43 protein-coding genes and 2 rRNA genes (1 of these 45 running past the window's edge) are annotated in these 57,671 nt (G+C 31.3%); 3 read left to right on the top strand and 42 right to left on the bottom strand.

The window, feature by feature from the left end; translation table 11 throughout:
- Positions 1 to 2,207: the 3' portion of a restriction endonuclease gene (locus CLOTH_RS08965; protein WP_079413278.1), read on the top strand. 226 nt of this gene lie to the left of the window's left edge; only the last 2,207 of its 2,433 coding nucleotides appear in the window; its start codon lies off the left edge, out of view; it ends in the stop codon at positions 2,205 to 2,207.
- Positions 2,208 to 2,238: 31 nt separating this feature from the next.
- Here CLOTH_RS08965 and CLOTH_RS08960 read toward each other — a convergent pair whose 3' ends face one another.
- The 28 genes from CLOTH_RS08960 to CLOTH_RS10630 all read right to left on the bottom strand — a co-directional run bounded on the left by CLOTH_RS08960 (position 2,239) and on the right by CLOTH_RS10630 (position 39,539).
- Positions 2,239 to 3,873 (bottom strand): DNA methyltransferase, encoded by a 1,635-nt coding sequence (locus tag CLOTH_RS08960; protein WP_079413276.1) that lies wholly within the window; start codon positions 3,871 to 3,873, stop codon positions 2,239 to 2,241.
- A 12-nt stretch (positions 3,874 to 3,885) separates the two neighbouring features.
- The gene (locus CLOTH_RS08955; protein WP_079413274.1) at positions 3,886 to 5,172 is read right to left on the bottom strand and encodes a DNA adenine methylase; all 1,287 of its coding nucleotides are present in this window, start codon (positions 5,170 to 5,172) and stop codon (positions 3,886 to 3,888) included.
- Positions 5,173 to 5,579: 407 nt separating this feature from the next.
- The gene (gene rlmD, locus CLOTH_RS08950) at positions 5,580 to 6,941 is read right to left on the bottom strand and encodes a 23S rRNA (uracil(1939)-C(5))-methyltransferase RlmD (protein ID WP_079413272.1); all 1,362 of its coding nucleotides are present in this window, start codon (positions 6,939 to 6,941) and stop codon (positions 5,580 to 5,582) included.
- Between the two features lie 66 nt (positions 6,942 to 7,007).
- Positions 7,008 to 7,706 carry a hypothetical protein gene (locus CLOTH_RS08945; RefSeq protein ID WP_331722072.1) on the bottom strand — a complete coding sequence of 233 codons (699 nt, stop codon included), beginning with the start codon at positions 7,704 to 7,706 and terminating at the stop codon, positions 7,008 to 7,010.
- 173 nt (positions 7,707 to 7,879) lie between these two features.
- Positions 7,880 to 9,466 carry a sodium-dependent transporter gene (locus tag CLOTH_RS08940; protein WP_079413268.1) on the bottom strand — a complete coding sequence of 529 codons (1,587 nt, stop codon included), beginning with the start codon at positions 9,464 to 9,466 and terminating at the stop codon, positions 7,880 to 7,882.
- Between the two features lie 286 nt (positions 9,467 to 9,752).
- Positions 9,753 to 10,754 (bottom strand): aldo/keto reductase, encoded by a 1,002-nt coding sequence (locus tag CLOTH_RS08935; protein WP_143715455.1) that lies wholly within the window; start codon positions 10,752 to 10,754, stop codon positions 9,753 to 9,755.
- Between the two features lie 70 nt (positions 10,755 to 10,824).
- Positions 10,825 to 12,588: a pyruvate kinase gene (gene pyk / locus CLOTH_RS08930; RefSeq protein ID WP_408605824.1), complete on the bottom strand. Its 1,764-nt coding sequence runs from the start codon at positions 12,586 to 12,588 to the stop codon at positions 10,825 to 10,827.
- 13 nt (positions 12,589 to 12,601) lie between these two features.
- Complete coding sequence (gene pfkA, locus CLOTH_RS08925; RefSeq protein WP_079413264.1) at positions 12,602 to 13,561, bottom strand: 6-phosphofructokinase; 960 nt, start codon at positions 13,559 to 13,561, stop codon at positions 12,602 to 12,604.
- Positions 13,562 to 13,694: 133 nt separating this feature from the next.
- Positions 13,695 to 17,174 carry a DNA polymerase III subunit alpha gene (locus CLOTH_RS08920; protein WP_079413261.1) on the bottom strand — a complete coding sequence of 1,160 codons (3,480 nt, stop codon included), beginning with the start codon at positions 17,172 to 17,174 and terminating at the stop codon, positions 13,695 to 13,697.
- 68 nt (positions 17,175 to 17,242) lie between these two features.
- Entirely contained in the window at positions 17,243 to 17,509 is a 267-nt protein-coding gene (locus tag CLOTH_RS08915) for an HPr family phosphocarrier protein (RefSeq protein ID WP_079413259.1), read from the bottom strand.
- Between the two features lies 1 nt (position 17,510).
- Positions 17,511 to 18,464, bottom strand: coding sequence for a DNA-binding protein WhiA (gene whiA, locus CLOTH_RS08910; RefSeq protein ID WP_079413257.1), 954 nt, complete (start codon positions 18,462 to 18,464; stop codon positions 17,511 to 17,513).
- Between the two features lie 24 nt (positions 18,465 to 18,488).
- The gene (locus CLOTH_RS08905; protein ID WP_079413255.1) at positions 18,489 to 18,908 is read right to left on the bottom strand and encodes an NUDIX hydrolase; all 420 of its coding nucleotides are present in this window, start codon (positions 18,906 to 18,908) and stop codon (positions 18,489 to 18,491) included.
- Between the two features lie 82 nt (positions 18,909 to 18,990).
- Positions 18,991 to 20,070 carry a gluconeogenesis factor YvcK family protein gene (locus CLOTH_RS08900; RefSeq protein WP_079413253.1) on the bottom strand — a complete coding sequence of 360 codons (1,080 nt, stop codon included), beginning with the start codon at positions 20,068 to 20,070 and terminating at the stop codon, positions 18,991 to 18,993.
- A 12-nt stretch (positions 20,071 to 20,082) separates the two neighbouring features.
- Positions 20,083 to 20,940 carry an RNase adapter RapZ gene (rapZ, locus tag CLOTH_RS08895; RefSeq protein ID WP_079413250.1) on the bottom strand — a complete coding sequence of 286 codons (858 nt, stop codon included), beginning with the start codon at positions 20,938 to 20,940 and terminating at the stop codon, positions 20,083 to 20,085.
- Positions 20,941 to 20,966: 26 nt separating this feature from the next.
- The gene (locus CLOTH_RS08890; protein WP_079413248.1) at positions 20,967 to 21,683 is read right to left on the bottom strand and encodes a PHP domain-containing protein; all 717 of its coding nucleotides are present in this window, start codon (positions 21,681 to 21,683) and stop codon (positions 20,967 to 20,969) included.
- Between the two features lie 15 nt (positions 21,684 to 21,698).
- Complete coding sequence (murB, locus tag CLOTH_RS08885; protein ID WP_079413246.1) at positions 21,699 to 22,613, bottom strand: UDP-N-acetylmuramate dehydrogenase; 915 nt, start codon at positions 22,611 to 22,613, stop codon at positions 21,699 to 21,701.
- Between the two features lie 122 nt (positions 22,614 to 22,735).
- Positions 22,736 to 24,742, bottom strand: coding sequence for a methyl-accepting chemotaxis protein (locus tag CLOTH_RS08880; RefSeq protein ID WP_079413244.1), 2,007 nt, complete (start codon positions 24,740 to 24,742; stop codon positions 22,736 to 22,738).
- 127 nt (positions 24,743 to 24,869) lie between these two features.
- A complete protein-coding gene (locus tag CLOTH_RS08875; protein WP_158080499.1) occupies positions 24,870 to 27,296 on the bottom strand; it encodes a bifunctional diguanylate cyclase/phosphodiesterase in 2,427 nt (808 codons plus the stop codon).
- A gap of 96 nt (positions 27,297 to 27,392) precedes the next feature.
- Positions 27,393 to 28,223 (bottom strand): formate/nitrite transporter family protein, encoded by an 831-nt coding sequence (locus CLOTH_RS08870; protein WP_079413240.1) that lies wholly within the window; start codon positions 28,221 to 28,223, stop codon positions 27,393 to 27,395.
- A 272-nt stretch (positions 28,224 to 28,495) separates the two neighbouring features.
- Positions 28,496 to 30,583 (bottom strand): methyl-accepting chemotaxis protein, encoded by a 2,088-nt coding sequence (locus CLOTH_RS08865; protein ID WP_079413238.1) that lies wholly within the window; start codon positions 30,581 to 30,583, stop codon positions 28,496 to 28,498.
- A 95-nt stretch (positions 30,584 to 30,678) separates the two neighbouring features.
- Complete coding sequence (gene hydF, locus CLOTH_RS08860) at positions 30,679 to 31,908, bottom strand: [FeFe] hydrogenase H-cluster maturation GTPase HydF (RefSeq protein ID WP_079413236.1); 1,230 nt, start codon at positions 31,906 to 31,908, stop codon at positions 30,679 to 30,681.
- The gene (hydE, locus tag CLOTH_RS08855) at positions 31,892 to 33,214 is read right to left on the bottom strand and encodes a [FeFe] hydrogenase H-cluster radical SAM maturase HydE (RefSeq protein WP_331722071.1); all 1,323 of its coding nucleotides are present in this window, start codon (positions 33,212 to 33,214) and stop codon (positions 31,892 to 31,894) included. The genes hydF and hydE overlap by 17 nt, the downstream gene beginning before the upstream one ends.
- 9 nt (positions 33,215 to 33,223) lie before the next feature.
- Positions 33,224 to 34,597 carry a [FeFe] hydrogenase H-cluster radical SAM maturase HydG gene (gene hydG, locus CLOTH_RS08850; RefSeq protein ID WP_079413234.1) on the bottom strand — a complete coding sequence of 458 codons (1,374 nt, stop codon included), beginning with the start codon at positions 34,595 to 34,597 and terminating at the stop codon, positions 33,224 to 33,226.
- A gap of 11 nt (positions 34,598 to 34,608) precedes the next feature.
- Positions 34,609 to 34,854 carry a TM1266 family iron-only hydrogenase system putative regulator gene (locus CLOTH_RS08845; RefSeq protein WP_079413232.1) on the bottom strand — a complete coding sequence of 82 codons (246 nt, stop codon included), beginning with the start codon at positions 34,852 to 34,854 and terminating at the stop codon, positions 34,609 to 34,611.
- Positions 34,855 to 35,116: 262 nt separating this feature from the next.
- The gene (locus CLOTH_RS08840) at positions 35,117 to 36,910 is read right to left on the bottom strand and encodes an NADH-dependent [FeFe] hydrogenase, group A6 (RefSeq protein ID WP_079413230.1); all 1,794 of its coding nucleotides are present in this window, start codon (positions 36,908 to 36,910) and stop codon (positions 35,117 to 35,119) included.
- Positions 36,911 to 36,930: 20 nt separating this feature from the next.
- Positions 36,931 to 38,724 carry an NADH-quinone oxidoreductase subunit NuoF gene (gene nuoF, locus CLOTH_RS08835; RefSeq protein ID WP_079413228.1) on the bottom strand — a complete coding sequence of 598 codons (1,794 nt, stop codon included), beginning with the start codon at positions 38,722 to 38,724 and terminating at the stop codon, positions 36,931 to 36,933.
- Between the two features lie 44 nt (positions 38,725 to 38,768).
- Positions 38,769 to 39,245 (bottom strand): NADH-quinone oxidoreductase subunit NuoE family protein, encoded by a 477-nt coding sequence (locus CLOTH_RS08830; protein ID WP_079413226.1) that lies wholly within the window; start codon positions 39,243 to 39,245, stop codon positions 38,769 to 38,771.
- 120 nt (positions 39,246 to 39,365) lie between these two features.
- Entirely contained in the window at positions 39,366 to 39,539 is a 174-nt protein-coding gene (locus tag CLOTH_RS10630; RefSeq protein WP_158080498.1) for a hypothetical protein, read from the bottom strand.
- A gap of 377 nt (positions 39,540 to 39,916) precedes the next feature.
- On the opposite strand from CLOTH_RS10630, the gene CLOTH_RS08825 reads away from it, so the two are divergent.
- Positions 39,917 to 40,270, top strand: a complete 354-nt coding sequence (locus CLOTH_RS08825; RefSeq protein WP_079413224.1) for a L,D-transpeptidase — start codon at positions 39,917 to 39,919, stop codon at positions 40,268 to 40,270.
- Between the two features lie 117 nt (positions 40,271 to 40,387).
- Here the strand turns inward: CLOTH_RS08825 and CLOTH_RS08820 are convergent, their stop codons facing one another.
- The 9 genes from CLOTH_RS08820 to CLOTH_RS08780 form a co-directional block, all read right to left on the bottom strand.
- Positions 40,388 to 41,335 carry an ROK family protein gene (locus CLOTH_RS08820; protein WP_079413222.1) on the bottom strand — a complete coding sequence of 316 codons (948 nt, stop codon included), beginning with the start codon at positions 41,333 to 41,335 and terminating at the stop codon, positions 40,388 to 40,390.
- A 15-nt stretch (positions 41,336 to 41,350) separates the two neighbouring features.
- Positions 41,351 to 42,271, bottom strand: coding sequence for an HPr(Ser) kinase/phosphatase (gene hprK, locus CLOTH_RS08815; protein WP_079413220.1), 921 nt, complete (start codon positions 42,269 to 42,271; stop codon positions 41,351 to 41,353).
- A 2-nt stretch (positions 42,272 to 42,273) separates the two neighbouring features.
- Positions 42,274 to 44,088, bottom strand: a complete 1,815-nt coding sequence (gene uvrC / locus CLOTH_RS08810) for an excinuclease ABC subunit UvrC (protein WP_079413218.1) — start codon at positions 44,086 to 44,088, stop codon at positions 42,274 to 42,276.
- Positions 44,089 to 44,173: 85 nt separating this feature from the next.
- Entirely contained in the window at positions 44,174 to 44,752 is a 579-nt protein-coding gene (locus CLOTH_RS08805) for a hypothetical protein (RefSeq protein WP_079413216.1), read from the bottom strand.
- An 11-nt stretch (positions 44,753 to 44,763) separates the two neighbouring features.
- The gene (locus tag CLOTH_RS08800) at positions 44,764 to 45,975 is read right to left on the bottom strand and encodes a LolA family protein (protein ID WP_079413214.1); all 1,212 of its coding nucleotides are present in this window, start codon (positions 45,973 to 45,975) and stop codon (positions 44,764 to 44,766) included.
- Positions 45,965 to 46,489 (bottom strand): RNA polymerase sigma factor, encoded by a 525-nt coding sequence (locus CLOTH_RS08795; protein WP_079413212.1) that lies wholly within the window; start codon positions 46,487 to 46,489, stop codon positions 45,965 to 45,967. The genes CLOTH_RS08800 and CLOTH_RS08795 overlap by 11 nt, the downstream gene beginning before the upstream one ends.
- 95 nt (positions 46,490 to 46,584) lie before the next feature.
- Entirely contained in the window at positions 46,585 to 48,081 is a 1,497-nt protein-coding gene (locus CLOTH_RS08790) for a glycine betaine uptake BCCT transporter (RefSeq protein WP_079413210.1), read from the bottom strand.
- A gap of 25 nt (positions 48,082 to 48,106) precedes the next feature.
- A complete protein-coding gene (grdH, locus tag CLOTH_RS08785) occupies positions 48,107 to 49,423 on the bottom strand; it encodes a betaine reductase selenoprotein B (RefSeq protein WP_079413208.1) in 1,317 nt (438 codons plus the stop codon).
- A gap of 13 nt (positions 49,424 to 49,436) precedes the next feature.
- Positions 49,437 to 50,762, bottom strand: coding sequence for a glycine/sarcosine/betaine reductase component B subunit (locus CLOTH_RS08780; RefSeq protein ID WP_079413206.1), 1,326 nt, complete (start codon positions 50,760 to 50,762; stop codon positions 49,437 to 49,439).
- Positions 50,763 to 50,981: 219 nt separating this feature from the next.
- On the opposite strand from CLOTH_RS08780, the gene CLOTH_RS08775 reads away from it, so the two are divergent.
- The gene (locus CLOTH_RS08775; protein ID WP_079413204.1) at positions 50,982 to 51,656 is read left to right on the top strand and encodes a TetR family transcriptional regulator; all 675 of its coding nucleotides are present in this window, start codon (positions 50,982 to 50,984) and stop codon (positions 51,654 to 51,656) included.
- Here CLOTH_RS08775 and CLOTH_RS08770 read toward each other — a convergent pair.
- From CLOTH_RS08770 to CLOTH_RS10820, 5 genes are all read right to left on the bottom strand, one after another.
- Entirely contained in the window at positions 51,649 to 52,173 is a 525-nt protein-coding gene (locus CLOTH_RS08770) for a hypothetical protein (RefSeq protein ID WP_079413202.1), read from the bottom strand. The two genes, CLOTH_RS08775 and CLOTH_RS08770, sit on opposite strands and share 8 nt — an antisense overlap.
- 45 nt (positions 52,174 to 52,218) lie before the next feature.
- A complete protein-coding gene (gene uvrA, locus CLOTH_RS08765) occupies positions 52,219 to 55,050 on the bottom strand; it encodes an excinuclease ABC subunit UvrA (protein ID WP_079413200.1) in 2,832 nt (943 codons plus the stop codon).
- Between the two features lies 1 nt (position 55,051).
- On the bottom strand, positions 55,052 to 57,022 hold the full coding sequence (uvrB, locus tag CLOTH_RS08760) for an excinuclease ABC subunit UvrB (protein WP_079413198.1): 1,971 nt from the start codon (positions 57,020 to 57,022) through the stop codon (positions 55,052 to 55,054).
- A gap of 284 nt (positions 57,023 to 57,306) precedes the next feature.
- Positions 57,307 to 57,423: ribosomal RNA gene (rrf, locus tag CLOTH_RS08755) — 5S ribosomal RNA — on the bottom strand.
- A gap of 144 nt (positions 57,424 to 57,567) precedes the next feature.
- Positions 57,568 to 57,671 (bottom strand): 23S ribosomal RNA (locus CLOTH_RS10820); the annotation flags it as partial.

Below are 57,671 nucleotides of genomic sequence, written 5' to 3'. Positions count from 1 at the left end.
TATTTGCTAGCAGTATGTTAGGTAGAGAGACAGTTGGTATTGAATTAGATAACTATACCTACAATGTTATAAAAACTCTTCACTCAAAAATTGATTATGATAAACTTGAGCTCATGTTTCAGGAAATCAAATCTGAAATATTTAATGATGTAATGTACTTATATAAAACTCATTGTTGTGGTGAAGTAAATTATATAAAAACATTATATTTTGATCCAGTTTCACAAGAATACTTTAATCCTCAACCCCACAGAGAAATTGTTGACGGAAAAAATGTTAAACTTTATTACAAATGTCCGGTTTGCGAAGATACTTCTAAGACATTTTCTACTGAAGATGAACAAAAGCTTTCCGAAGTAAACTCTCTAGATACCTCAAGATTCCCGGATCATGAACTAATAACAAATAGTCGTATAAATATTACTTCAAGTACAGGAGCCGATCGCTATGATAGAAATTTTTCTAATAGAAACAAGTACGCACTATTATTAATTCAAGATAAAATATCATCGCTTCCTGACTGTATAGAAAAGGATTTCATACAACATGCTCTCGTTTCAGCTTTAACTCTAAGTAAGATTACTCAGTACGGTTCTAGTTCTGATATTTTATATCATGTTATACAGAATAAAGCACAAGACATGAATGTTTGGTATCTATTTGAATCAAAATACAATAATATGGTGGCTTATAATAAATACTATTGTGAACAATCACCGGATAAAGAGACATTGTTATCATTTGCTAATATAATGAATGGCGACTATTCCACAATTCTAAGTCAACCTAAATTTAATCAATATTTTGACGTGATTTATACAGACCCACCTTATACAGATCAGGTACCCTATTTAGAAAGAAACCAGTTGTATCGAGATTGGCTATTTAATTTTTCGGATAAAAATCAATTTCAGTTAAGTAAGCAAATGCTAGATGAAGAAATTGTGGTAACCAATGCACCAAGCAGAAGAGAAAAAGACATCAAGAATTATTATGAATCTATAGATAAGATGTTTTCTATATTTTCAAAAATAATCAAAACTAATGGAACGGTTGCTTTTACACTCAATCTAGGTAAAAAGAAGTTTTTTGAAACTTTCTCAAAATTTATTGATTTTGCTCGAAAGAACGGTTTTGAATATATCTATAGAATTGATCTAGCTAAAAATGATCCAACGCTCAGAAAACAATCAGCGTGGAGGGATACTCTCTCTACTGAGATGCTAATTTTCTTCATTAAGTTAGATGAAGATAAAGCCTATTGGTATAAAGATGACAGAAACATTGAATTAGAGCTAGGGAAGTTAATATATAATCAGATATTGAAGAATAACGGAATTACTCTCACCACTGCTTACAAGGAAGTATCTAGAAAGATTCTAAATAAGCAGGTGGAAGATTTAACCGAAAATGAAATAAACAGGATTAGAGGTTTAATTTCCGAACAATTTATAATAGATCCGCGAACCTCTATGATTTACGTTGATCCAGATAAGCTATATTTATCGATAGAAGACAACACGACTTTATTCAATAAACTCTATGACATTGTACCGATACTAATCAATAACCTACTTGAAAAATGGGGCTCTTTTACACTTGATGATTTGTATTTTGAAATTAGTAGTAAAGTCTGTAATGGTGACCCTAACATTCTAGCTCAAATTCTTGAAGATCCTTCGAGGGAAAAGTATATCGTAAACTTGATAGAAAACTATTGTAACACAGATGAGAAGAGTTCATATACCAGAAAAACAAGAGTATCTGCATCTCCTACAGAAGATGCTATCGATATCTCAATGCTCGATGGCTATAGTTTTGAAAATGTTCTTAAAGATCTTTTAACATCTGAAGGATTTATAAATGTAATACGCATAGGCGGTGCAGGTGACAGGGGAGTAGATCTTCGAGCTAAGAAAATTAATCCTCAAACTGGAGAATTGGAAGGATACATTTTCCAAGCTAAGCGCTGGATTGGCAATGTCGGTGGAGAGCCGATACAAAGACTGCATAGTATGATGGTACAGTATTCAGCCGAGATACAACATGCAATTTGTATTACTACTTCTGATTACACTGAACACGGTAAAAGAGAGGCAAAAAGCACAGGGGTAGAAATTGTTAACGGAGAAGAATTGATTGAACGTTTAAACACTGCATTTCCAGGTAAGTATTATCACGGCCTACTTGACTTCCATAATAATTAGAAACTAATAGAGGAGACTATAATAGTCTCCTCTAAATTGTCCATTTCCCTTTAGTAGTATCCCAAGTTAGATACTTTTCAAATATTTCCACTAGGCTCTTATATTTAAGCGCTAACTCGGAAAGCCAACCGTTATGAATTATAAATTCCATTAAGCCATCATCATATAGTTCTGGCGTTGATTGAGGTCCATTAGTTTTAATAATATATTTAGCATGTTTAATGATATTAAGTTCCATTTCTTCTATACTCTCAACTTCTCTAACCTCTTTTTTTACATATGGTTCTTTAATAAAAAAAAGTACCGCATCTCCATTCAAGGATTTTTTGGGGCTAATAATATTCTTCAGCGTGTTCTTTTTCTTAACATGAACCTGCGACAAATATCTAAAACCCGCTTTTTCTAAAATATCTATAAGTTTTTTCCAAACATCAAGATTACTATCATGAAAATACATGCACATGTATTTATCATTCTTTACTTTTCTACCAACTTTAGCAAAGGCATCCTCTAAAAGCTTATAATACTCAGCTTCATCTTTTTTTCTTTCTGGTGCAGTTGAAACAACAATTTCGTCTTCTAAATTATAATCCAGGTTCAAAAATGGTTTATATAATTGCATATACTCCGAATATAATACCTGTCCCAAATATGGGGGATCGGTAATTACAAGATCTATGCTATTGTCGGGAATATCTTCTTCTGTGATAAACTGAATTCCTTTATTAATAATTTTGAACTCACCTGGTTTCATGTCAAACAAATTATCAGATTTGCCTCGATTAGGACATAAATTTTTCTGGGCATATTCTAAGGAAGAAATTAAAGCTTTTGCTCTCTTTCCTATCACAGGTAAAATATTTTTTTCTACACAGTTTTTTTTAGGAGTCCACAAAGGCCATTGTGAGTTTGAATGAGTATCTGTAATCTTGGACAAGTGTAAGCTACTTAAGAGGATATAGTTCAATAATTCTTGTTCTTCTTCATTAAAAGTCTTTATGATTTCAAGCACTTTATCAATGATATAGAAGTTTCTTTTAGTAAAAATATCAGAAATTTTTTGTCCCTTATATACTGCAATTCTTGTATTGCTCAACAACTCGACGTTTCTAACAAAATTAATCTGATAGTATTGTTCCATTTCATTCATCATTAAGTAATCTTCTTCAGATGAATCTTTTCTCAATATCTTTTTACTACAATTGCAATTATAGTGAATCTCCTTAATTACTGGGTTACTTGTAAAATCTTCACGATCAAAAATTGTTTTAGTAATGATTCCTTTTTCTTTACATGAATCACATGTCGTTTCATAGTAAACATTTAATTGCTCAATTTCATCTAAAAATCTAGCAATAAAAGTTTTTACGTTTCGAAGATTATATTTCTTTAACAATACCTCAATAATAAATATCGGAACTTGGTTAATTTCGACTCCAACAGCTTTTCTCGAATATTTTTTTGTTATTGCTTGTATTAGTGTGACCCCCGAACCCATAAAAGGATCAAATACAATATCACCTTTTTCTGAAAAGCTCTCTATTAAAATATCACAAATATTATACGGTTTTTGAGACCAATACAAATGCGATTTATATAGATCATTGTTATTAGAGGCAACTGTGTTTTTAATTTTCATTTTTACTTCACTTAAGTCTTTTATCATTCTACCACTCCCCTAATATTTACAAACAATTAAATACTCCAATACTTTTTTAGTATCTTTGTTTCTATTATTGGAGTGTTCATATTCCTCGGTAAAAACATTTATTTTATTTCTTCCGAACTTTTTTTCTGCAGTTTCGATAATATCTTCAATATTCATAGTATACCTATTCGTCGCTTGTTGTTTTGTGTCTCTTGGGTATGCATAGCTCAAAGCTAAATTCATTCTGTTTGCCTTGCAATAATCAAAAAGTATGCTTGTTTGGTCTAATGCTGTTGATCTTTGGCTTAATGGTGACTGAAATCGGTCTTCACGATATAAACCTTTTGAAATCTTACCTCTATATAGAGAGATATCATCATAATCATATAGCGTTACAGTGTTTAACAAATGATAGTATCTAGAGTACTGCATATCAGTATATGGTGGATCAGCGTATATAAAACCCACTTCCTGTTTCACACGGTCAATATTGTATATTTCTGATATTGGTTTATTAAACACAACATTGTCATGACTACTTATAACAAAATCTGATGATTGAAACTCAGATAGTTTTCTCTGAAAATACTCAAGGATTGATTTCTGTCTTACACTAAACAATTTAGTTTTATTATTTTCTATACTAAGTGGTTGAGCCATGTGCCCATCTTTTGAAAAAGTACATTCTTTCATAGCATAAAATAACGCTGCTAGTAAAACATTTTGAAGTGCGTTATCTTCTAACAACTCTATTGCGTACCTGATAGAGTCTATTTCTATTGATTGATGTACTCCAAAATATGTATTCGCATAATAAGTCGTAAATAGCATATATGGGATTTCATCTTTCTTTATTTTTAAATCTTTCGTTGTTCTGATTGTGTTATTATATAAGCTTAAATAACCATTCCATACAGTGGGATAGTTATCATAAAAATTTTTAATTTTTTGTACATCTTTTTCTTGAATAAGCTCTTTTTCTTTTACTACATACTCACCAAACAAGTTAATTAAATCATTATGATTTTTCTGATAAAACTTTTCAAATTGTGCTTCATACGTATCCCACAGCAATTTATTATTATACTGGAGTAAAGCTTTTGCAATTACAGAAGAATACACTTCACTATCATTCGCAAAAATTCTATAGTATCTTTTTAATGCATAACCGACAGAACACGATCCGGCAAATATGTCAAAGACTGCTTTCTTCTCATCAATCACATCAATTGTATTTTTATATATAAAATTCAGCAAGTTTTTTTTGCTTCCTTGGTAGTTTAGTATTGTGAATACATCATTGCTAAAGTTTTCCATATATTATTCTCCTTTAAAAACTATCTCTAAACCATTATAGCATAACATAGTACAAATGTCACAAGTTATTATTTTTTAGTCAATTTTACTACATCGCAATGATTATAGATCACTTATCCATGTTGCTAAAATTGTCATACGTATGGATGAGCAGAACAACTGGATAACTAATGATAGAAAATCCTTTTACGAAATAAACCAATTGAGCTGATTATCCATCCATCCTGTCTACACAACCCTATGAATTTATCTAACCTGTCAACTCAACCCTACACACATTTTTCACAGTTGACCTATTTCCTCAGAAACAAAAATAAGGATTTTCAAGATTAAAAGGCACTGCCAGACATTAGGCAGAAAATCTTTCAACCTAGAAAACCCTTTATTTATCAGTGTTTTGAATACTCCTATTTCTCCACTCTTGACATCAATGTCACGCACTCAACGTGCATTGTGTGAGGGAACATATCAACTGGCTGAACTTCAACTACTTTATATCCATTCATATCTAAATAAGCTAGATCTCTTGCTAAAGTTGATGGATTACAAGATACATACACAACTCTTTCAGGATTCATACTAACTATAGTCTCTAATACCTTTTCATCACAGCCTTTTCTTGGAGGATCTACTACTACAACATCTGCTGTTTTTCCTTCCTTGTAAAGATATGGAACAACTTCTTCTGCTTTTCCAACTAAAAACTCTGCATTATCTATATTATTTATCTTAGCATTCACCTTAGCATCTTCTATTGCTTGGTCTACAATCTCTATGCCATACACCTTCTTAGCCTTTTGTGCTAGGAATAGTGATATACTTCCTATACCGCAGTATATATCAAATACATTTTCATCTCCAGTTAGATTTGCATACTCAAGTGCCTTGTTATATAAAACTTCTGTTTGAATAGGATTTACTTGAAAGAAAGATAAAGTCGATATATTAAATTTCAAACTTCCTATATAATCTTGAATTTTTCCATCTCCATAAAGTACTTTATTTTCTTTTCCAAGTATTACATTAGTTTTGTCTTTATTTATATTTAGTACTAATGTCTTAAATCCTGGTATATTTTCTTTGAGTGAATCTATCAACTTATCGCTGTGAGGTAGTTTCTCTCCATTTGCAACCATTACTACCATAACTTCTCTTGTCTTAAATCCAATTTTAGTAACTAAATGTCTTAAAAGTCCTTTATGATTTTTTTCATCATATATACTTACATTAAAAGTCTTTATATATTCTTTTATTACATCCATTATTTTATCGTTCATTTCATGCTGTATAAGGCATTTATCTGAAGATATTATTTCATGACTTCTTTTTTTATAAAAGCCTAGTATAGGCTTATTATTTTCATATCCTATAGGAAATTGTGCCTTGTTTCTATATCTAAAGGACTTATCCATTCCTAAGGTATCATTAACCTTTATATTTTCTAATTTTCCTATTCTACTGAGTGTTTCTTTCACCATATTTGTTTTAAGATCTAGCTGTTTTTGGTAATCTAGGTGAAGAACTTGGCACCCTCCACAATAAATTGATTCTTTACAAGGAGACTCTACTCTATGAGCTGATTTTTCTACAAAGCTTACTATCTCACCCTCAGCATAATTTTTCTTAGATTTTATTATTCTAACTTTTATTTTATCTCCTAAAAGTCCTCCTTCTACAAATACAGTAAACCCCTCGTATTTACCTATTCCCTCTCCTTTATGTCCTATATCTACTATATCAACTATATACTCTTTTCCTTCTTTTAGCATAATACCTCTCCTTTTCTTGATTTAACTTAATTATATTACCAAAAAATAAAGAGCCTATAAAGGCCCCTATACAAATAAATCTTTACTTTTATATCCTCTATATGCTTGAACTAAAGCAAAAGCTAAAAGTATTACTGCAAGTATTGGTGGAATAGTAACTAGTGCTTTTGCAGTAGATTCTGACCTTCCTGTATCACTTGCAACATCCATTATAGCTTTTTGGTAGTTAGTAATTGCATATATTCCATATCTTATCCATATAAACGAAGTCATAAGTGCTACAGGAATAACAGCTAAACTCAAATTAAAACCTTGCTTTGATCTATTCTTAACTCCTCTTAAGCCTAAAAATATAGGAACGAAAAATACTGCTGGTAATATAAACCCAAAGTATTGGGGAGATAATGCCATAAAAAGTATAGATGTAAGTATAAATGCTTTTATATATTTATTCAGGTAATTTGTTTCCCCCTTAAAGTCAGCTTTAGCAGCTTTTAGATACCTTATATAGTACTCTATTTTTCCATACAGATTTTTCACATCTGCGTCAATTTTGAACTCGCCTTTAAGCTCTTTTCCTTTTTTTACCAAGGAGTTGTATACATCTTTTAGATGCTGATCTACTTCTATTTTCTCATACTCACTAGCTATCATAGAAAGTTCATTTAGGTATTTTTCTTTTCTTTTACTTTCTATTAATGTTGTACTTTGTACTTTTCCTTTTAGTTCATTCAAAACTTGTAATATCTCTGTTGTTTTCATCATATCCACCCCCTTAGTATATTATACAAAAACCCCACCAAATATGGTGGAGTTTTTTTAATTTTCTATTTTCTTTCTTGTTCACCTTTAATTAAAGCATTAACACTAACACCTGCAACAACGAATACTACAGTCCATACAGTTACTAAAAAGCCTAAAGCTGCACTTGTCATATTCTACCCCTCCACTCTAATAGTAATTTTATTTTGGGAGAGTTCATCTTTGTATTTATTTTTAATAGATGTATATGATTGTATGAACCCTGCAATTAGAACTAAACCTATAACTATTCTAGCTCCTTGAACCCAAGGTACAAGTTGTGGCATTCCTTCAACAAATGATGGAACTATATTAAAGTATCCAGATTCCATATATGTTTTTGTTGAGAATACTAATACTATAGTTAATGCTAGAGGTGCTATGCATTTTACAAATGTGTTGAAGAACCAAGTTGGAACTTTCCATATTCCACCTTTATTTATCTCAGTTAAAGACTTATCTCCCATTAAGTATGCTGCAACTACTATTTCTATAAGTCCTAGAACTAATAATAAATAACTTCCTACCCAGTTGTCTACTTCAGTTAAATAAACAAGCTCTGCTGTTTTTGTAAGTATTGGCTCAAGTCCAACTGGTAAACCAACTATAACGTATGCTATAAATATAATCCAAGAAGCTTTTGTTCTTTCTATTCCTAAATCTTCTTCAACTAAAGCTGTTAAGTAGTTATACATTGCTATAGCTGAAGTAAATCCTGCAAAGAATAATAATAAGAACCAAAGTGATCCAAATATCTGACCACCAGCCATTGATCTAAATACGTTAGGAAGTGCTATAAACGAAAGACCAACTCCTGCTCCTACTCCTTCTGGTCCTAGGAATGCATAAGCTATAGGTATAACTATAGTACTTCCAAGAACTATTTCTGCAAACTCATTTAAAGAGATAGTTGCAATTGATGAAACTACAACATCATCTTCTGGTTTTAGGTATGATGCATAGTTACATATGATACCCATTCCAAGTGATAATGTAAAGAATATTTGACCTGCTGCTGCTAGAGCTGCAGTCCAACTTAATTTACTAAAATCTGGATTCCATATAAAGTTAAGTCCTTTAAGAGATGACCAGTCAGGATTTACTGGACTTCCTAAAGTTAATGCCCTAATAGCTAAAATAATTCCAAATACATATAATACAGGCATCATTAATTTTGCCCAAGCTTCAATTCCTTTTTGAACACCACGCATAACTGCCAGTGCAAGCCCTGCTAATGCTATTATCCAGAAAGTAAATACCATAGCTGGATTTTGGATATATCCTACAAATATTTCTCCTGTAGATTTAGCACTATCCATATATCCACCAGTTAATGATAAGAAGCTATATCCTAATGTCCATCCAATTATATGATTATAATATGAGTTAACAAGTAAAGTAACTCCAAATGCAAGCATTCCAGCTAGCGCCCCTACTACTGCAGCTTTTCTAGGTTTTACACCTTCTCTAGCTTGAAGGTATACCATTGGTCCTAAAGTTCCATGGCCATACTTTCCACCATATCTTCCTAAATTCCATTCAACTAACATAAGTGGCAAACCAAGCATAATAAGTGCTGCAAAGTAAGGAATCATGAATGCTCCTCCACCATTACTAGCAGCTTGATACGGGAATCTCCAGAAATTTCCAAGACCTATGGCATTACCTGCCATAGCAAGTATAAGACCTATCTTGGACCCCCAATTTTCTCTAGATTCTGCCATTGTTCTCCCTCCTTTTAATTTTTTATTATATATGTCAATGCAACATATATCATAGATATAATATGAGATTATACTATCTTTCTTCATACATTTCAATCATTTTTGTAAATTTTCTGAATATTCATCAGAGAATTGTTGCATCTATTCACCTTGATTTTACTTTATATAATATATATTCACGTATGTTATATTTATTCAAAGTTAATTTATTAACATTTATATGAAAGTTGTAGTTTATATTCTTTCATATAACTAAAATAGAGCTAGGTTATTCCTAGCTCTAAATTTATCCTTCTAACTTTTTTGCAACTTCTTTAAGCATGTCCCTAATAGGTAGATTATATGGACATTTTCGTTCACAAGCCCCACACTTTGTGCAAGTTGATGCTCCGTTTCCTAAAGAGTTATATCTATCTAATGCCCACTCTTTTAGGTTGTATCTACTATAGTATCCTTCAAGCAAAAACTGCATAGGTATATTTATATTCTCTGTACATGGTAGGCAGTAGCCACACCTTCTACAAAATCTGCTTCCAAGCTCATTTTTTATTTTATTTATCTCATTCATTTCACTTTCTGTTAGTACATTTTTTTCATTACCTACTTTAACATTTTCTATAACTTGATTTATATTATCCATACCAGGAATTACTACATCTACAAATTCTTTTGATAGTATATATTTAAGTGCTAGTTTAGCATTATCTAATGCCCCTCCAGCTAATGGTTTCATTATAATAGTTCCTATATTTTTCTCCTTAGCTTTTATTAAAGCTTTTTCACCTTGATTTTCAACTATATTATACGGAAACTGTATAGTAGAAAATTTATCATATTCTAATCCTTTTTCTATAGAACTTACACTATGAGAAGTTATACCTATTTCTCTTATTTTTCCTTCTTTTTTAGCTTCTTCTAAAGCTTTATATGCACCATTTTCTGAGAATATCTTTTCGTATTCATCTTCTTTTAAATTGTGTATCTGATACAAATCAATATAGTCTCTCCCTAAATTCTTTAGGCTTGTTTCTATATCATTTTTCATAGAGTTATAGTCTCTTGACATAGATTTCGTAGCTATTATCCAGTAGTCTTTATCTTCTTTTATGCTATATCCTATATATTCTTCACTTACAGTATATCCTCTAGCTGTATCTATAAAGTTTATTCCTTCTTCTTTGCATTTTTGAATTAATTTTTTTGTTTCTTCTTTAGTTATTCTTTGTATAGGAATTCCCCCGAATCCTACTCGATTTATTTCAAATTGTGTTTTTCCAAGTTTTATCAAATTCTATCTCCCCCTTTCCTCAATTATATCAAAAAAAACGAGAAAGAATAATTCTTTCTCGTTTCGTATATTAAAGTCCTTTTACCTGTCCTCTGTATATAAATCCTTTAACTGGATCTACAGTAACTATTTCTCCATCTTTTATAGTTTCTGTAGCACCCTTAGCTGATACAACTACTGGCTTTCCTAAGTTTAATCCAACTATAGCTGCATGAGAAGTTATTCCACCTTCTTCAGTTATAACAGCAGTAGCTTTTTCGATATATTGATTTAATTCTACATCTGTAGTTGTAGTTACTAATATATCTCCTTCATTGAATTTAGCTTGTGCTTCACTTGCATCTTTAACTACACAAACTTTACCAGTAGCAGAGTTTCTTCCAACTCCTACTCCTTTTGCTAATACATCACTTACTATGTGTACTTTTATTAAGTTAGTAGTTCCTGCAACTCCAACTGGAACTCCAGCAGTTACAACCACTAAATCTCCAGAATTTACATATCCAGCTTCTATAGCTGCATTCATAGAGTTTTCTATTACTTCATCAGTTGAAGAAGCTTTTTGTGATAATACTGATTCTACTCCCCAAGTTAAAGCAAGCTTTCTCATAACTTTTTCACAGTTTGTAGCTGCTACTATAGGAGCAGATGGTCTGAATTTAGATACTGCTTTTGCTGTATCTCCTGAAGAAGTACATGTTATTATAGCACTTGCATTTAAGTCTATAGCTGTTGTACAAGTAGCGTGACTTATAGCATTTGTTATATTTACTTTTGATAATCCTTTATTTCTTAATATTTCATTGTAATTTAAAGTTTCTTCAGTTCTCTTAGCTATAGTAGCCATAGTTTTTACAGCTTCTACAGGATATTTACCAGCAGCAGTTTCTCCAGATAACATTATAGCATCAGTTCCATCGTATATAGCATTTGCAACGTCAGTAACTTCCGCTCTTGTAGGTCTTGGATTTCTAATCATAGAATCAAGCATTTGAGTTGCAGTTATAACAGGTTTTGCAACCTCATTGCATTTTCTTATTATCATTTTTTGAACTATAGGTATTTCTTCTGTAGGTATTTCTACTCCAAGGTCTCCTCTTGCTACCATTATACCGTCAGAAACTTCTAGTATTTCATCTATGTTATCTACACCTTCTTGATTTTCTATCTTAGATATTATTTGTATATCTAAAGCATTTTTTTCTTCTAGAATAGCTCTTATAGCAAGTACATCAGCTGGCTTTCTAACGAAAGATGCAGCTATAAAGTCTATACCTTGCTCTATACCAAACTCTATATCTTTTCTATCTTTTTCTGTTATAGCTGGTAGATTTATAACTACTCCAGGTACATTTACACCTTTGTTATTTTTAACTATACCGCTGTTTTGAACCTGACAAATTATATCTTCACCTTTTATTTCCTTAACAGTTAATCCAACTAATCCATCATCTATAAGGATAGTATCTCCAGGCTTTACATCTTCTGCAAGTCCTTTGTAGCTTACCGTACATATTTCTTTTGTACCCTCAACTTCTCTCATTGTTATAGTAAACATTTGTCCTTCTTCTAATAATACTTCAGGATCTTTGAATTTTCCTGTTCTTATCTCTGGACCTTTAGTATCTAAAAGTATAGCTACTGGTTTATTTAATTCTTTTCTTAATTCTTTTATAGCATTTATTCTAGCTCCATGCTCTTCATAATCTCCATGTGAAAAGTTAAGTCTACAAACGTTAAGACCATTATTTATAAGCTCTTTTAGTATTTCTTTTTTCTCACTTGCAGGACCCATAGTACATACTATTTTAGTCTTTTTTTGTAACATAAGCACACTCTCCTATAATTTATTTTGCTAATATACTCGCTAGTTTATAAAGGTTTGAATTGAACTTTCTTTCCATTGATAATGCTTCATGGATATCCATATCTATTATTTCATTATTTTTTATACCTACTACTCTAGAAGCTTTTCCTTCTAACAATAATTCAACAGCTTTTGCTCCCATTTGACTAGAAAGTATTCTATCAAATGCACTTGGAGTTCCTCCTCTTTGGATATGACCAAGAATTGTAGCTCTTGAATCTAAACCTGTTTTTTCTTTTATTTGCTCCATGATTTCATTTGCATTTCCTACGCCTTCAGCAAGCATTATTATACTGTGTTTTTTACCTCTGTTATTACTTTGGATTAATCTTTTGCATATCTCATCTATATCGTATTCTTCTTCTGGAACTATTATTATTTCTGCTCCACCTGCAACTCCTGCATATAAAGCTATATCTCCACAATGTCTTCCCATTACTTCTATTATACTTATCCTTTCATGAGAAGAAGAAGTATCTCTTATTTTGCTTATTGCATCAAGTACAGTATTAAGTGCTGTATCAAATCCTATAGTATAATCTGTATAAGCTAAGTCATTATCTATAGTTCCTGGAACTCCTATAGCAGGGAATCCCATTTCGCTTAATTTTTGTGCACCTTGGAAAGATCCATCTCCACCTATTACAACAAGGCCATCTATTCCAAATACATTAAGTACATTATGTGCCTTCTTTCTTCCTTCTTCAGTTCTGAACTCTTCACATCTAGCCGATCTTAGAATAGTTCCACCTCTATGTATTATATCTCCAACAGAAGATAAATCCATTTCGAATAAATCTCCATCAATTAGGCCTTTGTATCCTCTATTAACTCCATACACTTTGCATCCATGGTATATAGCTGATCTTACTACTGCCCTTACTGCTGCATTCATTCCTGGAGAATCTCCACCACTAGTTAAAACTGCTATTTTTTTCATGAGTACACCTCCTAATTTAACTAGGGACACTATTAGTCCCTATAGTTCGCATATTATCCCGGTCTAATTAAAAATTTTTGAATAAAAAAGTATTTTACTTTTTTCGCTCAGTAAAAAATATTATAACATAAATTTAAATATTTTTTAAACTCTTATTTTTAATTTTAACATTTTCTTTTCCTAAAAAATTGCTTAGCTCCTTTATTAAGCCTTCACTTATATTTACCATCAAATCATCTTCGCTCTTGAATACTTTTTTTACATCGTTTGCGTATATATATACACATGAATTTCCTTTGTGCTTTCTTAAAATTCCTTTTATATTTTCTACAATTTCCTTATTCAGTATACTATCTATTCTAAGGTAAATGTTTGTATCGCTTATGCTTGTTATTTCTTTAAATTCACTAGCTATAACTTTAGGACTTTCATCTTCTTTTATGCTTAATCTTCCTTTTACAAATAAAATATTGTCTTCTGTAATTAAATGTCCATATTTTTGAAGGATTCTAGGGAAAACTACAATTTCTATGATTCCATACAAATCTTCTATCTCAACAAAAGCCATTATATCGTTATTTTTAGTTGATTTTATGGTTTTATTTATTACTAATCCACCTATTAATACATTTTGATTGTCAAATTTTATAAGCTGTTCATAGTTGTCTTTTACTTCTAATAAAGTGTTTGTGTTTATGCTAGTTCCCATCATAAGTTCTTTTTCATATTCAGATAGTGGATGCCCACTTATATACATTCCAAGTACTTCTTTTTCTAATAATAGTTTTTCTTTTTCTTTGAATTCTGAAACTTTTGGAAGAGTATATAAATTATTGCTTTCATTCGTGGTAGTGTCAAACAAAGACATCTGTCCATATAAATTTTTTCTTCTATCATCTACAACACTATCTATTATTTTTTCAAATCCTGCTATAAGCTGTGCTCTATTTGAACTTATTTCATCGAATGCTCCACATTTTATAAGGCTTTCTATTACCCTTTTATTTAGGTCTTTAGATTGTACCCTCTTGCAAAAATCTATGAAGTCTTTGAATTCTCCATTTAATTCTCTTTCAGTTACTATGTCATTTATTGCATTTTCTCCTACATTTTTAACTGCAGCAAGTCCAAATCTTATATTTTTTCCTTCTACAGAGAACTTAGCAAAGCTTTTATTTATATCTGGCTTTAGCACCTGTATATTCATATTATTGCAGTCTCTTATATATTCTACTACTTTGCTTGTATTTCCCATTACACTCGTTATTAAAGATGCCATAAATTCAACTGGATAATATGTTTTAAGATATGCGGTTTGGTATCCTAAAACTCCATAAGCTGCTGCGTGAGATTTGTTAAACGCGTACTTAGCAAAGTCTATCATCTCATCGTATATCTTATTTGCGATATTCTCTGCTACTCCATTTCTCACACAACCTGGAATTTCTATATTACCATTTTGATCTAATTTTCCATGTATAAAATAATGCCTTTCTTCTTCCATTACGTCCATCTTTTTTTTACCCATAGCACGTCTAACAAGGTCAGACCTTCCGTAAGAATACCCAGCTAAATCTCTAACTACCTGCATTACTTGCTCCTGATAAACTAGGACTCCATAGGTGTTTTCAAGAATTGGTTTTAGTAATTCATGTGCATATTCGACCTTATCAGGATTATTTTTATTCTTTATATACAAAGGTATTGATTCCATAGGACCTGGTCTATAAAGAGATATTCCAGCAACTATATCCTCAAAGTTATTTGGGCTAAGTTCCTTCATAAACTGCCTCATACCAGCACTTTCAAGTTGGAATATCCCAAGCGTGTTTCCACTACTTAAAAGATCATATACTTTCTCATCATCATAATCCATTTTAGAAAAGTCTAATTTTATTTTATGTTCTTTGTATATAAGTTCTATAGCATCTCTTATAACTGTAAGGGTTCTTAGACCTAAAAAATCCATTTTTATAAGCCCTAATTCTTCAAGTGTAGTCATTGTAAATTGAGTTGATACTGAATTTTCATGCATATATAGTGGAACATAATTATCTACTGACTCTTTTGCTATAACAACTCCTGCTGCATGAGTTGAAGCATGTCTTGGCATTCCTTCTAATTCTCTTGCTATATCTATTATTTCTTTTGTAATCTCTTCTTCTTCATACATCTTATTTAAATTAGGATTTGTATATAGAGCCTTATCTATTGTCATTCCTATAGCAAATGGAATTTCTTTAGCTATTCTGTCTACTTGTGCATAACCAACTCCTAATACTCTCCCAACATCTCGTATAGCCGCTTTAGCTCCTAATGTTCCAAATGTAATAATCTGAGCTACATGGTCTTCACCATATTTTCTTTTAACATACTCTATTACTTTCTCTCTTTTTTCATAACAAAAATCTATATCTATATCTGGTAGAGATATTCTCTCTGGGTTTAAAAATCTTTCAAATATCAATCCATATTTTATAGGATCAATATCTGTTATTTTAAGAGCATAAGAAACTATAGATCCTGCTGCACTACCTCTTCCCGGCCCTACCATAATGTTATGTTCTTTTGAAAAATTAATAAAATCCCATACTATAAGAAAATATTCTACATATCCCATATTTTCTATTACTTCTAGCTCGTAATTTAGTCTGCTTAAAATATCCTCACTTGGATTTTCGTATCTTTCATTTATTCCTTTTTCACAAAGCATCCTCAAATAAGTCCTTGGAGTATATCCTTGTGGGACATCATATTTTGGCAAATGAATTTGATTAAAATCAAATTCTAAATTACACATATTAGCTATTTTTACGCTATTTTCAAGTGCTTTTGGAACATATGAGAATAACTCATACATTTCATCTGGAGATTTTAAGTAGAATTCATCACTTTCAAATTTCATTCTATTTTCGTCCTGTAGTGTTTTTCCTGTTTGTATGCAAAGAAGTATATCGTGTACCTTTGAATCTTCTTTATTAACATAGTGAACATCATTTGTTGCAACAAGTGGTATGTTAGTTTCCTTAGACAATTTAAGTAAGCTTAAGTTTACCTCTTTTTGCTCTTTCATATTATGATCTTGAATTTCAAGGTAGAAATTATCTTTTCCAAATATACTTTCAAGCTCAATAGCAAGCTTTTTAGCTTTTTCATAATTTCTATTTAATAGACTTTGCTGAATATCTCCACCTAAACAAGCTGAAAGAGCTATAACTCCCTCACTATGATTTCTTAGCTCATCATAGTCTACTCTAGGCTTATAATAAAAACCTTCTATATATGCTTTTGATACAAGCTTTATTATATTTTTGTAACCTGTCATGTTTTTAGCTAAAAGGACTAAGTGTCCCTGATATTTATCAAAATTAGGATCTTTATCTTTTAGACTCCTCGATGCTGTATACACCTCACAACCTATTATAGGTTTTATACCTTCTTTCTTAGCTTTTTTGTAAAAGTCTATAACACCAAACATACATCCATGATCTGTTATAGCTATAGCTTTCATATTTAGTTGTTTTGCCCTATTTATTACTTTATCAATTCTAGCAAATCCATCTAACAAGCTATATTCAGTGTGAACATGAAGGTGTACAAATTCTTTTTCCATATATCTCACCTCCCACTACTTATATTTTATCATGAATTAAACAAAAAAGGCTCCTTTATAAAGGAACCTTACATTTGAGGAAATCGTTTAGTTAATAATTCTTCTATTGCTTCTATAGCTTCTTTTTCATCTTTACCATCTGCTATTACTGTTATTTTATCGCCCTTTGAAGCAGCTATAGCCATTATACCCATTATGGATTTTCCATTTATTTCACTTTGTTCTTTAATAACTGTTATATCACATTGAAACTTGTTAGCAGTCTGAACAAATAAAGCTGCTGGTCTTGCATGAAGTCCTATAGAACTTAGAACCTCAAATTCTTTTTTTATCATTCTAACCACCCTTTTCCATTTTTAATTCTTCTGCTATCCTGTCTATCTTTCTTAGTCTATGATTAACACCAGACTTACCTATAGGAGGATACAGCATCTCCCCTAATTCTTTCAAGCTCATATCTTCATATTCTAGTCTTATCTTAGCAATCTCTATTAAATTTTCTGGAAGATAGTCAAGTCCTACTGTATCTTTTATATATTTTATATTTTCCATTTGTCTTACGGCTGCATTTATAGTTTTGCTAAGATTAGCTGTTTCGCAATTGACTATTCTGTTGACATTGTTTCTCATTTCCTTTAGTATCTTAACATTTTCAAGATTGAGTAGTGCAGTATGAGCACCCATTAGGTTTAATAAATCAGAAATTTGTTCACTCTCTTTTAAGTATATTACATAACTATTCTTTCTATTTACTATTTTTGAATTAAAACCTAGTTCATTTATTAAATTTTTTAATTCTTCACTAAATTCACTATTATTAGTTACAAATTCCATATGGTATGTTTTTTCAGGATCACTTATAGAACCACATCCTAAGAATGCTCCTCTCACATACGCCCGTTTACACTGATCATCTAAAAATAGGTGCTTTGGTATTTTGCTATTTATACTTAGATTATCCTTTTGCTTTAAAACTCCTATTTCTTTCAGAACATTACTTGCTCCCATACTGCTACTTACTACAAGTATATAATTATTATTCTTTTTTAAATTGCTATTTTTCCTAACCATTATTTCTGTATGGATATTAAAGCAATTTTTTAGAAGCTTAAATAATCTTCTTGCTATGGATGCATTTTCAGTAGATATTTTAAGATTTAGTTTTTCAAAGCCAGCAAGCTGAATAGTTCCACTCGTTCTTATCATAGCTGAAAGTTGTGCAATTTCGCAACACCTTCTAGAAGATGTAACTCTTGATAATTCATTTTTAGTTTGAGTTGAAAAAGACATACAAACCACCTTCACAACTTGAATTTAAGATAGTATTTTCTTCATTTCTTCAAGTGCAACTTTTATTATTTCTTTCTCATCATCATATTTTGACATTTCAACAACCCTGTCCATATGAATAAATTTCGCATCTATAAATCCTTCTTCTCTTTGAGCAATAGTATCCATTCCCCTAGCCTTCATAAGATACCAGTATACAGTTTTGTGTACAGTTCTACTCTCATCCCAATTTTCTTTGAAAGTATAGTGAATTTCTCCTAGATACTTAACTATATCTGCTTTCACTCCACCTTCTTCTAATACTTCTCTTAGAGCGGCTTCACTTTTTTCTTCTCCTTCTTCCACTTTCCCCTTAGGAAGAACCCAGTCGCCGTTGTATTTTTTTAAGAGAAGTATAGCATTTCCAAACATTACTACTCCACCAGCACTAATCTCTTCCCTCATTTTGTGTTCACTCCTTAAAAATGCATAATAATAAGAATTTCTACAAAAATGCTATAATTCCTCTTTTTTAAATTATATTAGTTTATTCTCTTAGTGCTAATGCAGTCACTATGCTTGCAATCTTTTCTGCATCATGCCTTACATAATTACTTCTTACTTCTACAAGGCCATCTTCTAATACCTCAATACCCATGCTATTTAATTTCTTAACTTGATTTTTATCTAGTAATACCTGTTTTGATCCTTCTTCTTCATATTTTGTCAATATATCATCAGGTATTTTTTGCGTATTAGCTATAACTATATCTATAATTCCTTTTTTGGTATGATCTATTATTGCCTTTGCATGATCATATACATTATAATCATCACTTTCACCAGGCTGTGTCATTATATTTGATACATATATTTTTAGAGATCTAGCACTATAAAGTGCATCTACAACCCCATCAACTAGCAAATTAGGTATTACGCTAGTATACAAACTTCCCGGACCTATTACGATAATATCTGCATTTTTTATAGAAACTATAACATCATCTAAAGCTTTTGGACTTTCTGGATCTAAAAAAACTTTTTCTATTTTACTTTTTTGATTTTTAGTTTCCTTTGGTATATTAGATTCACCACATATGATATTTCCGTTTCTAAGCTTTGCACAAAGCTGTATATCCTCGGTTGTAACAGGAAGCACTTTCCCTTTAACAGCAAATATCTCTGATATTTTAGAAACTGCTACTTCAAAATTTCCATATATACCGTTCATTGCAGCAAGAAATAAATTTCCAAAACTTTGGCCCTTAAGACTTCCTTCTGTAAATCTGTATTGCATAATCTTTTCCATAGTTGGCTCTATATCAGCAAGTGCTAATATACAGTTTCTTATATCCCCCGGCGGAAGCATTCCAAGGTCTTCTCTCAAAACCCCAGATCCACCGCCATCATCTGAAACTGTAACTATAGCAGTTATATTGTCTGTAAATTTTTTAAGTCCTCTTAAGAATATAGACTGACCAGTTCCTCCACCTATAACTACTACTTTCGGGCCAGCTTTAAGCCTTTGTATTATTCTTTTAGCTTTAATATTTTGATTACTTGTGTAGATTATAACTATTAAACAAATTATAAGTGCTATGTCCTTTATTATACTTAAATTGTCCATAAAATCCTCCAACTATCTTAATGTGTGATCTCTGTGCTTTTTAAGGACCCTATAGCCTTTATCTTTGAGATAATAGTAAAGTAGGTGAGATATAGTAACTGATCTATGTCTTCCACCTGTACACCCAATAGCTATAACTAAATGGTTCTTTCCCTCTAATATATACTGAGGTATCAAAAATTCAACCATATCCTTTAGCTTCTCATAAAACTCTATACTTACAGGAGAATTCATTACATAATTTCTAACTTCCTCATGTTCTCCTGTTTTTTCTTTAAGGTCAACTACATAGTATGGATTTGGCATAAACCTAACGTCAAAAACTAAATCTGCATCTAGTGGTATCCCATGTTTAAATCCAAATGATGTTAAAGATATTATGAGGTTATTTTTCTTTCCCCCACTAAAGTATATTTCATTAATTTCTTCTTTTAAGTCCTTAGGAGTCATATTGCTTGTATTTACTATATGATTGCTTCTTTCTTTTAGGTCTTGAAGCATCTTTCTTTCCTTTTGAATTCCTTCGAGTATATTAGTTTCAGATGATAAAGGGTGATTTCTTCTTGTCATTTTATATCTTTTAACAAGTACATTGTCATCACAATCTAAAAATAATATTTCGTATTCGTATCCACTACTTGAAAGCTCCTCTAAACTATCATTTAAATCATTAAAAAATCTTCTACCTCTTATATCTATACCTAAAGCTATTTTATCTATAGAGCTAGTAGATTGGTAGCAAAGTTGTGCAAATTTAGATATCAAAGTTGGAGGCAAATTATCAACACAGTAAAATCCTAAATCTTCTAAAACCTTCATAGTTTCACTTTTTCCTGCACCAGATAGCCCTGTAACTATTACAAATCTCACTATGTTCATCTCCCATCAAAATACAGTTAATTTATGTTTATTATTTGTTCTTCATTTACTTTAGCTTCTCTTGCTCTTTCTATTGCACTTGTGAATTTACCTACATCCTCAGGAGCGTGAGCATCTGAACCTATAGCAAATTTAACTCCTGTATCTTTAACTAACATTAGCTCATCTACAGTCAAATGCCCATGATGAGAGTTAATTTCAAGAGCTGTATCAGTTTCTTTAGCAACTCTTGCAACTTCCTTAAGATCTATCATAGCCTTAGCACCAGGATGAGTAATTATAAATATATTGTGCTTTTTCATAGCATTTACAACTGCCCTTGTGTTGTACTTTATAGCGCCCTTTTTAAGGGGACCCATAAAGTTTAGAATATGATATATACTACCTTTTATAAGTCGTGTAGGCATAGATCCAAAGTGATATCCTGCCATTATATAATCAAAATATTTTAGAGTTTCTTTATCTACATCAATATTGCCTTCATCATCTAATATATTAGCTTCAATTCCCATAAGTATTTCAATCTGAGGGTATTTCTTTCTTAATTCATCTATTTCTTTTCTCATTTTAGGTATATCTTTATACTTTACACCAAATCCTAAATGTTTATATCCATGATCTGATATACCTATAGTCTTCAGTCCCTTACTTATAGCAGCTTTGACATTATCTTCTATACTTCCTTTTCCATGACTGTAAGTTGTATGAGTATGATAATCTGCAATAATTTTCATTTGAAGCTCTCCTTTTTAGTCTTCTCCTACTATTTTTACTTCTTCTTCTAAAAGAACATTAAATTTGTCATTAACAGTCTTTTTGATTATAGATATTAAGCTTAATATATCTTTTGCACTAGCATTTCCTAAATTAACAACAAATCCACAGTGTTTTGGAGAAACTTGTGCATCTTTAAAGCTAACTCCTTTTAATCCTGCATCTTCTATTAATTTAGCTGCAAAGTATCCTGTTGGCCTTTTAAATGTACTTCCTGCACTTGGAAGATTAAGTGGTTGCTTTGTAGTTCTTTTTATTGTTATATCATCTACTATAGCTTTTATATCTTCATATCTTCCTTTTTGAAAAGTCATAGTAACCTCAAGCACCACTAAATCTTTATTAGTCAATATGCTCTTTCTGTATCCAAATTCCATTTCTTCATTACTAAGTTCGAATATATTTCCATCCATATCTAAAAGCTTTACTGAGGTCACAACATCTTTCATTTCTCCTCCATAAGCTCCTGCATTCATAGCTATTGCACCACCTAAACTTCCCGGTATACCACTTGCAAATTCAAATCCTTGAAGTTCAGATTTTAGTATATTTTTGGCAAGTTTTGAAAGTAATATTCCAGACTTAGCTTTTACAATATTTTCTTGTATTTCAAAATCAGAGTAGTTATCACCTATTTTTATAACAACTCCTCTTATTCCTCCATCTTTTACTAAAAGATTAGATCCATTTCCCATTATAAAGAAAGGTATATTTTCTTTCTTTAAAAATTTAACGATATCAACTATCTGTTCTTCATTTCTCGGTGTAACAAGTATATCAGCAGGCCCTCCTACTTTAAATGAAGTATGATTTTTCATTGGTTCATCTCTTAATATATCTTCTTTATCTAATATTTCTAATAATCTATCGTAAATGTAGTTCATATTCATAGTCTTCTCTCCTTTTAATATAAAATATAACACTTTAAAGTATATAATTAAATGTTCATTAGGTCAAAAGAAAAAAGGAATATTTTATATTATATAAAATACTCCTTCTAAAAGTTATATTATTAATCTACTTTAAACTTACTAATTGATACTTCTAAATCAGTAGCAAGTTTCTTTAAGTTATCTACGTAAGAAGATACTTGCTCAACAGATGCTAATTGTTCTTCAGTTGAAGCTGATACTTCTTCAGTTCCAGCTGATGTTTGTTGAGCTGATGCTGCAAGAGATGCCATTATTTGTATAATATCATCTTTTTTAATGCTCATCTCACTACTAAATCCTTTTATTTCTTCTGCACTTCTTAATAACGCTTTTATAGAATTTGATATTTCATTGAATATGTTTTCAGTATCAATAACTGCTTGAGTTTGGTCTTTAACTATAGTTCTAGATTCATCCATCATTTTAACAGCATTTTGAGATTTAAGCTGTATACCATCTATTAAAGCTTTTATTTCATTAGCCGCACTAGAAGATTGTACTGCAAGCTTTCTAACTTCCTCAGCTACAACAGAGAACCCTCTTCCTTGCTCTCCAGCTCTTGCAGCTTCTATAGCAGCATTAAGTGCTAGTAAATTTGTTTGCTCTGCTATTTGAGTTATAGTATCTGTAATACTTCCAATTTCAATAGAAGAATTACTAACATCAGAAACTATTTCATTAACTTTTATTGCTGAAATTTCACTTTCCTTTGATTTTTGAGTTAATGTATTTACTATTTGAAGTCCCTTAGCACTTAGCTTATCAGCCTCATTAGATATATTATTTATATTGTCAGTAGATGAAGTTACATCTTCTATATTTTTAGCAAGGTCTTCTATCTTCATAGCTCCATGTTCAGTATCAGATGCTTGCTCGCTTGAAGTTTTAGCTATTTCTTCAACAGCCTTTGCAACTTCTGAAGCTGACATGCTAGTTTGATCAGTTATATCAGAAAGCATAGTTGATGCATCTAATACCACCTTTGATGAACTTTTTACATCTTTAATTAGTCCACTTATGTTTTCAATCATAGTGTTGAAATTTTCAGAAAGCTTTCCAAATTCATCATTATATTTACTTGTAGCTCTAATACTTAAATCACCATTTGCAGCACTTTCAAATACTCTGTTTAGTACATTTATAGAATTTGCTGTACTTCTAGCTATAAAGAATGCTATAACTGCTCCTGATAAAATAGCTATAGCTAATATAAATAATATGAAATTTCTTATAACATTAGTGTCATTTAAAAGTTCATGTTCTTGCAAAACTGCCATAAACTTAAGCCCTAATACTTCATCTGTTACAAAGCTTGAAAACCTATTTGTTCCCGAATAAGTATATTCTATAAATCCACTATCTTTATCTTTCATTTCATCCCATATTCCAAGCTGTATAGGTATATCAGTTCCTATCATATTAGTATCAGGATGTGCTAGTATGCTTCCATCTTTTGCAAGTATAGCTACGTAACCTTCTTTTCCTATAGATATATCACCTATCTTTTGTGATAAAACTTTAAGGTCTATATCTGCTCCTATTACACCTATTACTTTTCCATTTTCTACTACAGCTCTTGATATAGTCATTACAATTTCATTAGTAGTAGCATCTGCATATGGATCTGTAAAGTATGTTTTATTTATATCCTTTATAGCTCCTTGATACCAAGGTCTAGAAGTTGGGTCGTACCCCTCTGGCAAATCTATATGTGGATATATAAGCATATCTTTATTTTCAAGTGCAAAATATGTGTTTATCATACTAGGATTATTTTCTGAAATATTTCTTAGAAACTCAACGGCCATATCTCTCATGCCTTGATCTTCTATATTTCTAAAGGATAAATTATCACTTAAAGCAAGTATTTGCTTTTCAAGTCCAAAAAGGTATTCATCAACAGAGTCTTTAGACTGATTAAGAACCTGTTGTGATGTTACAACTAGCTTGTCCTTTAAAATTTCGAACGATTTACTATGAGAAAAGTATCCTAGTGCAAGTACTGGTAACATAATAGATAATATTATGATAACTAAAAGCCTGTTTCTTACACTACTTGTAAAAAAATTACCTGATCTTTTTTTCACCTTACATTCACCTCTTTTTGAAGTTTTGTATGTATTTTTCTACATTATATCAGATAATTCTATATATTTATATAGGTTTATAGTGGTAAATAGACAAAAAAAGAAGAACATTTTGCGTTCTTCTTTTTCATTGTCTTATAAGCCTTTTTTCAAATTCATCAGGTGTAAGGGGCCTGCTAAATACATATCCTTGAACTTTTTTACACCTTTGTTTTTTTAGTATACTTAACTGTCTTTTATTCTCAACACCTTCAGCAATAACGTCTATATTAAGACTTTTCGCAACCATTATTATTGCACCTACTATTTTTATATTTGTATCATTATTCTCTATATTATCTACGAATGATTTGTCTATTTTTAGTTTATCTATATTTAGCCTGCTAAGCTGACTAAGTGAAGAATATCCAGTTCCAAAATCATCTATACTTATTCCTACTCCTATATCTTTTAATTTTTTTAACTCACTTATTATATTGTCTATATTTTCCATATATGCACTTTCTGTTATTTCTATTTCTAAGTATCTAGGATCTAGATTGGTAGATTTTAGTATGCTTTTTATTTTCTCTACAAAATCCTTTTCTTCTAACTGCCTTACAGAAACATTCACAGATACAAATATATTTTTGTATCCTAAGTCTTGCCATAATTTGTTTTGTCTACATACATTTTCTATAACCCAATTGCCTATAGAATTTATACATCCATTTTTCTCTGCTATAGGTATAAATTCACTTGGTGAAATACTTCCTAATTCACTATGGTTCCATCTTAGCAATGCTTCAGCTCCTATAATTTTTTTCTTCATTACATCTACTATAGGTTGATAACATATATAAAGTTCATTTTTGCTAATAGCAGATCTAATATCATTATCTATAATAAATTTTTCTTTAAGTTCACTTGATGCTCTATGTGAATACACTTCTATTTTTGAGTGAATGTTTTCTTTTGCTTTATACATTGCTATATCTGCATTTTTTATTAATGTGTGGGCATCAGTTCCGTCACTTGGATATGTTGATATTCCTATACTTGTTGTCAAATATAAATTATGTTCTTCTATTACAAATATATTTTCAAGATTTTGTACTATTTTCTTTGCTATATCTATTATTTCTTCATTTTTTTCTACGTTTGGTAATAGTATTATAAATTCATCTCCACCCATTCTAGCTATTATATCTTCTTTTCTAACGTATTTTTTTATTCTATCTGCAAATGATTTTAGTACATTATCTCCTACTACATGCCCTAATGTATCATTTATCTTTTTAAATCCATCTAAATCAAGAAACATTATGCCTATATTTTTATTTTCTTTTTTATTAATCTCATAATTTAATCTGTCTATAAAGTATGCTCTGTTATATAGGCCTGTTAAGCTATCTGTGTACGCTAATGTCTGTATCTTTTCTTCGTATTTTTTTCTTTCTCTTATATCAGTATAAATAGAGTATATTCCTATTTGCTTATCGTTATATATTATAGGATATGATAAAAGATTTACATCAATTAAGTTGCCTTGTTTATCTTTTCTTATCGTTTCTTTTCTTATAATTTTTCCACTTTGAACAATTCTTGTACAGTTCATATCTTCCTCATGATTGCCTTCAATACAGATTATATTTGTTATTAATTTTCCTTTTATCTCATCTAGGTCATATTGAAATAAATCTTTAAATGCTAAGTTTATACTTATTACTTTTCCTTCATTATCTAGTATTGCTATAGCATCTGGTGAGTTTTCAAACAGCTGTTTAAAGTACGATTTTTGTATCATAAGCCTTTGCTCAAACATTACTTTTTCTGTGATATCGTGAACAATAGAGTACAAAAGTTTCTTACTGTTTATTTCTATTAATCCACCATAAACTTCTACATCTCTGATCTCCCCACTTGACAGTCTGTGCTTAAAGCAAAAATAATTCGTCTTTTTATTTTTTGCACTCTCCATCTGAACATATAGGTCCTCTTTCTTTGATACATTTATAGCTGTAATTTTAAGAGATGTCAATTTCTCTTTAGTATATCCGTAATACACACATGCTGCATCGTTAGCATCTACTATATCTTTAGTTTCTGGATCTATTAAAATCATTACAGCATTGCTTTTCTCAAACAAACTTCTATATTTGTTTTCACTTTCTTTTATCTTGTTTTGCATTATCTTCCATTCAGTTACATCTCTTATAATTGCACATATTGTATTAGATCCTTCTGTAAATAGCTTTGATAAAATTACTTCTGAAAAAAATACACTTCCATCACTTTTCTTATGAACCCATTCAAACTTATGATTTCCGTTTGATAGTGCATATTGAATTTGTGCTTTACCTTTTTCATCTGATATTAATCCATTTGGTTGTATTGTAGGAGATAGTTTAAATGGCTCAACCCCTATAATATCATCTTTATTTTCGTAACCAAACATACAAATAGCTGTTTGGTTACAATCAACTATTTCACCATTTTCTAATATCAAAACAGCATAAGGAATTATCTTAAACAATGTTTCGTATATACTTTCTAATTTATCATATTTTTCCATAATAACACGTCCTTTGAAACTCCGTTTTATAATATAATATTCAAAGAAATCCATTTTGATATATAATAAAAAAAGATGAAGCCAATTGGCTTCATCTTATTCTTTAGTTATAGCTACGTAACTTTGAACAGGAGCTTTTTTTACTTCTTTAGTTGGAAGTATATATGCTACATAGTATACAACAGGAACTATTATAGCTCCCCCAACTATATTTCCAAGAGTAGCTGGTATTATATTTCTAACCATCATATCTACCCAAGTTATATCAAGACCTGCAAACTTTGCTACAGGTAAAAAGAACATATTTGCTATACTATGTTCAAATCCTCCTAATACGAATACAATTATAGGGAACCAACATGCAAATATCTTAGATATCATATCTGGTGCTCCAGCTACCATCCATACTGTAAGAACTACTAATATATTACAAAGTATTCCTCTTATAAATACTGTAGTAAAATCAAGTGCCATTTTTCCATTAGCAATAGATACTGCTAGATCATATACAGGATCTCCTACATTGTAGTATCCTGTTCTCACTACTACAAGTGCCATTATAGCTATTGCTAGACAGTTTGTCGTATATACTATTCCCCAGTTTTTAAGCATTTGTTTTAAAGTTATTTTTTTATCCATAAGTGCCAAAGTCATAAGGCAATTTCCTGTAAATAGCTCTCCACCTGCCATAATAACCATCATAAGTCCTACCGGGAATACCATTCCACCTACAAGTTTCATAAGTCCAACATCTATATGTTTCATTGTTTGCATTACAGTAATGTAAGCGTGACCCCCAAATCCTATAAACATACCTGCAAATAATCCTAAAAGTACCATTTGTATAGTTGATAAATTAGCTTTTTTTATTCCAGCACTCACTATCGCCTGTGCTATTTCTGGCGGCGTTAAAATCTTCTTATCCATTTTATGTCTCATCGTCCTTTCGAGTTTTATTTATAATTCTGTTATATATTTCTCAATATTCTGAATTATAAATCTATCCGCCTTTTCCAGTTAATTTTTCATCATGTTCTTGCTCTGAAAAATCCACCACTATTCCCCCTATTTATACAGATTGTTATTGATTGCCTTATAGATTATACTCCATATCTTACTATATTTCTAGTTTAAATTTTATTTTTTATTACAGTTTTTTTGTGGAAATCACACAAAAAAGTGGTGGATATTCCACCACTTTATATCTTGAACTTGTTAACTATTTCATCAAGCTCTTTTACTATGTTTAAGAGGGCTTCAGCTGAGGATGATATCTCTTCCATAGATGAGAATTGTTCCTCAACAGATGCTGAAACTTGCTGAGTTGAAGCAGCTGATTCTTGTGATATTGATGATATTTCTTGTATAAAAGCAACTACATCGTCTTTATCATCATTTATACTTTCTATATTTTTTACAAATGTACTAACCTCTCTTATTATTTTGCTTACAGCATTATCTATTTCATTAAAGGATTTTTCTGCATTTGATGATGCTTCATTAGATTTTTTAACAGCTTCTACTGCGTATTCTATTTCTTTTTTCATACTTTCCATATTTATCTGCACACTTAATACTATTTCTCCTATTTCTTTTGTATAAACTGAAGCTTGTTGTGAAAGCTTTCTTATTTCATCTGCAACAACTACAAATCCTCTTCCAGCATCTACTGCTCTAGCTGCTTCTATAGCAGCATTAAGTGCAAGTAAGTTTGTTTGATCTGATATAGCTTCTATGCTTGATACAGCCTTAGAAATTAGATATGAACTTTTATCTAGTTCAATCATTTTCGATGTTAACTTATGAACTGCATCATCATTTTCTTTTGATGCCTTGTTAAGCTCACTTACATACTCTACTCCTTCTTTATTTACTCTTATTGTATTTTCTATATCTTCTTTTATTATCTTAGTTTCATTTCCTAATATATCAATCTTTTTAGCTAAATCTTCAAGCTTTTGAAGGCCTTCTTGTGCACTTTGTGCTTGCTTTGTAGCACCTGTTGCAAGCTCATCAGTTGACTTTGATACTTCTTCAATAGCATATGATGATTCTTCTATGTTTTTGGTTAATAATGTGCTGTGGTGCATTAGCTCTTTAGAGTTTTTATGAAGAACTTTTATACTATCTCTTAGAACCTTCCTTAATTTTATTATAGATTTACCCATATCCTTACATTCATCTTTATAATTTAGAAGGTATTCATATTCTTTGTTATCACTTATATCAAGATTTGCCGTTTTATTTAGTGCATCTGTAACTCCTATTACAGGTTTTGTAAGTTTATTTCCTATATATAAAGATATAGATATAGCTAGTATTACACCTAAAAGTATTATTGTTATAGATAATCTTACAAGCTTATTAACTTCACTAAATACTTCATTAAATTCAACACATGTTACAAGTGTGTATCCATTATTTAAATGCGAATATCCAAGTATCTTATCTTCTCCTTTAAATTTGTATGATATTACTCCTGATTTATTCTGATATATCTCATCAGCCATAAATGCAAGTGATCCATTGTCTATATTTTTTAGATTATCTTCCATTTTTAATGTAGGATGAGCTAAGAAGTTGTATTCTTTAGATAGCAAAAATGCATATCCAGTATCATATGCCCTTATTTTTCTTACTGCATCTTTAACTACATCAAAGTCTATATCCATTCCAACTACCCCTATCAATAAATTGTCTACATATATAGGCTTAGTGTAGGATATTAAGTATTTATTTATACTTTTTTCCATGTAAGGGTCTATCCAAGTTCCGCTTTTATTATCTACTGCATTATAGTACCAATTCATAGCTGGATTATTTCTATTAAATTCATCAATCGATATTTCTTCTTGTATTTGAAAGTTTCTGTTTCCACTTATATCTGCATACCATATTCCATATGCTTTATTTTTAAGCTCTGGATTTAGATATATATAAGCTCCAAATGTTTCTTTAGTATTTTCTGAGTATCTTTTTATAATGCTATCCATTTCGTTTATATACTCTCTTAAATACGATTCATTTTGATTAAATTCATTTATATCAAATAAGTTTAGTGCCGTATCACCTAACCTTTCAACTGAACTTGATATATTATCCATAATATTTTCAAATTCATATCCTTTATTTTCTGATATATATCTGAGTTCTTTTTGAGCATATTCTTCTATCATACTTCTTGTTCTTAGTACACTAACTCCTCCAACTAATGAAGCTATAAAGATAGAACAAAGAAGTATAGAATATATTATTTTTAATCTTATACTATTAAGTCTTATTTTCACTTAATCACCCTCTTGATAATGTTTTTGTCCTCAATTTATCTTACTTCGGTGATTAAATTTTTGTGAAAAAAATCCTGTAGAAAATTTCTACAGGATTATCCTTTATAAAGCTCTTTAGCTACAGGGAATGGATCAAGTGCTCTATCTAAAACTTTAGTTACATGTCCTATAAGTACTCCATAGTTAACTATAGGGGTGCTATTTTCTACTGCATGATTTACTCTATACTGCATTTCCTTTGCATTTAGCATACATCCTCCACAGTGGACTATAAGCTTGTATTTTTTCATTTCTTCTGGACTTGGATAGCTAACTCCAGAAACCCATTCAAAATTTAGTTTAGCATTTGATATTTCTTCTATCCACTTAGGTATTTTATCTTTTCCTATATCACCTTCTTGTCTGTGATGAGTACATCCTTCACATATAAGAACATTATCATTTTCTTCTAAAGTTTCTATAGCTTTAACTCCTATAACTAGTTCTTCAAGATCTGCTTTATATCTAGCAAATAATATAGAAAAAGAAGTCATAGGAATATCTTTTGGAGTTATTTCATCTACTATTTTAAATGCCTGAGAATCTGTTATAACTAACTTAGGTTTTTTGCCTAGATTATCTAATGTGCTCTTAAGCTCACTTTCTCTAGTTACAACAGCAATTCCACCATGATCTATAATATCTCTTATAGTCTGTTGTTGAGGTAAAATAAGCCTTCCTTTTGGAGCTGCTTTATCTATAGGTGTAACTAGCACTACAAAGTCATTTGGCTCTATCAAATCTCCTACTATTTTCTTTTCTATATCATTCTTAGGAGCATGTTTTATTATCAAATCTTTAAGATTATCTATTCCTTCTTTACTTGTAGCACTTACTCTTACACAATCAATACCGAGTTCTTTTTCTATTTTAATAAGATCTTCATTCGACACTTCTTTTTCATCAATCTTATTTACTGCTCCCACTACTGGAATTCTTTTCTTTTTGATTTTTTCTACTGTATCTTTATCAAAGTCTGTAACACCTTCTAGTGCATTTACAACTACCACTGCAAGATCTGTTTTATTTAGAACTTCTATAGTCTTTTTAACTCTAAGCTCTCCTAATGCTCCCTCATCATCAATTCCAGCAGTATCTATTATAACAACAGGTCCTATAGGAAGAATTTCCATAGCCTTATATACAGGGTCTGTTGTTGTTCCTGCTACATTTGATACAAGAGCTATATCTTGATTAGTCAAAGAGTTTATGAGCGATGACTTTCCAGCATTTCTTCTTCCAAATATAGCTATGTGTAGTCTATTGCTTCTAGGCGTTTGGTTCATCACTAAACACCTCCATATCAAATTTTAAATACGGTGGGAACTGTCTATTAGCTCCTTTTATAGCTTTATAGGCACTTTTAAGATCTATCATATTTTTACCCGAATATATTTGATAGTTATATCTATATTTACTTGGAGTATTTATAAGCATTATAGTGTTTGCTCCTGCTTTTAAAGCCTTTGTTTGTCCATCAGGGTCAATAGATGCTAAAGCTGTAGTTGCAGGTAAATATACCCTCTTACATACAAGTCTAGTAACAGCAACAGCTTTAAGTGTCATTTCAACACTTCCATGAGGATACTTTTCAAGCGGAGTTCCTTTTGCAGGTATGAACGGTCCTATACCAATCATATTTATTCCCATATCCTTAAAGAATAATATATCTTTAGCTATATCTTCTTCTCTTTGACCTGGAAGACCTATAATACATCCTGATCCATTTATATATCCAAGCTCTCTTATCCACTTTGAGCACTCTATTCTGTGGTCATAGTCATCATCTGGATGAACATATTCGAATATATCTTTATTAGTGGTTTCTATTTTTAGAAGATAGTTATCTGCTCCAAGTTCTTTGAAGTATTCAAATTCTTCCCTTGGCCTTTCCCCTAAGCTTAAAGTTATTCTCATTCCTGTTTCTTTCTTTATCCTAGTTATTAAATTTCCTATTTTTTCTTTAGTCCAAAATGGATCTTCTCCTGATTGAAGTATAACAGTTTTAAGACCTAAGGAGTGAAGCTCATGAACTATTTCCATTATTTCCTCTTCATCCATTCTGTATCTTTCAAGAGTAGTTAGTCCTTTTCTAACTCCACAGTATTTGCAGTCTTTTCTACAGTAATTAGAAAACTCTATAGCTCCTCTTATATCAACTACATCTCCAAGTATTTCTTTTCTCATTTCATCAGCTGCCTTAAATAGAGCTTCTTTTTCAGCAGTACCCTCAGCCTTAAGTAAGATTACTATATCTTCAAAGCTAAGTTCTAATCCTTCCTCGACTTTCTTAAGTATACTTAGAAATTCTTCTCTTATAACAGAGTTTCTTATTTTTTCTATTAGTCCCGTTAGCCTTTGAGGCTTTTCTTCATATATCCCAGATATTACTATATCATTTTCTCTTAAATATTTTTCACTTATATCGCTATCTTCTTTTCTTACTCTTATAGCTATAGCACAAACAGATCCATACTCAGCAGGAGCCGGAACAAGGGCAGTTTCAATGCCCTTATCCTTTAGCACTTTATCTCCTCTTAACATATGGCTTGTTGAGCCTGTCATTATCAGGTGGTGTTTTATTTCGTTCATAGAATCCTCCTAGAAGTATAAGTCTTTTTCTCCCTGCTCTATTCTTTTAAGTCTTCTTTTAGTTTCTTCTTTTAGTTTCTCATCATCTATTTTTTCAAGTTCTACTTGTAGCATCTTTTCTCCTATTTTCTTTGTTTCTTCCGATGCATTATTAACTAGATTTTCTTTGAATGTGAGTATTGAGTTAGGTTGACAAAACTCATGAATATGTGAGTGTTTTGCAAGTTCCATGAAGGCTTCCCCTGTTCTTTTAGCTCTATAACAAGCTGTACAAAAGCTTGGAAGATGTCCTTGCTCGCATATAACTTTAAGCATTTCATCAAGTCCTCTTTCATCACTTGTAACAAATTGATCAGCTTGCTTATCGTCTTCTTCATATCCTCCTGGATTAGTCTTAGACCCTGCAGACATTTGAGATACACCAAGATTTATAAGTTCATCTCTAAGCTCTTTACTTTCTCTAGTCGAAAGAATTATTCCAGTGTATGGAACAGCCATTCTATAAACTGCTACAACTTTTTTGAGATCCTTATCAGAAAGAGGATACGGAACTTTATCAAGTCCAGATCCAAAAGCTGGTCTAAGTCTTGGTATAGATATAGTATGTGGTCCAACATTGTATTTTTCATCTAAGTAATCTGAGTGAATAAGTGTTGCTATAACATCGAATTTATAATCATAAAGTCCAAGTAATACTCCTATACCAACATCATCTATTCCAGCTTCATAAGCTCTGTCTATTGCAGTTAATCTATAATCATAATCTGCTTTAGATCCGCTTACGTGCATTTTCTTATATGTTTCTCTATGATATGTTTCTTGGAATATTTGGTATGTTCCAATCTTTGCTTCTTTTAACTTTTTAAATTCTTCAACACTCATAGGTGCAGCATTTACATTTATTCTTCTTATATCAGCATTTTCATATATAGATTTCACACTTTCTACAATATGATCTATATTAGTAGTTTTTCTATCCTCTCCACAAACTAATAGAACTCTTTTATGTCCCTGACTTGCTATTGTTCTTGCCTCATTTATAACTTCATTAGTTGAAAGAGTTTTTCTATGAAGATCTTTGTTAGTCACTCTAAATCCACAATAAAGACAGTTATTAGTACATTCATTTGAAGTATAAAGTGGTGCAAATACTACTATCCTACTTCCATATATTTTTTCCTTTATATACCTAGCAGCTTCAAACATCTTCTCTAGTATTTCATCATCTTCAACTTGAAGAAGTTTAGCTGCTTCTAGTATCTCTATTCCATAGCAATCTTTAGATTTTTCTATTATTTCAAGTATTTCTTCTTTAGAGAAATTTTTAGATTCCTCAAGGATTTCATTTATATCAATTTCATTTATTATTTCATGTGTATTCATGTTAACCCTCCTTATTTTTGAGTCAAAGCACTTTTAACACTAACCCCATCTAATCTTCCTAATCTTCCTGTTAATGCTCCTATCTCATCATTAGTTCCATCAACTATTATAGATATTACGCTTACGTCTTTTTCTTTATAAGGTATACCCATTCTTCCAACTATACTATCAGCAAACTCGCTTAATAATTTATTTACTTTCTCTACACTTTCCTTATTTTCAACTATTATAGCTACTACTCCAATTCTTTTGTTCATGATTTTCACCTTCCCAAAGTAAAGTCAAAAAACAAAAAACTTTCCTAAAGGTAGGAAAGTTTATAAATTTTACAATATCACCCTCTCACCTTTTGCTCAGAATAATATCCTTGCAATCAGAATTTTTATTATCCTCCTAATGAATACAATCCATCAGTTAGATTTAATTAATATTATTTTTCATTACATATATTTATTCCAAAATCTTTTGGAATAAATATATGTAATGAAAAGGGCAAGAAGCCTTGCCCTTTTCTAATTATTAAGCTTCAGTTACTGCAGCTTCTAATACTTTATTTTCTTCTTTTTTATCTAATGGATATATTTCTCTCTTTGTATAGTGAGTGTGAAGTAATTCATGAGATTTGTGTCCGTTTGGTTTTCCTAAGAACTCAGCATATAATCTTTGTACTGATTCGTTCTTATGAGATTTTCTAACTGTCATTAAAGCATCTTCTTCATATAAAGCTTTAGCTCTTTCTACTCTTAAATCTACTGTATCTCTTACTTTAGATGGAACTTGCGGTTGTCCTCCACCCGTTACACATCCACCAGAACATCCCATAACTTCTATGAAGTGGTAGTCTGCTTTTCCTGCTTTAACAAGTTCAAGAAGTTCAGAAGCAGATTTAGTTCCGTGAACTACTGCTACTTTTATTTCTTTTCCACCAAGGTTTACAGTAGCTTCTTTTAAGTTGTCAATTCCTCTTACAGCAGTGTAGTTTATTTCTTCTAAGTCTTCTCCTGTTAATATGTCAGCTACAGTTCTTATAGCAGCTTCCATAACTCCACCTGTTGCTCCGAATATTACTCCAGCACCAGTGTAGTCTCCGAAGAACTCATCGAATGTTGAATCCTCTAATTTATTAAACTCTATTCTAGCTTCTTTTATCATCTTAGCAAGTTCTCTTGTAGTTAATACTGCATCTACATCTCTAATTCCATCTGCTTGCATTTCTTCTCTAGCAGATTCTGTTTTCTTAGAAGTACATGGCATTACAGAAACTACAAATACACTCTTAGGATCTAAGTTGTTCATTTGTGGGTAGTATGACTTAAGCACAGCTCCCATCATTTGTTGAGGTGACTTACAAGTTGATAAGTTCTCTAATAATTCTGGATAGTAGAATTCACAGTATCTAACCCATCCTGGAGAACATGAAGTTATCATTGGAAGTTTTCCACCGTTTTGTATTCTGTCTAAAAGCTCCGTTCCTTCTTCCATTATAGTAAGGTCAGCTGCAAAGTTAGTATCGAATACTTTTTTGAATCCTAATCTCTTAAGAGCAGTTACCATTTTTCCTGTAACTCTTGTTCCTATTTCCATTCCGAACTCTTCACCAAGAGCAGCTCTTACAGCAGGAGCAGTTTGAACTACTACATGCTTAGTAGGATCTTCTAAAGCATCCCAAACTCTTTCTATATCGCTCTTTTCTCTAAGTGCAGCAACTGGACATACTGTTATACATTGTCCACAGTATATACATGGAGCATCTGCCATACTTCTATCAAAAGCTGGAGCAACTTCTGTCTCAAATCCTCTCTTAGTGAAATCTAAAACGCTGATTCCTTGAGTTTTTTGACATACAGCTACACATCTTCCGCAAAGTACGCATTTATTTGGATCTCTAACTATAGAGTGTGATTTATCATCTACAGGTTTTACTGGGTTTGTTCCCTCAAACTCAACTTTGCTTACGTTTAAGTCTTCAGATAAAGTTTGAAGTTCACAGTTTCCGTTTCTAAAGCAAGCTAAACAATCTCTATTGTGATTAGATAATATAAGCTCTAGGTTGTCTCTTCTTGTTTCTCTTACTTTCTTAGTGTTAGTTTTTATTACCATTCCTTCTCCAACTGGGTGAACGCAAGAAGCTTGAAGATTTCTAGCTCCTTCTATTTCAACTAAACACATTCTACAAGCACCAATCTCATTTGTCTCTTTTAAGTAGCAAAGAGTAGGTATATCTATTCCTATTTCTCTAGCTGCATCTAGTATAGTATAGTTTTTAGGAACAGAAACGCTAACATTATCTATGGTTAAATTAACTTTTTCCATCATATACACCTCTTTCCTTATTACTTTTTAATTATTGCCTTGAATGGACATTTCTCTATACAAGCTCCACACTTAACGCAAGCATTAGTATCTATGCTGTGTAATGCCTTTCTTTCTCCGCTTATAGCATTAACTGGACAAGCTTTAACACATAAAGTACATCCCTTACATTTATCTTCAAGTATTGAGAATTGTAGTAATTCTTGACATACTCCTGATGGACATTTTTTATCTACTACGTGTGCTTCGTATTCTGCTCTAAAGTGATTTAAAGTTGATAATACTGGGTTTGGAGCAGTTTGACCTAGTCCGCAAAGTGCAGCTGATTTTATGCTGTTTGCTAACTTTTCAAGTCTATTTAGGTCTTCTAATTCTCCGTGACCTTCTGTTATTCTATCAAGTATTTCAAGCATTCTCTTAGTACCTATTCTACATGGTGGACATTTACCACATGATTCCTCAACAGTGAAGTCTAAGAAGAACTTAGCTATATCAACCATACAGTTGTCTTCATCCATTACTACCATACCACCTGAACCCATCATAGATCCAAGAGCTGTTAATGTATCGTAGTCTATTTGAGTATCAAGGTATTCTTCAGTTAAGCATCCACCAGATGGTCCACCTGTTTGAACTGCTTTGAATTTCTTACCGTTTGGTATTCCTCCACCTACTTCAAATATTATTTCTCTTAAAGTAGTTCCCATAGGTATTTCAACAAGACCTACATTGTTTACTTTTCCACCTAAAGCAAATACTTTAGTTCCTTTAGATTTTTCAGTTCCCATTGCAGCAAACCACTCTGGTCCATTTAATATTATTCTTGGAATGTTGGCATAAGTTTCAACGTTGTTAAGAAGTGTTGGTTTGTTCCATATACCCTTAACAGCTGGGAATGGTGGTCTTGGTCTTGGCATTCCTCTTCTACCTTCTATAGAGTTTATTAGAGCTGTTTCTTCTCCACAAACGAATGCTCCAGCACCAAGTCTTATTTCCATATCAAATTCGAATCCAGTTCCAAATATATCTTTTCCTAATATTCCTTTTTCTCTAGCAGTATCTATCGCTATTTGAAGTCTTTCAACAGCTGTTGGATACTCAGCTCTAACGTATACGTATCCCATGTTAGCTCCTACTGCATATCCAGCTATAGCCATAGCCTCAACTAAAGCATGTGGATCTCCCTCAAGGATAGATCTATCCATGAATGCACCTGGGTCTCCCTCGTCAGCATTACATGCAACGTATTTTTGGTCGTCTTGAGCTTTGTAAGTAAACTCCCACTTAAGTCCTGTTGGGAATCCTCCACCACCACGACCACGAAGTCCTGATCTTTTAACTACATCTATAACTTCTTCTTGGCTCATTTCTTTTAGAACTTTTTCTAAAGCTTTGTATCCATCTCTAGCTAAATAATCTTCTATGCTCTCTGCACCTATAGCACCACAGTTTCTAAGTGCAACCCTCTCTTGCTTTTTGTAGAAAGGAACTTCTTCAAACGGCTTCATTTCTCCATCTTCAGTTAAAGCTTCTTTGTATAATAATTCCTTAACTACTTTTCCACCTACGATATGCTCATCAACTATTTTTTCTACATCTTCAAGTTGAACTTGGCTGTAGAAAGCTCCTTCTGGATACACTATAACTATAGGACCTGCTGCACAAAGTCCGAAACATCCAGTCTTTATAAGTTTTACATCATCTTTCATGCCTTTTTCAGCAAGTAAGTTTTCCATCTTATCAAGTATCTTTAAAGAGCTTGACGAAATACAACCTGTACCTCCACAAACTAATACTTCATTTTTGTAAGCCATTGTATACCCTCCTTACGTGGTTCTCCCAAATTTATTCCTAGTTTTTAAAGATATTTTTCTACTATTCCATCTACATCAGAAACTACAAGTTTTCCATAAACATCTTCATTTACAGTTAATACTGGAGCAAGTCCGCAAGCACCTATACATCTTGTTCCAACTAAAGTAAACTTTCCATCTGCAGATGTTTTTCCTATTTCAACATCTATCTTCTTAGCTATTTTATCAATGATCTCTTGAGCACCTTTAACATAACAAGCTGTTCCAAGACATACTCCTATTACGTACTCTCCTTTTGGTTCTAAAGAAAATTGAGAATAGAACGTTGCAACACCATAAATTTCAGCTAATGGTATATTAAGCCCTTCAGATATTTTCTTTTGAACTTCCATAGAAACACATCCGAATATTCTTTGAGCTTCTGTAAGTACTGGCATTAATGCCCCTTGTTTCCCTTTGTTTTCCAGGATAACCTTTTCAAGCTTATCAAAATTTTCCTTCGTAAAAACGTCTCTCGCCATCCTAATCCTCCTCACACCTTTTTTTCATCCCTGCAAGTCATTTTTTTAACATGTATATATAAAAATAAAATAAGGATAAGAATTCCTTATATCCTTATTTTATTTTCTTCGACACGCTAATTATACCATATTATTTATTTTATCTGCAATTATTTTATTGATCATAAATTCTGTAAATTGTACTGCTTTACATTTCTTTAGGTTCTCTCTGCACTCTTCTTGGTCTTTACAAATCTGGCAAAAATCCCTTAGATTCATTGTAATTTCAATCTCTTTTCTTAAATCTTCACACATCTTTACCCCCCCTGATAGAGTATATATTTACCATGCAGATTGTTATTTTTTTGAATATTTCGAATTTAAAATGTATTTTTTATGAAGTAGTATACGTTTGTATTTTTATACATATAACCCTATGTTTTTCGACTTTTTTCTCACAATTTTCTCAAATTTCAAATCACTGCAGTGTTATTATATTAACTATTTATTCATCACTGATGAATATATATAACTTCTTATTATGTCCATAATTTAGCCTTAGTATTAATTTAATATCAATATATAAAAAAATAATTAATTTGTGATTTTACAGTATTTTTTTTATTTATTTGTTCAGTATTTATAATAATTACATATCCTATAATAAATATATAATTTTGGAGTGATGCTAAATGAGCCGAGCGAAGATATTAATTAGTTTGCTTGACAAAAGATTATATCTTTATATAAATGACAGTATTCATTCTTCTTATCCTATAGCTATCGGAAAAGCTTCTACTCCTACTCCGACTGGAAATTTCAAAATACTTGAGAAGGTTAGAAATCCTGGAGGACCTTTTGGAAGCAGATGGATGAGATTTTTTAATGGTTATGGAATTCATGGAACTAATAATCCTAGTTCTATTGGAAAAGCTGTATCTAATGGTTGTATACGTATGCATAATAGTAATGTAAATATCTTATATAACTTAGTTCCTATTGGTAGTGAAGTTATTATAAAAGAGTCTTTCTTTGAAAGATCTTAAAGATAGACTTTTTTGAAATTCATAACGGAAATTATAAATTATCCACAATTCAAAAAGTTTATAATTTACTATTCATTATAAAAAAATAAAGGCTCGATATTTGAGCCTTTATTATATTTATTTTCCTAGCATTGCACTTCCTATAATACCAGCATCATTTCCAAGTGTTGCTATAACTATCTGACCGTATTTCAAATCTTTGAAAAGTAAATATTTTTCAATCTCTTTATTTATCTTGTTTAATAGGAAATCCCCACTTTTAGACAAGCCTCCACCTATGCATATAACATCTGGATCTATGATATTCATTATGTTTGTAATTCCTATAGCTAAGTATTTTACAAGTCTATCTACAGCTTTATTTCCTATATAGTCTCCTTCTTTTGCAGAATCTATTATGACTTTTGCATCTATTTTATTTATATCATTTTGTACTTTTTCCATTATCAATGTATCTTTATTTTCATCTTCTATTAATTTCTTAGCATACTTTATTATTGCAGTTGCAGATGAAAATGTTTCAAGGCACCCATTATTTCCACAGTTGCAATTATAAAAGTTTTCACCAACTACCATGTGTCCTATTTCAGATCCTAGTCCATTACTTCCACTAAAAACTTTTCCATTTATTATTATTCCTCCGCCTACTCCTGTTCCTAGTGTTAGCATTACCCCATTTTCTTTATTTTTCATAGCTCCACACACATATTCTGCAACACAGGCAACAGTTGCATCATTTTCTACATAAACAGGAATGCCTTTAAATTCTTGTCTTAGCATTTCTCCTAATGGCACATCCTTCCAAAACAAGTTGTGAGCATAATATACCATTCCTTCTTTGTTAGCAACTCCAGGTATTCCTACTCCTATAGACTTAATATCTTTTGTATCAATATTTTTCTCACTAACAAGTTCATGTATCAAATTAATTATACTTTGTATAACTCCTTCATATCCTTTTTCTACTGGAGTTTTTGTTTCTTTTTTAAGAATTATATCTCCATTTTCACTTACAATACCACCTTTTATTCCTGTTCCCCCAAGATCTATTCCTATGTAATACATAATATCCCCTCCAAATTATTTTTCTTCTAGTTTTTTCATTAATCTATCATTAAAGTCTTTAGCTGCATTGTATCCCATAGCTTTTTGTCTGTGATTTTTTGCAGCAACTTCAATTATCATAGCTATATTTCTTCCAGGTCTTACAGGTATAACTAGATGTTCAACAGGAACATCTAGTATAGACATATGTTGTTCGTCTATTCCTAGTCTATCATAATATTTTCCTTCTTCCCATATTTGAAGTTCTATAACCATATCTACATTCTTAGATAATTTAACTGCACCAACCCCGTAAAGACTTTTTATATCTAATATTCCTACTCCTCTAATTTCTATTAAATGTCTTATTGTCTCGGGAGCCTGAGCTAGTAACAAATCTTCATCTATTCTTCTTATTTCAACAGCATCATCAGCTACCAATCTATGTCCTCTTTTAACTAGCTCTAGAGCAGTTTCGGACTTTCCAACCCCACTTTCTCCTATTATAAGTATCCCTATGCCATCTACATCTACTAATACTCCATGCATAGTTTTAGTTGGAGCTAGTTTTTCATTCAGGTAGTTAGAAACTTTGTTTATAAATCTAGTTGTATTCATACTTGTAGCTAAAATTATTCTTTCATATTTCTTTGCAGAATTTATAGTATCTTCATTAACCTTAAGTCCTCTAGTTGCTATAAGTGCTGGAATTTCATAAGAAAACATCTTATCAAGCCTTTGTGATCTAGTTTCCTTATCTAAGTGTTCAAAATAATTATATTCTCCTCTTCCTATAATTTGAATCCTATCATATGAAAAGTCTCCAAAATATCCTGCAAGCTGAAGCCCTGGTCTATTTATATCAGATGACCTAATAGTATAATCAACTTTATCTGGCATATATACTACATCTAAATTCAAATCTCTAACTATATCTCTTACATAAACTTTTTTCAAAATTATCCCTTCTTTCTAAAGAATTCATATACACTATTTGCAGCACTTTTGTTCATACCTTCAACACTTTCTAGTTCTTCTAAAGATGCATTTTTTATATTATCTATACTTTTAAAGTGCATAATTAAGTTTTGCTTTCTTTTAGCTCCTACATTAGGTATATCGTCTAGTATAGATTTTTTTATATTTTTATCTCTTAAAGATCTGTGGTACTTTATTGCAAAATCATGAACTTCTTCTTGTATAGAAGCTATAAACTTATAAAGGTTAGACGATTTATCTAGTTCTATTTCTTTATCTAAAGATACAAGCCCTTTTGTTTTATGCTTATTATCTTTATACATTCCCCATAAAGGAATATCTATATTAAGCTCACTTAGTACTTTACTCACTGCTGATACGTGTCCTTTTCCTCCATCTAAAAGTATAAGATCTGGGTGATTTTGGTTTTTAAATCTTCTATACACAATCTCCTGCATAGATGCATAATCATTTGGTCCTGTAACACTTTTTATCTTAAATCTTCTATACTCTTTTTTATCCTTCTTTCCATTTGTTATAACTACCATAGATCCAACAGAATCTACTCCTTGGATATTAGATATATCGAATGCTTCTATTCTATTTGGAAGCTTATCAAGCTCTAATAAGTCCTTGAGTTTCTCTAAAGAGCCTACTGTTTTTTCTAGACTCACTTTCTTTGCGTTGCTAAATTTTTCTAAGTATTCTAGTGCATTTTTTCTTACCATTTCCACAAGCTCTTTTTTATCTCCCCTTTTAGGAGATTTTATACTCACTTTCTGACCTTTCTTTGATGTAAGCCAGTCAATTATTATATCAATATCTTCTATTTCATCTTCTATTATTATCTCTCTTGGAATAAATATGTCTGATGAATAAAACTGTTTTATAAATGACGATAAAATTTCTTTTCTATCAGAATTCATTATATTATCGAATATATAATGCTCCCTTCCTACTACTTTTCCATCTCTCACAAAAAATACTTGTATACATGCCTCATCGTGTGCTTTAGCCATGCCTATTACATCTTGATCTAGTAAATTATCAGTAGATGTAACCTTTTGCTTTTCAAGTATTTCTTCTAAGCTCTTTATTCTATCCCTAATACTTGCCGCTTTTTCAAACTCAAGATTTAATGATGCTTCTTTCATTTCCTCTTTTAAGTTAGTTATAAGATTCTGTCCTTTTCCAGATAGAAATGTAACTATATCACTTATCATTTTATTGTATTTTTCATCATCTATATTTCCAGTACACGGGCCTAAGCATTTCTTTATATGAAAATTTAAGCAAGGTCTTTGATTTCTTTGTATAGCCCTTTCTATGTCTATAGAGCATGTCCTTACAGGATATAGCTCTCTTATTACATCTAGTGTATCATTTACAGCAGTTATATTAGTATATGGCCCAAAATATTTAGCCTTGTCCTTTTCTATCTTTCTTACTTTCAATACCCTTGGATATTTTTCATTCAATGTAACTTTTATATATGGATAAGTCTTATCATCTCTAAGTAATACATTGTACTTTGGTCTATATTTTTTTATTAGATTGCACTCAAGTATCAGTGCTTCTAATTCTGAATCTGTAATTATATATTCAAATTCTTGTATATTACTAACCATAGATACAACTTTTTGTGAATGATTTTTAGATGATTGAAAGTATTGTCTTACTCTATTTTTTAAAGATACTGCTTTTCCTACATAGATAACTTTGTTATCTTTATCTTTCATAAGATAAACACCAGGTAAGTCTGGCAGAGTTTTAAGCCTATCTTTTATATCAAACATATTCTTCAGCTCCTTAAAAACTATTATAGCTAATTTATATGTATTTTAAAATATAAAAAACCTGCCGAATTAATCGGCAGGTCTACTAATGTAATTGTATAACTATCAAGTTAGCTCCTTCAGTTTCGCTTGGAACTATAGTTATCATAACTTCTTTTCCAGTTTCCATCGAGTGGAATTTCTCTTTTAATTCTTCACTTATTTGAAATACATTTACATATCCATTAACATTAAATTCTCCAAAATTATTATCAGCCATTCCATTGAATGTAGCTCTTATCTTAGCACTTTCTATTTCTTTTACTTCTTTTAATAATCCATCTTTAGCTCTGAATTCTAAAGATAGTAGTCTATGACTTTTCATTTTTTCTAGCTTTTCTTTTATTGAAGATTCAATTGTAAAGTTGTTAAAATCAGTTTCTACATCTAGTACATTTATATGTGCTTTATTTCTCTCAATTCCAAAATATATACCGATGGCTTCTTTGTACTCCTCTTTTATCTCTGTATCACTTTTCTTTTCAGTATCCTCTTTTTCTTCGACTTCATTAGTCTCTTCAGTTATATTTTCGTCTACTATTACATTTGCACCTGTATCGGTAGCAGCACATCCAGTTAAGAATACAAACATTGTCATAATTAAAGCTAAAATCTTAAATTTCATACTATCACTCCTTAGTAATTAATTTTTTGAAAAATATCTATTATCTTTTGTTTGCTTAAATTTGTAACAGCAAGTATATCTACATTATTATCTGTATATCTTAGTACATTACTCTTTCCTATATATACCTTAAATAAATTTACTACATCTTCACTTATATATATATATTTATCATCTAACTTTATTTTTTCTCCACCGAAATTTATTTCATTATTTGGAGATAAAGATAAATATATATCAACAAAATCTGAATTTTTACCTTTTAGGCTAAATAAATAATCGTATAAATGTGCATCTTCAAGCTCAACTATTGTATTGAGTGTAAAGTTATCCGGAATCTGACTTAAAAGTATATCAATATTTCCAATTCTTTTCTCTACATCTTCTTTAGTTATCTTTTTATTCAGGTATGTTACCACATCATCACTTTTGATATTATAAGTGAATAAAGAATCGTTAATTTGTTTATTTATTTCTAATTTTACAAATGTGTTTATAACACTAACATTTTCATTTGTATTTATTTCTCTTCTAAGCGGCATATTACTTTTTTTATCTATATATATTTTGTTGAAAGGTTCAGATTTTGAATATCTAAATTTATATACGTGAGCCTCTCTTCCTGCAACTTTTTCATTTCCTATCTTTTGTATATCTATAGCACTTTCCATATCTCTTATAGTGCTTTCTATGTGATATCTCCATAGTTCCTTATTTGGATTTGTATATTCTATGGTTACATTATTTCCACTTATACTATATAGTTTTTCTCCATCACTTATCTGAGTTATAGTATAATTTTCTATTTCATGAACTGCATGATACATATCAGGCTTTTTGTAACTTACTGTTATTTTTTCTCTTGATTCAATTTCTCCATTTCTTTGAGATGTGATTTCTATGATTCCAAAGTAACTTTGTACTTCTTCGTAAGCTTTACTCATTGCATATACTATATCATTATTCCCTTTATTTAGTAAAGGGGATAAAATACTTATACTAAGTATAAAGAATATCAATATAGATGCAACTTTAAGTGTAGTATTTACCCTTTTTCTTCTTAATTCTACTACTTTTTTACTACTTTTAAATCTTTTGATTAACTTTATAGTGCTTATAATCTCCTTCATTTCTTCATCCATTTCATCAGTTATTTTAGGATTTTTTCCATCATTCATATCATCAATTAATGATGATATAATTTCTTCTTTGTTATTTTCCATTTAGTAATCCTCCTTTTGACAAGTCTTTTCTTAACTTTTGAAGAGCTCTATATTGTAGACTTTTTATACTTCCACATGGCTTATTTAGTATTTTCGATGTTTCTTCTACTGAATATCCTATCAATATCCTCAAATTTATTACATCCTGCTCATCTTTTGATAGCTTGTTTAGAGCTTGTTTTAAAATAAGTCTTTCGTCTATCATGTCTTTTTTACCTTCAATGTCAAATCCACTTTGGTTTAGTTCTTCTAAGCTTTCTTCACTTTTGTTACCTTTTCTTCTCCACAAATCATACACAATATGCTTTGCTGCTGTGAATATATATGATTTTGTGTACTTTTGGTCATTGATATCTTTCTCCATCTGTATATATAATCTCTTAAATACTTCTTGTGTTAGTTCCTTTGCTTCTTCTTCATTTCTTATTCTAAAATATATAAATTTATATACCTTTGGCCAAAGAGTATTATATATTTTGTCAAATTCTATTTCTAAAATTTCAGGATCCTTCATTTTTTCACCTCTTTAGTCTTTCTATTTTATATAACGTATATTTTTATTATTTGGTTTCAAAAAAAATTTATCCTCCCAATCGGGAGGATAAATTTTTAAACTTTTTCTTCTTCAGATTTTATATACCCTTTATCTTCTTTCAATGCTTTATATAGTGAGAAACAAGCTACAACCATTACTATAGCAAATGGAAATGCTGCAGCTATAGAACCAATCTGAAGTGTTTTAAGGCCACCTGCTAACATCAATGCTAAAGCTAGTAAAGACTGAATTATACCCCAAATTATTTTCTTTGAATTTGATGGATTTAAATTACCATCTGTCGACATCATTCCTAAAACGAATGTAGCTGAATCAGCTGATGTTACAAAGAATGTACAAAGTAGTATTACTGCAACAAAAGAAATTAAGCCTCCCAATGGATAATGACTCATAACAACAAAGAATGCAGTTTCAGTAACCTCTGTTGCTATAGCAGCAACTTCTGTTCCAAGGTTCATACCTAGTGTTCCAAATGTTGCAAACCACAAAAACGAACCAAGTGCTGGTACAAGGGTAACCCCTGTTATAAATTCTCTTATTGTTCTACCTTTTGATATACGAGCAATAAATGTTCCAACAAATGGAGCCCATGCAATCCACCACGCCCAATAAAAAATTCTCCATCCACCTATCCAGCTATTGTCACCAAAAGCTTCAATATTCAAGCTATCTCTTACAAAATCATTTATATACATACCTAATCCATTTGTAAATGAATTTATTATCTTAACAGTAGGACCGAGGATTATAGCTAATATCATCAATAAAGTAGCTAAACTTAAGTTTACATTTGAAAGCCACTTAATTCCTCTATCAAGTCCTGTAACTGCTGATATCATAAATAAAACTGTTACTATAGCTATGATAGATATTTGTACTATGGTATTTATAGGAATCTTGAAAAGATAGTTAAGTCCACTATTTATCTGAAGTGTTCCAAGTCCAAGAGAAGTTGCAACACCAGCTACTGTTGCAAATATCGCAAGTATATCTATAAATTTCCCAATAGGTCCTTTTACTCCTTCTTCTCCAAGTATTGGAATAAATATACTGCTTATGAGCCCTGGTGCATTCTTTCTAAATTGAAAGTAAGCAAGTGCTAAACCTATTATACTGTAATTTGCCCATGGATGAATTCCCCAGTGAAAAAATGATGTTTTCATGGCAAAGTTAGCAGCTTCGCTACTTCCAGGGTCTACTCCTATAGGGCCTAGATAGTGATATAAAGGCTCTGCTACTCCCCAAAATACAAGCCCTATTCCCATACCAGCACTAAATAGCATAGCAAACCATGAAATATAGCTGTATTCAGGTTTTGAATCATCTGATCCTAACTTTATATTTCCATATTTACTAAATGATACTAATACTGAGAATACTACGAAAAAAAACATAGCAAGCAAATACATCCACCCAAATTTATCTACTAGAAAGTTGAAAAGTCCATTACATGCATTCCCAAAGTTATCTGGTAGAATTATCCCCCAAATAACTATTGAAAATACTATAAATAAAGATATATTAAATACACTATTTTTCCTTATACCCATATACTTCACCCCTTTAGCTACTTCTTTAAATCTTAGTTTTAAATACAGTCTGATCTTGTATTTCTGTAGCTAAAGCTTCTAGTGCAACTCCTACTCTATGATAACGAAGTTTCCATTGTTCTTCTTTAGAAGTGCTAGGATCTCCTAATGGATATGGTATAGAAATCGTTGGTACCATTCTATTTGATCCAACAGTTTTTGCAACAGGAATTAAATTAGCCATCTGAACGATAGTTATCCCAGATTTTTCTATCTCTTTTACTATTGTTGCACCGCAACGTGTACAAGTACCTCATGTAGATGTGAGAATAACTGCATCTACTCCAGCAGCTTTCATATCTTCTACCATCTCTTTACCCATTCTTGCAGCTTCTCCTTGAGTTGTTCCTGTTCCAACTGTTGTATAGAAGAAGTTATGAATACTTCCTATTCTTCCTTCTCTTTCATACACTCTTAATACATCAAGAGGAACTATAACATTTGGATTTGCATCAGCTGCTGCAGGGTCAAATCCAGCATGTATTGTTTTATAAACTCCTGCTTGTAAACTATCAAGTCCAGTTATGTCGTATTTACCCCATCTAGTAGCCGAGGCTGATTGAATTCTATCAGGGTTTTCAACTGGTACAATACCACCTGTAGTAGCAAGAGCTATTTTACAGTCAGCCAAATTCTTTATAGCTGGAGCAATTGGAACTAGATCAGATTCTGGAATCGGAAGTTCTGTTTTGAAGGCTTCTCCACGTATTTTCTTTAAAAGCATATCTATAACTCTATCAGTAGCAGGTACAGCAGGGTTTAACCACTTTTGATGTCTTGACCCTGTGCTATAGTATCCTTCTTCTTCTGCAGATAAAATATCTTCACCTCTTAATAATTTCTTACCGAATTGTGCCATTTTTCTTATATCTGACCTCATTGCTGCAGCACTTGCTCCACCTTTGAATATATATACGTCCTTTCTAAACATTTCAACTCCAGGGTTTTCATCATTCATAGAACTTATTACCGGAACATTAAACTTTTCTTTAACTGCTTTGCATATATTTCCACATGCACTACCATACCTTCCAGCTCTAAATGCTGGCCCTGCAAAGAATATATCAAATTCTTTTCCTTCTAAAAATCCTAATATAGTATTGATTGCTTCCTCTTGTCTTGACCCCATAAAATTGTCTCCACAAATAATTGTATGAGTTACCTGTATATCATCTCCTAATTGTTTGTTTAGTTCAATAGCAGGTCCTACAAGGCCTTCTCTTATCTCTGGGGCATGGTCAGCTAATTCTTCCCCTCCAATTTGACCAAAGAACTGATTTAAATATAAAATAGCCTTTTTCATGTATACTCCCCCCTTAATATTCTACCATCGTTTTTGTAGACCAGCCTGCAACTCTATCCCCACAGAACATAGAGTTGTTTTCCATAATTATTGAACCATCTTCTTTAACGGATGGCCCTAGTATTTCATCATCTGCCCATCCACCAGATAAACCGTCACGTGCTAATGATTTTAATTCACCTATTACAGTTTTCATAGGAGGGAGCTTTATTAATTCTGAAACATTACCACAAGAAACTATTGCATTGGCTTTTCTATCTAAAGTTACAAGTGGTTGGGAAGCTCCATCTCTGCCTGTGCACTCATTTGTCAATCCAACAGTTTTAACTCCAGCATCTTCAAGTGCAACAATGCATGCTATAAAGTCAGCATCTGGGTTTCCATATCCCTCCTCTGCTACTACAGCTGCATCTGCTCCTAAAGATTTTGCCATCTGAGCGACAAATAATGCAGCTCTTTCTTTCTGCTCAAGTGCAACATTTAGATTAGACATTATAACTCCAATAAAGTTGATAGTTTTACCGTGCTCTTGATATAGCCTTTTTATCATAGGAAAGTTCTGAAAATCATATGTTGACCATTTCGATGAACACGGCATGAAAGAACCTGAAATCATTGCACCATCTAAAACCTCATTTGGATGCATAAATGTAGGGAGCATACGATTGCAATCCCACCCATAAACCAAATCGTTGTATCCTAACTCTTCCATTTGAGACTGTGGTTGCATAACAAATACGACGTTTGGAAGATCATTAATTTCTTTACTTCTCTTAGTTACCGGGTCTAACTCATATATTTCTGTTTCATGTGGTTCTAAATCCTTAACACAATTCCCTATATATTCAGCAAGTCTCATTCCGGCCCATCTTAACGCACGATTTTTCTTTTGCTGTTCATACCTTTCGAACTCTTCATCAGTATCAGCTACAAGACATATATTTTTAAGTGATGAAAATAATGTATACTTAGCACCTTCTCCACTCATATCTATAAGTCCATCTTGAAATCCACCCCAATGTTTTCCAACTACTAATACACTACAACCTTTTAGTGCATGTGTTTTTCCATTTCCACACTGCATAAGATCTCCTGTAACACCTGGAAATATTGGCCCCCCACCCACTCTATATCTTGGTTCTATAGCTTCTTTAACAGGAACTATTCTCACTTCATCTCCTGGTTTTGCTATTACTATATCTGCATATGTAATATGTTCATCTTCTTTAACAATTTTCAGAGCCTCTTCTTTATTAATACTCAATATGCCATCTCTATAAGAAGTCTCATTTCCAAATATGATGTCCTTAACATAGAAATTTCCAATCTCTAACCTCATTCCCAAACCCCCTTAGTACATTCTAAAATTGTATTATGTTCTTCCATTGTTATTAGAATTATATAATCATTGTGAATATTTTATGAATGTATTTATTATGTAATCATGATTATTTTTATATGAATATATATTTTTTGATAACTAGTCTAAATTTCAGAGATAAGTAATATGTTATAATATTAAAGGTTGTCTAAAATTATTATAAGTTGGTGAAGTTATATGAGTAAAAAACAGGTTCAGAAAAGACGAATGATGAGCTATTTTATAGAAGCTGCTACTAAAATAATAGATGAAGAAGGAATAGAGGCTGTTACTATAAGAAAAGTTGCTGATATTGCAGGGTACAATAGTGCAACGCTTTATAATTACTTTGAAAATATTGATCATTTAATATTTTTTGCATGTATGAAATATATGAAAGATTATGCCCTTGATCTTCCTAATTACATTAAGAACTCTAGAAATTCTCTAGATAAATACATTTTAATATGGGAGTGTTTTTGCTATCACTCTTTCAATAATCCTAAAATTTACTATAGAATTTTCTTCGATAAATTCACACATTCAATAGAAGATGCAGTAAGTGAATATTATTCTATATTTCCTGAAGAACTTGGGGAGCAATCTGAAGATGTACTTTCTATGCTTTTAAAACACAATATATACGATAGATGTATTGCAGCTTTAAATTCTTGCGTAAATGAAAACCTTGTAAGAAAAGATGATATAGATGAGATTAATGAAATGACTTTATTAGTTTATCAGGGGCTTCTTTCTAGAATCTTAAATAACCAGGTTGAGTATACTCCACAAGAAGCAACGAAAAAAATCGTAAGCTATATACAAAATATAATAAACTTCTATAGTAATGATAAAAATAAAAGGACTACGTAGTCCTTTTATTTATTCTCACCATTACTTTGTATCCAAAGTATGACCCAATCAGTCCTAATATATAGGTTATTATACTTACAGATATCAGAATATACAATTTATTTATCATTAAATACGCCTTATTTCCTGTAATATAATTAGAAACCCAAAACGATGTAACAAGACTAAATAAAGGATAAAATGCAGATGTACATATTATACTTTTGTTATTATTGTAGTTTCTAAATAAAATATAACTAACTGTATCAGTTAGTATTCCTGATGATATTATTGCAACACTCATAAATATATTTATAAACATCATAATAAGTCCAAAGACTAATGATACCAAAGATATTGTTCCTATTTTCCTTATATTAAATAGTGGAATACAAAACATAAACCCGAGCAAAGGAGCCATTAAAACATATCTTGAACCAGGAATAATAATTATACTAGCCATTGTATAAAATACATAGCCTATTATTATCATTAGTGATACACTTATCCCTATAAGTGTTATTTCTCTTGTTTTCATATATCTCCTCCAGTTTATAATTTAAATAAGGCAGGATATCCTGCCTTACAAGTATTTTTTGAGAAATCTCCCTGTATGAGACTTTTCATTTTGACAGACTTCCTCTGGAGTTCCTACAGCTACTATTTCTCCACCCTTATGCCCACCTTCTGGACCTAAATCTATAATATAATCACACGTTTTTATCACATCTAAATTGTGTTCAATCACAACAATTGTATTTCCATTATCAGCTAGTCTTTGAATTACTTTTATAAGCTTATCTATATCTGCCATATGAAGACCTGTTGTTGGCTCATCTAGAATATATATAGTCTTTCCTGTAGACCTTTTACTAAGCTCTGTTGCTAATTTTATTCTTTGTGCTTCTCCTCCCGAAAGCTGAGTAGAAGGTTGTCCTAGCTTTATATACCCAAGTCCAACGTCCATTAGTGTTTCTAACTTCCTTTTTATCTTAGGTATATTTTCAAAGAACTCTAGAGCTTCTTCAACATTCATATCAAGTACATCAGATATTGTTTTCCCTTTGTACGTTATTTGAAGAGTATCTCTATTGTATCTTTTACCTTTACATACTTCGCACTGAACATATACATCTGGAAGAAAGTGCATCTCTATTTTTATTATTCCATCACCTTTACACGCTTCACATCTTCCACCCTTTACGTTAAAACTAAATCTCCCCTTGTTATATCCTCTAGCCTTAGCTTCTGGAACTATAGAAAATACATCTCTTATCATATCAAATACTCCTGTATATGTTGCTGGGTTTGATCTTGGAGTTCTTCCTATTGGAGATTGATCTATATCTATAACTTTATCTATATGCTCTAGCCCCTTTATCTCCTTATGCTCTCCTGGTTTTTCTCTAAGCCCTTGTATCTTTGATGCTATTCCCTTGTATAGTATTTCGTTTATAAGGGAACTTTTTCCTGATCCTGAAACTCCAGTTATACATGTAAATATTCCTACTGGTATTTTTACATCTACATCTTTTAAATTATTTTCGCTAGCTTTTATTATTTCTATATATTTATCACTTGGCTTTCTTCTATCAGTTGGAACCTCTATTTTCTTTTTGCCACTCAAATATTGACCTGTTATAGAGTTTTGATTTTGTTTTATTTCTTCTACTGTTCCCTGTGCAACGATTTGCCCACCATGAACTCCTGCTCCAGGACCTATATCAACTATATAATCTGATGCATACATAGTGTCTTCATCATGTTCAACGACAATAAGCGTATTTCCTATATCAGTCAAATGTCTTAATGTTTTTATAAGTCTGTCATTATCTCTTTGATGAAGTCCTATACTAGGTTCATCAAGAACATACAAAACTCCAACTAGTGCAGATCCTATTTGAGTTGCTAGCCTAATTCTCTGAGCTTCTCCTCCAGATAAAGTTCCTGCAGTTCTAGATAAAGTCAAATACTCAAGTCCAACATTTTTTAAAAAACCAGCTCTTTCTTTTATTTCTTTTATTATTTCTTTTGCTATAGTCTGTTGCCTTTGAGATAACTGCATATTTTCTATAAAATTTATCAATTCATCAATAGACATATCTGTAACTTGTGATATTTTCTTTCCATTTATCAATACTGATAAACTTTCCTTTTTTAGTCTAGCTCCATGACAAGAAGAACAAGATTTATCTATCATAAATTCTTCTATTTTTTCTCTCATATAATCAGAGTTAGTTTCTTTATATCTTCTTTGAAGATTATTTATAACACCCTCAAAGTATGATTCATAAGTTCTGTATCCTCCAAATTTAGATTCATATTCAAATTTAACTAAAGTGTTGCTGTTTCCATACAAAAGCTCATCAATAAAATCTTTTGGTAGATCCTTAATAGGAGTATCTAGTGATACATTATATTGCTTTGCTAGGCTTTCTACCATCTTAAAGTAATAAGTATCCTCACTACCTGCTCCACCAACTGAAAACCAAGGGGCAATAGCTCCCTCTTTTATAGATAAATCTTTATTTGGAATAACTAAAGATTCATCAACTTTCTTCATGCTTCCAAGTCCATTACAAGCATCGCATGCACCAAATGGGCTATTAAATGAAAACATCCTAGGAGATAGCTCCTCTATACTAATTCCATGATCTGGACATGCAAACTTAGTTGAAAATAATATTTCTTCATCACCTATAACATCTGCAATTACTAATCCATCTGAAAGCTTTATAGCAGTCTCTATAGAATCACTTAATCTTGACTCTATACCATCTTTTATAACTATTCTATCTACAACAACTTCTATATTGTGCTTTTTATTTTTATCAAGATCTATTTCATCTCCTATTTCAAAGCTTTCTCCATCTATCCTTAATCTTATAAATCCCTCTTTTTTTATATGCTCAATTAACTTCTCGTGCTTTCCTTTCTTCCCTCTAACAACAGGAGAAAGTATCTGAATTTTTGTTTTCTGTGGAAAATTCATAATTTTATCCACTATTTCCTCAACTGTCATTTGGCTTATCTTTTTATTACATACAGGACAATGTGGCTCTCCTACTCTTGCAAATAGTAACCTTAGGTAGTCATAAATCTCTGTTACCGTTCCCACAGTTGATCTTGGATTTTTTGATGTTGTTTTTTGATCTATAGATATTGCTGGGGATAACCCTTCTATATATTCTACATTTGGTTTTTCCATTTGCCCTAAAAATTGTCTTGCATACGCTGAAAGACTTTCAACATATCTTCTTTGACCTTCTGCATATATAGTATCAAATGCTAATGATGACTTTCCTGAACCAGAAAGGCCTGTAAATACTATGAATTTATTCCTTGGAAGAGTTATATCTATATTTTTTAGATTGTGCTCTTTTGCTCCCCTAACAACTATATTCCTATTTTCCATTTTAAGCTTCTATCCTTTCTTTTAGTTCATTTATTTTGTCTCTAAGCTGTGCTGCTCTTTCAAATTGAAGATTTTCTGCAGCTAAAATCATCTCTTCACTCAATCTTTCTATAGCTATTTTTATATCATCTGTATCAAATTCTTCCTTAATTCCGTACTTCGTTTCTTCATCTGCAACCTTTGTTGCTTCAATTATATCTCTTATATCTTTTTTGATAGTCCTTGGAACTATGTTGTAAGCCCTATTATATTCACTTTGTATCTCTCTTCTCCTATTTGTTTCACTTATAGCTCTTTGCATAGAATCTGTTATTTTATCAGCATACATTATAACCTTCCCATGTTCATTTCTTGCTGCTCTTCCTATAGTTTGTATTAAAGATGTTTCAGACCTTAAGAAGCCTTCTTTATCAGCATCTAATATTGCAACTAATGAAACTTCAGGTATATCAAGTCCTTCTCTTAGAAGATTTATACCAACTAGTACATCAAATTTACCTACTCTTAAATCTCTTATTATTTCTATTCTTTCAAGTGTGCTTATATCTGAGTGTAGGTATCTTACCTTTACATTAGCTCCCTTTAGATAATCTGTTAAATCTTCTGCCATTTTTTTTGTAAGGGTTGTAACTAACACTCTTTCATTTTTATTTGCTCTTATATATATTTCGTTAAGTAAATCATCTATCTGACCATTTATAGGTCTTATGTCTATAATAGGATCAAGCAACCCAGTAGGCCTTATTATCTGCTCTGCAACTACAGTTGATTTTTCTATTTCGTATTTTCCTGGAGTTGCTGATACAAATAGTATTTGATTTATCATTCCCTCAAATTCTTCGAAATTAAGAGGCCTATTATCATAAGCCGAGGGAAGTCTGAATCCATTTTCTATAAGGGATTCTTTTCTTGATCTATCTCCACCATACATAGCTCTTATTTGTGGTATAGTAACATGCGATTCATCTATTATAATTAAATAATCATCTGGAAAGAAATCCATCAGAGTATATGGTCTATCTCCTTCATTTCTTCCTGTTATATGTCTTGAGTAATTCTCTATCCCCTGACAGAAACCAATTTCTCTTAACATCTCTATATCGTATTTTGTTCTTTGTTCTATTCTCTGAGCCTCTAGAAGTTTGCCTTTATCTTTGAATTCTTTCACCCTATCTTTTAGCTCATCCTCGATAAGCGTTATTGCTTTTTCTAGCCTTTCTTTACTAGTTACATAGTGAGATGCTGGAAATATAGATACATGGCTTCTAATTCCTATTATTTCTCCTGTTAAATAATTTATCTCTGTTATTCTTTCTATTTCGTCTCCAAAAAACTCTACTCTTATTCCTCTTTCATCTGTATTTGCTGGGAATATTTCTAATATATCTCCCCTAACTCTAAATGTACCTCTAGTAAAGTTCACATCATTTCTTTCATATTGTATAGATATAAGTTTTTTTATTACTTCATCCCTATCTTTCTCCATTCCAGGTCTTAATGATATTAATAAGTCTTTATAATCACTAGGATCTCCTAATCCATATATACATGAAACTGAAGCTACTATTATAGTATCTCTTCTCTCTAATACTGCTGCAGTAGCTGAGTGTCTTAATTTATCTATTTCTTCATTTATAGAAGCATCTTTTTCTATATACGTATCACTTTGAACTACATACGCTTCTGGTTGATAATAATCATAGTAACTTACAAAATACTCAACTGCATTCTTTGGAAAAAACTCTTTAAACTCACTATAAAGCTGTGCAGCAAGAGTCTTGTTATGAGCTATAACAAGAGTTGGCTTTTGAACTTTCTGTATTATATTTGCCATGGTAAACGTCTTACCAGAACCAGTAACCCCCAAAAGAGTAGAATATTTCTCATTTTTATTAATGCCTTTAACTATCGTCTCTATAGCCTTAGGCTGATCTCCAGTAGGTTTAAACTTAGATTCTATCTTAAATTCCATAAATACACCTCAATCCCGAACATAAGTTCTAGTCATTATATAATGAATTATACACATTAAATTCAACTTATTCAATACTTTATACCCTTTAATATTCCTGTACTAACACCGGAAAATCCATCAATGTAAAATTGGACATAAAAAAAAGACTTCTGTGGGGGGTTAGAAGTCTTTTTTAGGGGGAGATTTGTAAATTTAATATTTAAATCTACATTCATATTCTGTACACAATCCAAAGATTATATACATAAATTTTTAGAAAATTTCTATGTGATAGAAAACTTATCTGGCTACGTCCTACTCTCCCAGGAGGCTTCCCTCCAAGTACCATCGGCGCAAAAGAGCTTAACTTCTGTGTTCGGAATGGGAACAGGTGTATCCTCTTTGCTATAGTAACCACATAATCTTACTTGTCTAACATATTTTGTTTGCTTTACATTCCGAATTTCCTCAAGCAAGCTTGAAAGTCAATTCTTAAATGTAAATCAAACAATATATATATAATTCTAATTAAGGTATAGTACTTTCAAAACTGCATAGCATATTTGGTCAAGTCCTCGACCTATTAGTACTCATAAGCTGAACACATTACTGCGCTTACACCTTGAGCCTATCAACCAAGTAGTCTTCTTGGGGTCTTACCTTAAAA

This window comes from Alkalithermobacter paradoxus, from assembly GCA_002029295.1.
Classification (GTDB): Bacteria; Bacillota; Clostridia; order Peptostreptococcales; family Peptostreptococcaceae; genus Alkalithermobacter; species Alkalithermobacter paradoxus.
This window is presented reverse-complemented; position numbering and strand designations above follow the sequence as displayed.

Coding starts and splice junctions, on each gene's coding strand:
- CLOTH_RS08945 (WP_331722072.1), bottom strand. CDS start 7,706: ATGATGAAAACAACAGAGATATTACAAGTTTTGAATGAACTAAAAGGA.
- CLOTH_RS08905 (WP_079413255.1), bottom strand. CDS start 18,908: ATGAGGGAAGAGATTAGTGCTGGTGGAGTAGTAATGTTTGGAAATGCT.
- CLOTH_RS08960 (WP_079413276.1), bottom strand. CDS start 3,873: ATGATAAAAGACTTAAGTGAAGTAAAAATGAAAATTAAAAACACAGTT.
- CLOTH_RS08805 (WP_079413216.1), bottom strand. CDS start 44,752: ATGAAATTTAAGATTTTAGCTTTAATTATGACAATGTTTGTATTCTTA.
- uvrB (WP_079413198.1), bottom strand. CDS start 57,022: ATGGAATTTAAGATAGAATCTAAGTTTAAACCTACTGGAGATCAGCCT.
- CLOTH_RS08890 (WP_079413248.1), bottom strand. CDS start 21,683: ATGAAAATTATTGCAGATTATCATACTCATACAACTTACAGTCATGGA.
- CLOTH_RS08915 (WP_079413259.1), bottom strand. CDS start 17,509: ATGATAAAAAAAGAATTTGAGGTTCTAAGTTCTATAGGACTTCATGCA.
- uvrA (WP_079413200.1), bottom strand. CDS start 55,050: ATGGAAAATAGGAATATAGTTGTTAGGGGAGCAAAAGAGCACAATCTA.
- pfkA (WP_079413264.1), bottom strand. CDS start 13,561: ATGAAAAAAATAGCAGTTTTAACTAGTGGTGGAGATTCTCCAGGAATG.
- whiA (WP_079413257.1), bottom strand. CDS start 18,464: ATGTCTTTTTCAACTCAAACTAAAAATGAATTATCAAGAGTTACATCT.
- CLOTH_RS08875 (WP_158080499.1), bottom strand. CDS start 27,296: ATGGAAAAATATGATAAATTAGAAAGTATATACGAAACATTGTTTAAG.
- hydF (WP_079413236.1), bottom strand. CDS start 31,908: ATGAACCAAACGCCTAGAAGCAATAGACTACACATAGCTATATTTGGA.
- CLOTH_RS08790 (WP_079413210.1), bottom strand. CDS start 48,081: ATGGGTATAAGGAAAAATAGTGTATTTAATATATCTTTATTTATAGTA.
- CLOTH_RS08780 (WP_079413206.1), bottom strand. CDS start 50,762: ATGAGGTTAGAGATTGGAAATTTCTATGTTAAGGACATCATATTTGGA.
- CLOTH_RS08830 (WP_079413226.1), bottom strand. CDS start 39,245: ATGGCGAGAGACGTTTTTACGAAGGAAAATTTTGATAAGCTTGAAAAG.
- CLOTH_RS08825 (WP_079413224.1), top strand. CDS start 39,917: ATGAGCCGAGCGAAGATATTAATTAGTTTGCTTGACAAAAGATTATAT.
- rlmD (WP_079413272.1), bottom strand. CDS start 6,941: ATGCTAAAAGAAGGAAAAGAGTATATAGTTGATATAGTAGATATAGGA.
- CLOTH_RS08795 (WP_079413212.1), bottom strand. CDS start 46,489: ATGAAGGATCCTGAAATTTTAGAAATAGAATTTGACAAAATATATAAT.
- CLOTH_RS08920 (WP_079413261.1), bottom strand. CDS start 17,174: ATGGAAAAAGAATTTGTACACCTTCATGTTCACACTGAATATAGCTTG.
- CLOTH_RS08900 (WP_079413253.1), bottom strand. CDS start 20,070: ATGGACAATTTAAGTATAATAAAGGACATAGCACTTATAATTTGTTTA.
- hydG (WP_079413234.1), bottom strand. CDS start 34,597: ATGAATACACATGAAATAATAAATGAAATTGATATAAATGAAATCCTT.
- uvrC (WP_079413218.1), bottom strand. CDS start 44,088: ATGTTTGATATAAAAGATAGGCTTAAAACTCTGCCAGACTTACCTGGT.
- murB (WP_079413246.1), bottom strand. CDS start 22,613: ATGAATATGAACTACATTTACGATAGATTATTAGAAATATTAGATAAA.
- CLOTH_RS08840 (WP_079413230.1), bottom strand. CDS start 36,910: ATGGAAAAAGTTAATTTAACCATAGATAATGTTAGCGTTTCTGTTCCT.
- CLOTH_RS08940 (WP_079413268.1), bottom strand. CDS start 9,466: ATGGCAGAATCTAGAGAAAATTGGGGGTCCAAGATAGGTCTTATACTT.
- CLOTH_RS08955 (WP_079413274.1), bottom strand. CDS start 5,172: ATGGAAAACTTTAGCAATGATGTATTCACAATACTAAACTACCAAGGA.
- CLOTH_RS08775 (WP_079413204.1), top strand. CDS start 50,982: ATGAGTAAAAAACAGGTTCAGAAAAGACGAATGATGAGCTATTTTATA.
- hydE (WP_331722071.1), bottom strand. CDS start 33,214: ATGAACGAAATAAAACACCACCTGATAATGACAGGCTCAACAAGCCAT.
- CLOTH_RS08800 (WP_079413214.1), bottom strand. CDS start 45,975: ATGGAAAATAACAAAGAAGAAATTATATCATCATTAATTGATGATATG.
- CLOTH_RS08845 (WP_079413232.1), bottom strand. CDS start 34,854: ATGAACAAAAGAATTGGAGTAGTAGCTATAATAGTTGAAAATAAGGAA.
- CLOTH_RS10630 (WP_158080498.1), bottom strand. CDS start 39,539: ATGTGTGAAGATTTAAGAAAAGAGATTGAAATTACAATGAATCTAAGG.
- CLOTH_RS08820 (WP_079413222.1), bottom strand. CDS start 41,335: ATGTATTACATAGGAATAGATCTTGGGGGAACAGGAATAAAAGGTGGT.
- nuoF (WP_079413228.1), bottom strand. CDS start 38,724: ATGGCTTACAAAAATGAAGTATTAGTTTGTGGAGGTACAGGTTGTATT.
- CLOTH_RS08870 (WP_079413240.1), bottom strand. CDS start 28,223: ATGGATAAGAAGATTTTAACGCCGCCAGAAATAGCACAGGCGATAGTG.
- CLOTH_RS08770 (WP_079413202.1), bottom strand. CDS start 52,173: ATGAAAACAAGAGAAATAACACTTATAGGGATAAGTGTATCACTAATG.